Genomic DNA, 57,671 nt, shown 5'->3' on the forward strand with positions numbered 1-57,671 from the left:
ATTTCAATGGTGGCGTACTGAAGATGATCCTGAATGACAATGGTTCCGAGGAAGAAATGGCGTTAAGAGCAGAGCTTGGTGTACAAGATCCCGAGCTGTTCCAGCAGAGGATAGATGAGCTCATTCCATCATTTCAGCTGGAACATGATGAACAGATCGAGAAGCTGCTGGAAACTTTTCAACATGCCATGAGCGAATAAGAGGGATAACATGAAAAACACAATGTTAAATTTCATAGCTAGTATTATTATTTCTCTCATTGTATTTTTTGTCGTTTTGTTTTTGGTCGCAGTTCCAGATACAAATCGTGTCATTTTATCAATAGCGATTACGATATCACTTCAATTATCTTTACTCACTGCCATATTGCTCTCAAAACAAAAATAATAAAAAACAGTCTGGAACCACACATTTTTGTGTTATCCGGACTGTTTTTTTTGTTAACGTCTTATGTTTACTTTGTGTTCAGTACAAATTTCTCGATAACCTCTTTTACGCCGTCTTCGTTGTTGCTCGCTGTAATATAGTCCGCTAATTCTTTCAGCGCAGGGATGGCATTGCCCATGGCTACACCCAGACCAGCGACTTCCAGCATCTCGTGATCGTTCCAGGAGTCGCCAATGGCGATACACTCGCTGAGTTGGTGACCAAAGTGGTCAGCCAGGAACGTCAGAGCATGACCTTTCGTACCTTCTTTATGCATGATTTCGAGGAAATAAGGCTTGGATTTGGTAATATGCACTTCAGGTCCGAGCAACTCACGCAGCTCTACAGCTACTTGATCCAGATAGTCAGGCTCGTCGATGATGAGCAGTTTTGGCGTTGGTTGTTCAATGACTTTGATGAAGTCAGACTCGATGTAATATTGTGTGCCGTTTAACTTGGCATAATCGAGCAGTTTCTGGTTTTCCTCACGAGCGTACAGCTTGTCGTCAATGTATGTTTGCAGGTGCAGATTTTTCTCCAGACAGTAGTCAAATAGTTTGCGGGAAGCTTCTTGCGGTACATAGCGCTCATAGAGCACCTTTTCATCCAGCAAGTTCTTTACCAATGCACCTTGATATGTGATGATCGGCACGTTCAGCTTGGTTTGGCGAGCAAGTGCCTGTGCGGAAGCGTAAGCACGTCCTGTAGCGAGGGTTACAACTACGCCGTGTGCTACCGCTTGTTCCAAAGCCGTTTGCGTAGCGGGTGTAACTTCCTTGTTGTCGTTAATCAGGGTGTCATCGATGTCGATGGCAATCAGTTTGTAAGTCATGCGATGTTTCTCTCCTTTTTTATCTGCTTCTATGTTCATTGAACGAAACAGTCTCACGCAAAAACTACGATGACAGAATAACCTTTCAATCACTGTTATCCCCAGATTTTTTTGATCTTTATATTTCATAAAGAGAAAATCCGGTGATAAGCATATGCTTCCGATGTAGCTTTCTTGCAGAAAGCTTTTAGGTGAACGCTTCGCTTTTCCAGGTTTTTTCTGTCCTCTCCGTTGCTGTGATTCTATTTCGTTCAAACAATCTATACCCATCTAAATGTCGTATTTGCTTTATTACTCTTCCAGGAAAACAAGACCGATAAAGTCTTCCAGCTCCAGGTTGCCGAAGTAATGCTTCACATCCAGACCTTCCAGTGCGGAGCGAACCTCAGTCTCGTCATAACGCTTGCCGCGCAACATGTTCTCGATATCCGCTACATCGCCAACACCGAAGAAATCGCCGAAGATTTTGATATCTTCGATGCGTCCATCCTTGATGTTCATGCGCAGATCGATGATGCCTACCGGGAATTTGCGGGTATGCTTTACATTGCTTTCCGGTGACAAGCCGTAGTTCCAGTCCCAGTTGTTATAACGCTCGGCCGAGATTTCCTTGATTTTGTCCCAGTCCTTCTCAGTCAGCTTGTACTGAGGAACGTCCTGCGGCTCCATGCGGAAAATGTGACGAAGCAACTCATCACGGAACTCTTCAATCGTCAGGTTGGTGTCAATCAGATCACGAATGTTGGCAACGCGGCTGCGTACCGACTTGGTGCTCTTGGATTTGAATTTCTCGGGATTGACGTTCAGAGAAGCCTGAACATGCTCCAGATTCAGATCAAACATCAAGGTACCGTGGCTGAACATGCGTCCGCGGGTGGCGAATTGTGCGTTGCCCGAAATTTTCTTTTCACCGACTTGCAGATCATTGCGCCCGGTCAATTCGGCATTAACGCCAAGTTCTTGTAACGCTTCAACCACAGGCTGGGTGAATTTGCGGAAGTTGTGGAAGGATTGACCGTCATCCGCCGTAATGAAACTGAAGTTCAGGTTGCCCAGATCATGATACACTGCTCCCCCTCCGGAAAGACGACGCACCACCTGCACACCGTTATCCTGAACGTATTCGATATTAATCTCTTCAATCGTATTTTGGTGTTTGCCAATGATGATCGACGGACGGTTGATGTAAAACAGCAGGTAGCTGTCATCCTCCATCGGCAAATGTTTCAAAATGTACTCCTCAATCGCGAGGTTTACAGAAGGATCTGTAATGCCCTGGTTATCTACAAACAGCATGGTCATTCCTCCATTAATGTATGTGAGAGGCGCTTAGCCCCTTATGTAGTGATACTCGTGCAAAAGAATCAGAAAACCGAAGTCCTGAAATTCCTCTTCTATTGTAAACGAATTGTCGTTGGGACACAAAGAAAACAAGTAGACACGATGGAATTGGACTGACTTATGATAAACAGATGAATGGAGAAGGAATGCAGGATTGACCCATCCCTCCTATGCCATCCATAATAAAAAGAACATACAGAGAGGATGACGGAAGAATGACCGGTTATATCGAAGTGTTCGGACATGGTGGAGATGTGGAGACCGCAGCTTCGAGGTTTGGTGGGAGGGCAGCGGATTTTCTGGATTTTAGCGCTAATATCAACCCATTAGGTCCTCCCAAAGAGGTTTTGGAAGCATTACAGCAAGGTCTGCATTCGGTGCTTCGTTACCCTGACCCGGGCCATCGGGGATTCAAAGCACTCCTGAGCGAACGCTTGGGAGTAAAACAAGAGCAGATTTCCGTAGGGAATGGTGCGGCTGAAAGTATGGCATTGATTCTGCTGGCACTTGCTCCGCGCAAGGTTGGCACGGTGGAACCGGGTTTCTCGGAATATCGCGCTTTGGCACGGCAATTTGGTGCGGAGGTTCTGCATACGGAAGGCCTTGAAGAACTGAATTGGCAAGCGGCGCCTGAACGTATCGAACAGTTGATGGAAAAGGTAGACCTGCTTTTTCTTGGACAGCCAAACAACCCGAACGGTGTGCAATATCCAGTGGAGGTGCTTCACAGGCTCGCCCGCAAAGCCGAAGAGACGGATACAGTGCTCGTTATTGACGAGGCTTTTATCGACTTTATTTCACCGTCCCTGCGACAGACACTTGCTCCAGATCTGAACAAATATTCGCATGTGATCATCATCCGTTCGATGACGAAGTTTTATGCGATTCCGGGTTTGAGACTCGGGTACGCCATAGGCAGCGCAAGATACATACAGGCGATGACGGAGAAACAGGTCACCTGGAGCGTCAACGGACTGGCTCTTATTGCAGGAGAAGCCTGTCTGCGCAGCCGGGAACATTTCGAGCAGGACACGATATCGCAAATTACACATGAACGGACACGTTTAATCCAAGCACTGGAGTCGTGTGGGTGCAGTGTAACGCCGGGTGAAGCCAATTTTATTCTGGCGCGTGTGCCGGAACCTTGGACAGCGGCTTCCGTGCAGGAAGCTTTGGGGCGGCGGGGCATTCTGATTCGCAGCTGTGCCATGTATCCGGGGCTTGAGGCAGGACATGTACGCTTTGCGGTCAAAGGTGCTGAAGCCAACGACAGGTTGCTTGACGGACTCAGAAGTGTGCTTGAACGAAGCGGGGATCTGGACGTGAATCCGCCATCTGCCGATCAGGGGAGTCAGCAGGATCATACGCAACATTTTGAAAAAACAAAGGGAGGGAAGCGGTTGTGACACTCCCGTTTTATGACTATTTTACAGATGGAAAAAGAGACGAGAATATCTATGTATCCTCTTCCTGGCCGGGTCTGCACATCTCTGCTCATGAACGGCATGTTAAAGCACAGAGCCCACAACCTGCTCTCGCACTTTCCAGCGCAGTATACGGCGGTGGTATGCTCGAATTAAATCGTGTATTTAACATCTATGTGGACAAACACTACCGATGTGATGATCCACCCCGTGATATCGCAGAGGCGCTGTATGAATGGCAAGAGCAAGCCGATCAGTGTGCAGGGTTGTTAACTGCGGTCAGAATGGAGCATACCTCTATTCAGGAGTATACGAGTTCAGCATTCGGTCTGTTGTGCTGTACGACTGCAGGCGTATCCAATGCAGCACGGGCAAGTTCGGAGAGAACTGTTTTTGATGTGCATGGGGAAAAACAAAACAGAATTTCATATATCCCCGGTACGATTAATATCATGCTGTGGTTCAACGGACAGATGACCCCAGGGGCGATGGTTAATGCGGTTCAGACGGCAGTGGAGGCCAAGGCTGCTGCTCTTGCCGATGCAGGTATTGCCGATATGGAGAACGGACTTCCTGCCACAGGTACAACAACCGATGCCATTGTACTTGCTGTACGTCAGGACGAGCATGAAACAAAGCCGATTCACGCATATGCGGGTACGGCTACTGCTTTGGGCGCGGTTATCGGCAGACTGGTATATGACACGGTGACAGAAAGCCTTCAGGCCGGATTGCGATGGAAAGAAAGGAACGGGCACAGTAATGACATTTGAATTGGAGCATCTATGGACATCATCGTTCTGGATTGGCATGTCTGGAGCTTGGATCATCATTCTTGCATACATATTAGACCGATGCATCGGAGACCCGCGCTGGATTCCGCATCCCGTTATCGGCATGGGGAAAGGCATCTCGGCACTGGAGCGTGTTATTCGTGCACGTGTACATACAGATATGGGACTGAAAAAAGCGGGGATCTGGTTCCCGATCTTGATTGCAGGGGGGGCTTTTGCTGTCACATGGGGTCTGCTCCTTCTGCTGGATCTGATTCATCCGATCTTGGCGGCTGCAGCCGAAATTATCCTGATCGCAACAACGATTGCTTCCAAAGGTTTGCGTGATGCAGGCATGGAAGTGTACCGCCACCTGAAACAGCAGGATTGGCCTGGAGCCAGGCGTTCACTCGGCATGATTGTTGGACGTGATACGGCGCATCTGGACGAGCCGGAGGTTGTTCGGGGAACGGTGGAGACCGTTGCGGAAAACATTGTGGATGCCATTGTGTCGCCGCTATTCTATGCGCTCATTGGTGGTGCTCCGCTGGCTATGGCCTACCGTGCCGTCAATACGCTGGATTCCATGGTTGGATATAAAAATGATAAATATCTGCATCTCGGCTGGGCCTCCGCCCGGCTTGATGATTGGGCTAACTGGATTCCCGCGCGCGTGACCGCTCTGCTGTTAATTGTAGGCGCATGGGTGCTAAAACTGGATGCCAAAGGCGCAGCGCGTATGGTTTCTCGGGACGCGAGGCTGCATCCCAGCCCGAATAGCGGTTTTCCCGAGTCGGCAGTGGCTGGAGCGCTAGGCATTCGGCTGGGCGGGCATAACGTGTATCACGGCGTTGCTTCATTTCGAGCTTATATGGGCGAAGCTGCGCGGCCGATGGAGTCGGAAGATATCGTGCGAACGACACGACTGATGTTTTGGTCAGCGGGAGCTTTTGTGAGCCTTTGTTTCTTGGCAACCTGGGGTGTGTGGTTAGCAGGAGGTGCGTTGTTGTGGTAATTAAAGAATTAGAACAGCTTGGATCAAAACAGTTTTCGTCGAAGCGGAGCATCGTACTGATCCGTCATGGAACAACCCAGTGGAATGTGGAAAAAAAATATTTGGGCCATACCGACATTGGCCTGTTGCCTGACGCGCAAGAAGAGCTGGCTCTGCTGAGCGAGCAGTGCCGCAATCTCACATGGGATGCGGTGTATTGCAGTGATCTGCTTCGTTGCCGTCAGACGCTGGCACACATTGCACCGCAGATGATTGAGCAAGCGACGTTTGATTCGCGCCTGCGCGAGAATCATTTTGGACAATGGGAAGGCCTGAATTATGAGCAATTGAAGGATAATCTCTTGTACCGGAGCTGGATTGATGATCCCCGCAAGGTATTCCCCCCTGAAGGAGAAGCGTGGCGGACTTTCGCGGAACGAGTGGATTCTTTTCTGCACGAACATATCTGGTCGGAGCATTCACATAAACATTCACACAAGACACTTATTGTGACACATGGCGGTGTGATCCGTTATATGATGTCCCGGCTCATCAACGGCGTGGGGTTTTGGGATACACATGTCATCCCTGGACAGGCTATTCAGGTTGATCTTGAAAAGCAAGGGGATCACTGGCTTGGCAGACGAGTGAATTTTCCGTACATCGGGTTGTAAGGTGGTGCAATATACCCTATAATCACAACAGAAGTGTGACTCGGACGGACATATTTAGTGTGATGTGCTGAGAGGCCTGAACTGACGTGATTCGTGCGAAGAGCACTGCGAAAATGTTTGATCTGAATTAACCATCTTTAACGACCAAGGGTCCCTCGTGCAAAGCCAATGTTCAAGGTGAACAAGGACAAGTTATGGTGCGCACAAGGGTAAAATGGGGAAGCTGGTGCAAATCCGGCACGGTCCCGCCACTGTGAAACAGGAGCCATCCTGTAAGTCAGATTACCAGCCCTGGACGTACAAGCCGGTGTTCCTTCGAGGAAAGGACAACGTTTCGGGCCATTCTGTGCGCATGGACAGTTATCTGCTGAACATGTATCCGGAGTGCCGTATGCGAGACGTCATCCCTCATCCTTGTTTAAGGATCAGGGATTTTTTTGTTGTACACGATGTGGTGGAGTCATTTTATACACGTATAACGGAGAGTGCAGAACCAATTCGGAGAAACGAAGTGCTCGCCTGAAAGCTTTCTACAAGAAAGCTACATCGAAAGCATACGCTTATCACCGAATTTTTCCTTTTGAATAAGGGAATTAAAAAAAATCTGGGGGTAACAGCGATCGGAAAATGGTACTGCAATCGGAGTGGCATCGTGTATATAACAAAAGCAACAACAATAGTACAGATAGAGAAGGGGAGTTTAAATCAATGATTAAGAACTGGAAAGCACTCACATCCCTGTTGAGCGCAGCAATGTTGGCACTGGCGCTGGCTGGATGCGGTAATACCGCAACAAAAGAAGGAGCGGGCAGCTCACAGCAACCTGCACAGGAGCAGTCTCAAGAGCAAACACAAAAGGATCTTAAAACCCAATATCCACTGACCGTTACGGATGCAACGGGTGAGTCTTTCACTTTTGAAAAAGCACCAACCAAAATCGTATCCGTATCTCCGGCTGAAACAGAGTCTCTGTTTGCCCTTGGGTTGGACAATGAAATTATTGGTGTTTCCGATTATGATGATTATCCGGAAGCGGCAAAAACAAAAGCAAAAATGGGCGGTATTAACAAGCCGAATGAAGAATCCGTTATTGCAGCAGATGCGGATATCGTATTCGGAGGCATTTCATTGAGTGAGGATGCAGTGAAAAAGCTGCGTGATCTGGGCATCACCATTTTCAAAACCGATCCTAAATCCATTGACGATGTGATAAACAATATCGAAACATTCGGTAAAATTACCGATCATCAAGAGCAGGCACAGAAGCTGATTACACAGATGAAGCAGGATGTAACAGATGTAACCGAAGCGGTCAAAGCCGTAAAACCAGAAGATAAGAAAAAAGTATACATCGAGTTCTCCCCAGGCTGGACGGTTGGTAAAGGTGAGTTCATGGATGAACTGATCACCGTAGCTGGAGGAATGAATATTGCTGCTGATAAAGAAGGTTGGTATGAGATTAACGAGGAAAATGTGATTGCCTCCAACCCGGACGTTATTCTGTATACAAATGATGTTGTTGACGAAAATTCCAAAACGCTGGATCAGATTATCAAAGCACGTAGCGGCTGGGATCAAATTACGGCGATGAAAAACAATGCTGTGATTGGACTGGATGCCAACTTGCTCAGCCGTCCGGGCCCACGTATAACTCAAGGGTTGAAAGATGTTGCCAAAGCGATCTATCCTGACCTGTTCAAATGAGCAGAAAGCTGATCCTGTTCGGAACGATGGGTGTGGTGCTGCTGGTGCTTACCGTGCTCATCTGTACGGGCATTGGTTCAGTGGCGCTGCCCATCCGGGACATCGCTGGTATTCTCGTTCACAACATGCCATGGGTGGGTGACTGGATTACACCCGATTGGAGCAAGGCTGCCGAACAGATTATCTGGAAAGTGCGCTTCCCGCGTGTCTTACTTGCGATGCTCGTAGGTGCTTCACTAGCAATTGCAGGGGCGGGCTTTCAAGGTGTGCTACGCAATCCTCTGGCTGATCCATTCACACTGGGGGTTTCCTCTGGTGCTTCGGTGGGGGCGGCATTCCTGATATTCTTTGGTTTACAGTACGCTATAATTGGTATTTGGACACTGCCGCTGGTTGCTTTTTTGACCGGTGTAGTCACGTTATGGTTTGTGTTGTCGCTGGCTCGTGAAGGGCGGAAAATACCAACACACAGCCTGATTCTGGCAGGTGTGGTCATGCAAAGTTTCTTGGGGGCGGTCGTTTCCTTCCTATCGACCATGTCGAAGCAGACAATCAATGAAATTATATACTGGACGATGGGAAGTCTGGCACTGCGCGGGTGGTCGTATACGACCATCCTTTTCCCGTATTTTCTGCTTGGATTAATTTTTCTATGGAGCCGGGCACGTTCGCTGAATGTCTTGGCACTGGGTGAACGTCAGGCAGCGCATATTGGTGTTGGTGTGGACAGGCTCAAGTTATCTGTGCTCGCTGTAGGTACATTGCTAACGGCAGGAGCTGTTTCTGTTTCAGGAGTCATCGGTTTTGTGGGCTTGGTTATTCCGCATATTTTGCGATTGCTGGTGGGGCCGGATTATCGATTGCTGGTACCTTTGTCTGCGATTGGTGGTGCGATTTTTATGGTATGGGCAGACACCATAGCTCGCTCCTTGCTGGCACCGACTGAAATACCGCTAGGCGTTGTGACCGCTTTTGTCGGTGCGCCATTCTTCGCTTACCTGTTGCATCGGAATAAAAAGCTGAGGAAAGGGATGATGCCGTGACTGCCGAAAAAGATGATGCTGCCGCTGCTATGTTGGTAACTGTTGCACGGGCGGGCAAAACCTATGGTGATTATCATGCCCTGCATCCTACCGATTGGCGAATTAAAGAAGGAGATTGGTGGGGTGTCGTTGGCCCAAATGGAAGCGGAAAATCAACACTACTCCAGCTTATTGCAGGAACGGAACCGTTAAGCGAAGGCCAGATCAGCATTGATGGTCGAGATATCGGATCATATAGTCGTAAGGAACTGTCACGCATGATTGCAGTTCTACAACAGGATGGCTTACCCGCAATTTCCTATCCGGTTCGAGATGTTGTTGAGATGGGACGTTATCCTTACCAAAACTGGCTAGGCCGTGAATCGGCAGAGGGAGCCCGTGTGGTGGACAGAGTGCTTGAAGAACTGGGACTCACGGAACTGGCAGATCGACCGCTGGATTCCCTTAGTGGCGGACAACGGCAGCGAGTAGCCTTGGCCAAGGTCATGGCACAGGAGCCGCGATTACTATTGCTTGACGAACCAACGACGTTTCTCGATATCAAATATCAATTGCAGTTTATGGAGTTGTTAGCAGCATGGCAGAAGAAGAGCAACATTACGATTGTAGCGGTATTGCATGATCTCAATCTGGCTGCTTTGTTCTGCGATCATATCTTGGCTTTGCGTGAAGGCAAGGTAGTCGGAGAGGGGACACCTTATAGCTTGATGACGGGAGAGCAGATTCAAGAGATTTTTCGTGTTAAACCTGCGATGGTGTCCCATCCGGATCATTCGGTTCCTCAACTGTTGTTGCGGCGGGACATGGATTAAACGAGGCGGGATAGCCTCTATTTTGATGAAGGAAGTGCTGGTTGAATGAAGAAGGAAGAACAGGTATTGGAGCAAGTGTTAAATAAGATTGCGGCTCCTGATTCAAAAATTGCTGCGGAAACGTCTGCTCATGTGGATATACTGACGAAACCGCCGGGTAGTCTCGGGAAATTGGAAGAACTTGTGATTCGACTTGCAGGGATGACAGGCCAAACTCGTCCATGTTTTGATCGCAGGGCTGTGGTCGTCATGGCTGCGGATCACGGGGTCGTAGCTGAAGGAATCAGTGCTTTTCCAGCCGAAGTTACACCGCAGATGGTCATGAATTTTCTGGCTGGAGGCGCTGCAGTCAATGTCCTTGCTCGTCATGCCAGAGCCGAAGTGATTTGTGTCGATATCGGTGTAAATGCTGACCTTGAGCACGCCAACCTGCTCTCCCGCAACATTCGTAAAGGTACGGCCAACATGGCTCAAGGAGCCGCGATGACTCGGGATGAGGCCATTCGGGCTATTTTAGTAGGTGTGGATGTCGTTGCCGCAGAAGTGGCAAAAGGGACAGGGCTGTTTGTCACTGGAGAAATGGGGATTGGCAACACGACGGCAAGCGCTGCAGTGATGAGTGCCCTGACCGGCGTTGCACCAGTAGCTGCTGTTGGGAGAGGAACTGGCCTGGATGATGAAGGTGTGCTGCGCAAGGCTGCTGTCATAAGTCAGGCTTTGAGCGTTAACACACCTGACCCTGAAGATGCGATAGATGTCCTGTGCAAGGTAGGCGGATTGGAGATTGCCGGGCTCACCGGCGTTATCCTCGCGGCTGCGGCCCATCGCTGTCCAGTTGTTGTAGATGGTTTCATCTCTACGGCTGCGGCGCTGATCGCAAGAAAGCTGGCTCCCCTGAGTACAGCTTATATGATCGCTTCCCATACTTCACATGAGAATGGGCATGCGGCTCTGCTGCGAGAACTTGACTTGAAGCCGATGCTGGATCTCGATATGCGTCTTGGTGAGGGAACGGGTGGAGTACTCAGTCTGCATCTCATTGATGCAGCGTGTCTTATTTTGAATGAGATGGGGACCTTTGCAAGTGCGGGTGTTTCAGACGGAACGAATCAGCCTTCCGACTCTGATTCCAAGGTATTACCTGTTCAGGGAGATGGCTCCCGATGAGTGTGTTGGTTACTGGGGGTGCTCGCAGTGGTAAAAGTTCGTTTGCCGAACGTCTGTGCATGCAGCGTTCTTCCGAAGCCTGGTATGTAGCCACTGCTCAGGCGTATGATGACGAGATGCGTGAACGCATAACAATGCACCGGCAGCAGCGTGAAAGTTCCGGTTACCTCTGGCGTACGATGGAGGAACCCTTGGCTTTGCCTGCTCTAATTCAGCAGATGGGTGAAGGGCATACGGGCACGTCCGCACCAACGATTCTGGTGGATTGCTTGACTCTCTGGCTGACGAATGTGTTATTGGCCCATGAACATGATGAAGATCACGTGTTACAAGGTCATCTGGATGCACTGGTAGAAGCGGTCCAAACCTATCCTGGCTTGCTTGTGCTGGTTACCAATGAAGTAGGGGATGGAATTGTACCGGAATATAAGCTTGGTCGTGTGTATCGTGATCTGGCAGGTGTACTTAATCAGCGCATCGCAGCAATCTGTCGTGAAGTGTTTCTTGTCACGGTAGGCATTCCGATCGAATTGAAAAGTAAGGAGTATCGCTTATGAAGCACCACTCAGCGGGCTCGCCCGTTCCGCAGCGGAAACATGCGGCTGCAGCAGCCTTTCAATTCCTGTCTCGTTTTCCTGTGAAAATGCAGCTCGATTTTGTGCCGCCATTGCTACGCGAAAGTGTGGTGTATTATCCACTGGTCGGCGCTGCAATCGGTCTATGTGTCTGGTTGGTCGCCGCTCTGAGTGGTGCGTTGCTTCCCGCATTTCCGGCGGCAGTTTTGACGTTGACCGTATGGGTCTGGCTTACCGGCGGGTTGCATCTCGACGGATGGATGGATACGGCAGATGGACTGCTCAGTTACCGCAGCCGCGAGCGAATGCTGGAGATTATGAAAGACAGCCGAGTGGGAGCGATGGGGGTTATCGCTTGTGTGCTGCTGCTTATGATGAAGGCGGCACTGATTGCTGACATGATTGCCCGCGGCAATTGGGGGTACGGTGTGTTACTGATTTTGCCCATGATCTGGAGCCGATGGTTTATGGTTTATGCCATGTCAGCCTGGCCTAATGCACGGGGGGATGATGGACTTGCCGTTTTATTCAAAGGGCTTGGAGAGCGGAATGAAGTCCAGCGGGCACGCAGCGCTGCGATTGGACTTACGATGGTCTCAGGCGTCATTACAATGGCTGTCGTGTGGCTGTTTAAACCGGATATAGCCATTGCAGATGCCATGGTTAGCGGGTTTGGGTCGCTCCCTTGGTGGCTGTATCCTGTAACGTCAGTCATCGTACTGCCTGTGGCGTGTTATTATATAGGGCGATTTGTTGCTTCCCGGATCAGTGCCCGGCTCGGAGGGCTTACCGGAGATACGTATGGTGCCATGAATGAATTGTTGGAAGCGGCTTTATTGACGGGGTTAAGCGTGCTTCAAGGACTGTTTTGGCTGTAGAGGTTGAGCTGCCCAGAATTTTACTGGAGAATTTTCGTTTGGTTTGAGCATGATCGTTGTACAGCAAGTTAATCGCGCAAAAGACAGGAGTGAGGAACCGTGGAAGATCAGGTAAAACAACCAGCGGCTGTACTCATGCTGCAAGGCACGGCTTCTGATGTAGGTAAAAGTGTCATTACAACGGCACTGTGCCGGATTTTCAAGCAAGATGGTTTCAGACCCGCACCGTTTAAGTCACAGAATATGGCGCTGAACTCCTATGTTACGGAAGACGGCAAGGAGATTGGCCGGGCGCAGGGGGCACAGGCTGAAGCGTGTGGCATTGAAGCAACCACGGATATGAATCCGATTCTAATCAAACCTGTGCGGGATATGCATTCACAGATCGTGGTGCATGGCGTTCCTTTTGCGCAGATGAGCGCGTCGGATTATCGTCAGCATTTCTTACCCGAAGCGAAGCAGACTGTTATGGATGCATTAAATCGGTTGCGCGATACATATGACATCGTATTAATGGAGGGAGCAGGCAGTCCGGCAGAGATTAACCTGAAAGATCGGGATATTGTTAACATGAATCTGGCGGGATGGGCCGATGCGCCGGTTATTCTGATTTCTGACATTGATCGTGGTGGTGTGTTTGCTTCGATCGTGGGTACGCTCGAACTGCTGGAGTCACATGAGAAATCTCGTGTAAAAGGATTTATCATCAATAAGTTCAGAGGGGATCTCTCTCTGCTGCAGCCAGGGTTAGACTGGCTTGAAGAACGGACTGGAATACCTGTCCTGGGTGTATTGCCATACATAAGAGATATTCAGATCGAGGCAGAAGATTCGGTGGTGCTGGATTCCCTGCGGCATGGCAAAAAGGAACATATGGAACTTGACATTGCCGTAATCCGTTATCCACGTATCTCCAACTTTACGGACTTCGATGCATTATCCCGTGAACCGGACGTGAATGTACGATATGTGACTTCACCGGAGGAATTGGGTAGCCCGGATGCCATTATTTTGCCGGGCACAAAAGATACGATCGGAGACCTGATTTATGTTCGGGAATCGGGACTGGAACAGGCGATCCATTCTCACTCAGAGCTTGAACATGTTCAACTTGTAGGTATATGCGGCGGGTATCAAATGCTGGGGCAACACTTGTTTGATCCGTATGCGGTTGAGGCAAACCAAGCCCAGGAAGCGGTGGGACTTGGCAGACTGCCGTTATCAACAACCTTCCTTCGGCACAAACAGACGGTCAGAGTTATAGGCAACGTACAGCCTGAACATCCCATTCGGCTACATGGCGGAAAACAAGTTGAGCCTTCGGCCATACCTATTAAGGGATATGAAATCCATATGGGTGTAACGGAATGTCGCGAACCTGAACAGGTAACCGCTTTGTTTGAAATCGCTCATGCTGGCGGACAAGCCTTCTTGGAAGGATGGGGCACATCAGATGGGAAAGTGTGGGGAACGTACCTGCACGGTCTGTTTGAAAGTGATCAATTCCGGCGTTCCTGGTTGAACGGACTGCGTACAGCAAAAGGACTTGCTCCACTGGAGGAAACATACAGTGCTCAGGAGCGTAAAGAAATGGAGTTTGATCGAGTAGCTGCCTCTTTGCGCTCATCCCTGGATATGAAGCAAGTGTATGAGATTATGGGTGTGACACAGCCATTAGAAGTGCCTTATACCATTAATAATAATTTGTTTAAATAGAACGCAATGAGGAATCTAACAATGTCTCTCACAATGCATATTGGGTAATATAATCAGTGGGCACGTAATAGTGAAACAGGATGTAGGTCAGAAAGCTTTCTTGAAATATCCAAAAAGAAACTCCGAAAAATGTGGAGTTTCTTTTTGTCCTATATCAATTTAATGATTTTTATAAGTAATACAGAGGGAGTAGAGAGTTCGTAATACTTTCGCCATGTTTATTAGAGATTGAACTTGATATGCTAAATGCAAGTAAAAGCTAGAAGTACTAATTGGAGGAACTAAAATGAATCCAGATATTGAAATAGTCAATTGGCTTAATAAACAGTTTGATGAAGATGGAGATCTTAAAAGTATTACGTTTGAGATGTGTAACTATATTGATGAAGAAATTGGGGACGGAGTCAAATCTGAAAAGTCACATAATTTGCTTAAAGCTGTTAGACAAGACCTACAAAAAATTCATTTGATAGTTGATAAAATGAATTTCTTTCATAAGCAGAGCCTGAGTAATTCCCAAGATGAATTTTTTAGAGATTCCATAGGATTCAGTACAATTCCTACTTATCTCGGGATGGATATAGAGTACTTTTTTGTGAAGTACAGATCAATTATTGATTATTCAATAGATTTATTAGTTGAGTTTTATCCTGAATTAAAGAAAAAACGTTATAAATTAGAGGATAAAATGAACTACCTACATGATGTTTTTAAAGAGAATGAATTCATAACAAAAATGATATTATCGACTAAATGGTTTTATCAGTTTAAGGAGATAAGGAATAGCATTGTTCATAACGGTGCAAGTTGCCTTATTTTCAATGAGAGTGGAAATAGGGAGATCTTATTTCAAATTTACAATACTGAATTAACAGAGTTGTTAGTCGACAATGATTACTACAAGTACAATCAAAATGTATATTTCTTCAGACGAATATATGTTGTATATATGGCTTACTTATTGTTTTATCTTGAAACACTATTTAGATCCATAATAGCAAAGAAGAAGGGTATTCAATTCTCAAAAGTTGAAGAGAAATATTCGACTAACTTACCAGAGATTCCGATTCCGGGTTTTAAAATAACTCACATACCTAACCAAAGTGCAAAGGTTTTATTAGATTGGACGTTAGACTATTTGAATAACTTAGATTTCAAAGATAAGAGCTTTTTATCTGACAATAACTAACATCTGATTGGCTATCATATGCAGTTTTATAACAAAAAAAGGCACCCCCATGACAAGCATACGTTCAGTTCGAACGAAAATTACTGTCATGGGGGTGTTTATTTTATCATTCATTTTTGTTTAAATCAGTTGATGCAGGGTAAAAAATATTTGTTCGTTATGGACGTTTAATCATTAGTCGATTTTAAACTTCTTCATTGCTGTTTGCAGCTCGACAGCTTGTTCATGCAGATGGCGCACCGTGTTGGAATGAGAGTCCATCTCACTGAGTTGCATTTCTGCGGTAGTTGCAATCTGTTCCATGCTCTCACGGGCCTTGGATGTAATCTGTGCCGTTTCTTCCACCGAGGCGCTAACTTCTTCTGCACCTGCAGAAACCTGTTGGGTGGAGGAGGAAACGGTTTGAATGGTCAGATTGACATTTTGAATCAATTCATTGAGCTGCTGGAAGGCTGAACCTGCCTGTTGTACGACAGCAGTTCCAGAACCAATTTCTTGCGTTACCCGGTTCATCGCACTTACGGAACGTTCGGCATCTTCACGAATCGTACCGAGATAATCGGCAATTTCTTCGGTCGCTGTCTTGGATTGTTCCGCCAGCTTGCGGACTTCTCCAGCCACTACGGCGAATCCGCGTCCGTGTTCGCCGGCACGGGCCGCTTCAATGGAAGCGTTAAGAGACAGCATGTTAATCTGTTTCGTAATTTCAAAAATAGAATTGACAATGGTACCGATGGCAACAGAACGCTCATTCATCGTTTCGATATAACGCAGCGATTCACTAGCGGTCTGTCCGACAAGTTCCATCTGATTCACTGCATTTTGTGCCAGTTGATTGCCGTTAAGCGCCTCTGTTGCAGCTTCATTGATTTGTTCGGATACTTCGGCTGCAGAAGTCGCGATATGCATAATACCTTGGGTGATCTCTTCCATCGCTCTTGCGTTCTCGGATGCACTGGAAGCGATACTGACGCTGCCTTTTCCAGCTTCTTCGGCAGCATGGCTGGAGTTCTGTACCATACCAGACATGGACTCTACACGCTCAAGCAAGTCATTGGAACCCACAACGACCTCATTGGAGGTTGTCAGGGCACGGCTAATCATATCTTTGAGATTATGTGTCATCGTCTGGAAGCTGAAGGCCAGTTGGGCGATCTCATCTTTGCCTTTAATTTGCAACTCAGCGGTAAGATCACCTTGAGAGATTCGTTTACTATGTTCTACAAGTTTAATGATTGGTTTAGTGACTCTTTTGATCATACTAGTAGAAATGAGCCAGCCAAGGACAAATACTAACGCTGTAATACCGAGGCACAGCCAGAAAATTTGAGCAATTTTATCTTGAACAAACTTGGCATCCATGCTAACAGCCATGAGCATATTGCTTCCGGCAATCGGCATAAATGCTGCTTTATGTACACCATAAGAATCAGAGAACACCGGGCTAATGACCGCTTGTTTCTTCTCGCTTGCTTGGGTCATGGAAGGTTCTACATCAATTGAGTCCCCGGGTTTAAATTTGGAGTTAATGCTAGCGACAACAACGGTGGCTTTACCATCTTGCACAGCAATAACGTAAGCAGCATCAAGGCTATGTTCTTTGGATTGATCAGCCAGATAGGAACCTACCGTCATGGCAGCACCTTCAGCACCTGCACCGCCACTTTGGATCTGCAAAAGTTTGGATGAGGATGTATTTTTGTAAATATCCTGAATGGACGTATTCAGAACTTTGTCGAACTGAGGCAGTACGTAACTTTGAATAATATTCATCGATACGGCATAAAAACTGATACTAAACAACAGGGAGGCAACAAGTAATACTAGGAATAACGTGCCCCTGATCTTGCCAGCAACGGTGCGTTTGCGAAACATAGAATCACCCTTTCACGTCATCTTCAATAACATTGTCCCTTATTCAGTTCTCTATGGCCTTTTTACTAACGAAGAAAGACCTATTTTTTGTGTTTGTGAAACTCTCGAATAAGCGGATATACCCATTTTACAAAATTAACCGCGGGTTGAATAGAAGAATTTTCATAAAACTGCATAATTATTTTCATCAATCCAGAATGAATAACATGAATATTACATAATATCAATTAATACCTACCAGAATAGTTTGATATATGTTATATTGTTCATTGTCACATTTGGAGGCCAAATATAAATTAGAGAATCGGTTCAAAACCGATCATACATGTCTGAGGAGGAACAAAGGTAATGAATACATTTCTATTAATTGTGAATGTAGTGGTCATGCTGGCGCTGCTGGGTGTTCTCTACTGGATGCAAAAGAAACACATCTCGTTCACGAAACGTGTATTTGCGGGTCTAGGTATGGGTGTTGTGTATGGTGTTATTCTGCAATTGATCTACACATCGGGTTCGGATGTGATTACGAAGTCAGTCGATTGGTTTAACCTGGTCGGTTCAGGATATGTTCGTTTGCTGCAAATGGTAGTTATTCCACTCATCATGGTGTCGATTATCTCGGCGATCATGAATCTGAAGGGCAAGCAAAACCTGGGTAAGATGAGTTTCTCCATCATCGCTATTTTGCTAATTACAACAGCGATTGCTGCAGGAGTCAGCATTGCAACAAGTTTAGGCTTCAACCTGACTTCCATTGAGATTCAAGGCGGAGACCGGGAAACGGCTCAAATCCAGAAGGTGGAGGAACGTTTGGCTGATGTGAAGGATCAGACGATTCCACAGCAGGTGCTGGAGTTCATTCCTTCCAATCCATTTGCGGATATGACGGGTGAACGACGTACGTCTACACTGGCTGTCGTTATTTTCTCAGCCTTTATCGGCGTAGCTGTATTAGGATTGGATCGCAAAAAACCGCAGCAGGCGGAAACGTTCCGTGGTATGGTGAATGCCGTCTACGCAGTTGTGATGCGGATTGTCACGCTGGTACTGAGGCTTACGCCTTACGGTATTTTGGCGCTCATTACGAAAGTAACGGCGACCACAAATGCAGAGGAAATTTTGAAGCTTATCAAATTTGTCATTGCGTCTTACGTGGCGCTGGCGATTATGTTTGTCATCCATCTGATCATCATCTCCCTGTCCGGATTTAACCCGGTTACGTATGTGAAAAAAGTACTGCCAACGCTGGTATTTGCTTTCACTTCTCGTTCAAGTGCGGCAGCGATTCCGCTGAACGTGGAGACACAGACGAAGAAACTCGGCGTATCCGACGGGATTGCCAACCTGTCTGCAAGCTTTGGGGCTACGATTGGGCAAAACGGCTGCGCCGGTGTATATCCGGCCATGCTGGCGGTTATGATTGCTCCGACGGTCGGAATCGACCCGCTGAGCTGGGACTTCATCGTGACGTTGATCCTCGTAGTTATGATCAGTTCGTTTGGTGTGGCTGGCGTTGGCGGCGGGGCAACCTTCGCTTCCCTGATCGTATTGTCCACATTGAATTTGCCTGTGGCTCTGGTTGGACTGTTGATTTCCGTTGAGCCGTTGATTGACATGGGTCGTACTGCGCTAAACGTGAATGGGTCCATGACATCCGGACTGCTGACAAGTAAAATTTTGAAAGAAAACGATCGGGACACGTTTAACGATCAAAGCCGTGAGCTGGATTCTGCTGCTCACGCGTAAACCGGGCGAAGCTTATGCCGCACAGCTTGTGCACTTGGTGATGCAGCGTGCGCAGAGCGAGCTGCAAAAGAGTGGATGCAAGGCCGTCCTTCGGAGAACTTCCGGAGGGCGGCTTTTGCGTGTAGATTACACTTGAACGTGCAGATGGGGCACGAGTGGTGGGAGTCTTTTTTTCAATAGAGAAGGAGCTAGAGTCACGGTGGGGTATAGAGCGGGTGAGGATACTTGTATGTTGGGTTAACGTTGTTATGCAACGCTGGAGGGATTTAGTGCTGTTCAATGTTGCGGAAATGTGATAGAGTTATTCATGTTTTGGCGCTGGGCCAAACCGCGGTTCGTAACCATCCCGCGTAATCAAAACTAGGAAGGCAGTGTATGTATTCATGTTTAATTTGGTTTGGGGAGCGGTATTCGTTCTCGTAACGTACGGATTTTTTCTTCTATGTTATCGTCTGTTTGGCAAAAAAGGTCTGTATGCCTGGATCGGGGTAGCAACGGTCATTGCCAACATTCAGGTGACTAAGACGATAGACATTATGGGGATCGTCTTGACGCTGGGTAACACGATGTATGTCAGCATGTATCTGACCAGTGACCTTCTCAATGAGAAGTACGGGGCGGGTGAGGCACGGAAGGCGGTATGGTTTGGGTTTTTCACATTGATCATGACGACCGTTCTGATGCAGATGGTGTTGTTCTTTAATCCGGCACCGACTGATTTTGCGCAGGAATCCATGGAAAAATTATTTGGACTGTTGCCACGTCTGGCGCTTGGTAGTCTGTCTGCGTATTTTATCAGTCAGTTTCTGGATGTGCGTTTGTTCAGTTGGCTGCGTAAACTCGCACCAGGACGGAATCAGCTCTGGATTCGAACCAACGGCAGCTCGATTATCAGTTCCTTTGTGGATACGCTCGTATTCTGCACGGTTGCCTTTGTGTTTATCTATCCATGGGATGTGTGGCTGGAAATTTTCCTGACGACCTACCTGATCAAGTTTGTGCTGACTGCGGTCGGAACGCCGTTTTTGTATGCCGCGCGTAACTTTAAATTTGAAGATGAGGCGGATGAATCAAACAAGGCGTCGATATGAGTCGTGTATTGAACCAACAGTGAGCATAGATGAACACATAAATGAACGCATCAATGAACAAACAGTCTGAATAAGAAAATGATCGCTGACATTCGATGGTTTGAAATAGGATCGCCACTTAAAATCCCTCTGCGGAGCCAGTTGCAATATGGACTCTGCTGGGGGATAATTTATAGAGAATGTGTTTCCCGGTATTATACGTCTACGATTACATAAGATAAGGGGGATTGAGCATGTATTCCACACTGCGCTACAAACTGGAGAGCAACGGCACAACCTACGAGAATGAGAGTCTTAATGCCTCGGTATTTGTGGATTTGATTTCGGATCTGGAATTGCACGATTTTGTAGTTCTGCAACCGTCAGAACTGGTAGAAGGAAGTATGTATTTGCAGGCTGCTTCGCTTGAGGAACCAGGGAAAATGGTGGTAGAGACCCGTTTGCAGGAAGGTGAGAGCGGATTTAAGCATTACAGTTATACCACGGCAGATACAACGAAGGTGATTCAGTGGTTTTTGGATTACTGGGGGAAACAGGAACTTCCAAAGCTGGAGGACTGGCAGGATATAACCCATGAAATGGGCTAACGAAGATGGATTGAGCAGGTACTACAAAATGTAAGCCTTTTGTAGTAGCCCTCTAGTCGATACGAATCAGATCGCGATGCATGTGCGCTTAAATGGACGCTTGACGCATCGCAAGAATCAAAATCCCGCAAGCCATGTTGTCATGGGTTGCGGGATTTTTTGTATTAATCACGGTGTATTTATCGTGTTCTGCGGCTGCTTACTTGCTTACTTGCGGATTTAGTCCGTCAGGATTTGCAGTTCTTTGGGATACGTCGTGAGTACCTCTACACCTGTCTCGGTTACCAGTACATCGTCCTCAATACGCACGCCGCCTGCTGCGGTGTAAATACCTGGTTCAATGGTAAACACGGTTCCTGCGCGAAGCAGATCCATGTTCTCTCCATGTAGGGAAGGATACTCATGCACATCAATGCCGAGTCCATGCCCGACACGGTGCATAAAACGCTCGCCGTATCCTGCATCAATCGTCACTTGACGAGCAGCGCGGTCAACAGATGCACAGGTAATTCCCGGTTTAACTACCTGTATCGCGGCTTCGTTGGCGGCGAGTACGGTATTATAGATGGTTCGCAGTTCCGGTGAAATGTCTCCAAAAGCAAAAGTACGCGTAATGTCTGACGCATATCCTCCGGCGTACACACCCATATCAAACATAAGCAAATCCCCGTGCTGCAGTTTACGATCACCAGGCGTACCATGCGGCAGGCCTGTTTTGGGTCCGGTCAGCACCATTGTATCAAAGGAGGGACCGTCGGCTCCGAGTTTTTTCATCTGATATTCCATCTCAGCGACCAGCTCGATCTCCGTAACGCCTGCACGTACATGGGTGAGACCTTGGCGCAGTGTCTCTTCAATTAAATAGATGGCATGGCGAATACGAGCGACTTCATCTGGTGTTTTGTTCACGCGCAGTGCGCGCAGCAACGAACCGACATCTTCAAAGCTTGCACCGCCGAGAGCGGAGTTCAATTGCTCATAACGAGAGACGGTAACGTATTCTTTTTCCAAACCTACCCGGCCCAGTCGTCCTTGATATCGGTCAAACAGCGCGTAGGGATTATCCGTATCCGAATGTGTAGCAATGTTGGACACAGAAGAAGCTGCCGCTGCAGCATCCGCGTCCAGTGCAGGCACAATCAGCAACGGATCTTCACCGCGTGCCAGCATGAGGCCCATAAAACGTTCATGCGGATTGCTCGCATATCCCGTCAGATAATAAATATGTTTTGGATCTGTGATGAGCATGGCGTCGAGCCCTTGCTTGGACAGATCGGCTTCCAGTCTGGATAAAGGAGTTTGGTTCATATTAGATATATCCACCTTTCATATGTACGCTCTTTTTAATACACCGTGTTTGCTTAACACTATAGCGTCTGTTTCTTCTATTATAGAAGATGTTGAAAAAATTCTAAACTGGCGGCGAATTTTGAGCCAAGGAATTCCTGTTTTTACCGTTTAGACGAAGAGTGGCAAGGGTAATACAGGGCGAAACCGCTTTACATGTGGGACGTTGGCTGAAGGAATAGACGCATATATACTAGACATATAGAGACTTGCAACACAGATAAACGATACAGGAACACAACATGAGAGACAACACAGACACACGATACAGGCATACAACACGAGACGCAGCACAGACACACAACATAAACTTGCTTTACAGTCATATGACACAGAGACACAGACAAATCGGCAGGCAGACACATGAATCAAAGACTCACACATATGACGCGTCACGACTTCAGGCAACATACGAAAATGAGGGAGAGAAGCTGATCCACGTTTTATACTCAATTCAATGAAGCTGAAAGGGGAGTTTGATTCGTCATGAACAATCGATTAACTGTGCCGCTGTATGCCTCATTGCTTAGCATGGCTTTGTTAACCGCATCCTGTGCTCCCGGCACACCGACGTCAGATTCGCAACCATTGTCTCAAGGAGAGGGAGCTGGTCAAGGACAGACGGCAACAGAAGGCAATACTGAAACAGGCACCGGAGAGCGGGATGAGCAAGGGAGTGCGGTCGTTCCCTATCAAGCTTCTGTTCTGGTCGAGGGATTGAATGCACCTTGGGAGATGGTGAAGGTTGCCGATGGGCGGATGTTTGTGACTGAGCGCCCGGGCACGATTCGAGTCATTACGAATGGAAAACTGGAGTCTGAGCCGCTAATTGAATTCGAGGCACCTTTTAACGAAGAGGGCGAAGGCGGACTGCTCGGACTGGAGGCTGATCCTGACTTTGAGAGCAACGGTTATCTGTATGCCTACCACTCGTATCTGGACGGGAAAGATATTGCCAATCGCGTGCTGCGCCTGAAGGTGACGGATGGAAAAGCGGTAATCGACAAAGAATTGCTGACGGGCATTCCAGGCGGGGTGAATCACAACGGCGGAAGAATCAAGATCGGACCGGATCAGCTGCTGTATATCACCACAGGTGAGCGTTATGAACCGGAATTGGCACAGAACCGGGATAGCCTTGGTGGAAAAATATTGCGCATTGGTCTCGATGGGTCGATCCCTTCAGATAACCCTTGGCCGAATTCCCCCGTATACAGTATGGGACATCGTAACGCTCAAGGGCTGGCATGGAATCCGGATAACGGTTATCTCTATGCGACCGAACACGGTCAGCGCAATCATGACGAAATTAACCGGATTGTTGCCGGGGAGAATTATGGCTGGCCCGAAGTAGAGGGCGACGACGATGATAACGGAACCTATCAGGCTCCGCTGGCACATAGCGGGAATGATACTTGGGCGCCTTCGGGTGTAGCTTTCATTACGGAAGGCCCGTGGGCGGGTTCATTGGTGGCTGCGAATCTGAGAGGGGAGCAGCTCCTGCGGGTTATATTGTCCGAAGACGGTACGAAGGTCGAGCAGGTGGTCCCTTTTTTCGAAGATGAATGGGGTCGTATACGTAATGTCAGCGCCGGTGAAGACGGTAAACTGTATGTGCTAACGAACAATCGCGATGGCCGGGGCTCACCGCGTGACGGGGATGATAAGTTGATCGTGCTTACTCCGGAAGGATAGCGTTTATTTAGCTGGATTGGTTGGAAGATCGTTAGATCGGGGAAGTGAGAGTGCAGGTAGAGGGGGATTACAGAGTAAATGAGGAAACGTGCCTAATTAGGAGTTAAGGAGTTAAGGAGTAAAAGAGTAAAGGGGTTAGGCGTCCCAGGGGGGGACAGGAAAGGGTAGGGTAGGGTTTTGCAGACTACTAAACGCCGGGTGTAAGGGGAATGGCTCGGACTTAATTCTAACGATCACAGGCGAGCTTATTTTGCAGTTTTTGAGGGTTTGTGAATTTTAACGATCACCACAGACGTTATTTCGCTGAAAATGCGCATAATGGGGTGAAATCATCACGAATTGGAGTAAATAAGCTCTCTGGTGATCGTTAGAAAGTAAAACGTGGCGAATCGGGCCAAATAAGGCTTCTGGTGATCGTTAGAATTTTTGGCGGACTACGGCGTATTGAATAGGCAGAAGGTAAGTACTCAACCTCTGGGAGGTGGAGGGCTCCGCTCACTCGATATAGCTCTGCTCTGTTAATTGCAGCTGCATCCATCGATAAAATTCAAAAAAAGCTGTCCCCGCCAGTATACAGACGAAGGACAGCTTTTGAATTACAGGCAATATAGTTATGGAATTTACTTAGAGTTATTAGGGAAAGCACAAGCTAACTTAGAAAGCCTGTGTACCAATGTACACTGTGAGAAGGTTTTATGTGACTCAAATGCTACACATCGTGTCCTCCCAAATGATTATAAAGCTCTAGCCTCCACTGTGTCTCATGCACAAACTGTAATCTTACACCTAAGCTTCCGAATTCTCGGCAAGTTGCGCAATGCGCTTTGCAGGCTCTTTTGTATATTCTCCCCCATGGTAGCAGAGAACTTTATCTACGTTGAGGCCCGTCAATTTCTTCAGACTGCGCAGTGCTTCGGGCATGTCCGGCGTTGCTGGTGGAGCTGGGCCGACCAGTTCATCTTCGACGACTCGCAGTTCATCGGCAGCAAGCAGGAACTGTTGCTCGCTAAAATAAAAACACAGGTGGCCTGGCGTATGTCCTGGTGTATGAATCACCTGTGTTCCGCCTTGGAGCGGAAGGATGTCGCCGTCCGCAAGTGTTCTGCTGATGTTGATCTCAGGCAGCTGCATCAGCAATTGATCTGCTAGAGCAAGTACAGGAGCGGTCAGCATGGCACGGCGTTCCGGCGTGAATTTGATCAGAGGTTTTGCACCTGTCAAATAAGGAATTTCATCCGTATGAGCCCAGACTTCCAGGCCTGGAATAGCATCCAGCAGAGCACCCAGATTACCAATATGATCGATATCCTGATGCGTCACAATCACACGTTTAATGTCGGAGAGAGAGACGTCCAACTCTTCGAGTGTAGATTGTAATTCGTCAAATTGGCCAATCATGCCCGTATCTACTAATGTGTGTCCGTCCTCGTCACGAAGAAGCACAGGATGAATAGGGCTGTTGCCCGAAGGTGTTGGAATGTTGAGTGTTAGAACTGTGATGGATGGTATAGGTTGGCTCATAAAATATCCGGATATGTGTCCGGAGCACCTCCTTATAAGGTTGTGTTTTTAATAAGGGACAGTAAACTCAGCTTGTACCTTGTACCTTGTACCTTGTACCTTGTACCTTGTACCTTGTACCTTGTACCTTGTACCTTGTTCATTTTCCCATTATGCATTAAGCAACGTACAAGTAATCACTTACTTACTCCTTATTCTGAACGTTCAGTTCATAGCTCAGATGTTTTCTATATTTTTTCACCGCATGTAAAATCGTTTCGAACGTTTCTTCCTCGTTGCTGCCGTCTTTCACGATCGCTGCGAACGAGAAGTTCTCGTGAATCAGTCTGTTCCTTGTCTGGAACGCCTGATGGAGCGCTGCGCTGCATGGCTCTTTGCCGGATTTCAAAGCAATATGCTGCTTGCCCAGTTCGGCCTCCAGCATCTCCATGTTAGAGCGTGCCCGGTAAGCAGGAGTTTTCATGAGCTGGGTCGAATTAAACTTTTTCTGATACGTACGTTTGTAAAGCTGTAATAACATCTGTTCCATAATAGAGCATAACTCCATCGTTAGCGAAGCGTATCTCCGGTTTTTGCGTTTGCGGGTAAGCTCGCTTGACTGTTCTTCGTTCAGCCATTCGTATTCTTCATATATTGAGGAATCGTCATGGTTCAGAATATCGCGATATTCCTGTTCCAGCAGTTTGATCTCAAGCTTGGCGAGTTTCTTGACGTGTTTGAAATCCTCTTGGGTTAGCATACGACTTGTCCTCCCATGGGTACCGAGATGTGAATGGAGCACGATCTAATCATGAATGATGCTGATCAGGTGATCACTGTATTATCTCATATTCTGGATCATAATGCCTTAGCGTTAAAATAATTCACGGAACCTCCGGTTCAGAAGGGAAGGGCACCTCATGTCCATTCAGACAGCCATCGTTACAGGAGCCAACTCAGGGATGGGACTGGCCACTACCATTGAACTTGCCGAGCAAGGGTATCACGTCATTATGGCATGCCGCAGCGAAAAGAGAGGACAAGAGGCGCTTCAGCAAGCTTTACGCGAATCCGGCTCTACCAGTATCGAGCTGATGCTGTGTGATCTCGGTTCGCTGGACAGCATCCGCCAGTTTGCACAAAAGTACCGCGAGCGCTATGATCACCTGGACGTACTAGTGAATAATGCAGGCGTGGTGATGGTGAAGCGCAAAGAAACGTCGGATGGCTTCGAGCAAAGCATTGGCATTAATCACCTGGGTCACTTCCTGCTCACGTTGCTCCTCATTGAACCACTCAAATCTGCTAAACAGGGCCGAATTGTAAATGTGTCTTCTGGGGCGTACAAAGCCGGGAAAATTCATTTTGATGGTCCGCATTTGCGAAAAGGCTATAATCCGATCAAAAGTTACGCCCAATCCAAGCTGGCTAACGTATTTTTTACCCGGGCGCTTGCTCGTAAGCTCGCGGGAACTTCCGTTACGGCGAACTGTTTACATCCAGGTGCAGTAGGCACCAGCATCGGAGTGGATCGCAACACCGGATTTGGCACCCGCATCATGGCACTTGCAGCCAAGCTGCCGTTTTTCCTGACACCAGAGGAAGGGGCCCGGACAGCGATTTACTTGGCAACAAGTCCAGAAGTCACCGGGGTGACTGGGCGGTACTTCTATCAGCAGAAGGAGCAGCGTTTGAAAGACCATGCTTTGGATGATGCGGCCGCCCAGCAGTTATGGACGTGGAGCGAAGAACAGGTTGGTTTGCAGCCTGACGAAAGGTTATAACCCCTTATAACTGTCTGAGCAGCGTGAGCAGTCCTGAGTGCGCTTCGTGAAAAGGGAGGAAATCTTTACCATGCATCGCCTCCCTAAAAAGAATTGTATTACTCCATTCATTTTTCAGGATTAAATCTTATTCATCACCGCGTGCTGAAGCATCTGGACAAAAGCATCGATGTGCTGCATGCCTTGATCTCCCTGACCGTATGCACGGACAGAGGCGGATGAGGCATTTTTCTCTTGTTCGCCAAGTACAAGCGAATAAGGGACTTTTTCCATCTGTGCTTCACGAATCTTGTAACCAAGCTTCTCATTACGTAAATCGGTTTCTACACGGATACCTGCTGCCCGTAGTTTACTTTGCACTTCAAGTGCATAGTCGGCATAATGATCCGATACGGGAATCAGCTTGACCTGTACAGGAGCCAGCCAGAGTGGAAACGCACCTGCATAGTGCTCAGTCAAAATGCCGATGAAACGGTCAATCGAGCCATAAATAGCTCTATGAATGACGACTGGACGGTGTCTCAGACCGCCTTCACCGATATAAGTAAGATCGAATTTCTCCGGCATCTGAAAATCAAGCTGGATCGTTCCGCACTGCCAGCTTCGCTTCAGCGCATCAAGAATGTGAAAGTCAATCTTCGGCCCGTAAAAGGCGCCGTCGCCTTCGTTAATTCGATACTCGACACCGCGTGCATCTAACACATTGCGTAACGCCTGTTCCGCCTGATCCCATAATTCTTCTGAGCCCATGGAATCCTCGGGGCGTGTGGAGAGCTCGATTTTATAATCGAATCCAAAAATGTCGTACATCCGCCCAATCAGGGAGATCGCCCGATTGATCTCGTCTTCGATCTGTTCAGGCATCACATAGAGATGGGCATCGTCCTGACAGAACGTCCGCACCCGCATCATGCCATTTAGGGCTCCTGAGAATTCATGACGGTGAACCTGACCAAATTCCATCATGCGAATCGGCAATTCGCGATAGGAATGCAGTGTGTTTTTGAAAATTAGCATATGTCCGGGGCAGTTCATCGGCTTTAAGGCAAATGTAGCGTCATCCACATCCGCAAAGTACATGTTGTCCTTGTAGTGCTCCCAGTGACCCGACTGTTCCCACAGGCGGTTGTTCATCATCAGCGGAGTTCGAACCTCCTGATATCCTTCCTGAAGCTGCAACTCCCGTGAAAATTGCTCCAACGCTGTACGAACAGTCATACCTTTGGGCAGATAGAAGGGCATGCCGGGGGCTTCCTCAGAGAACATAAACAGCTCCAGCTCTTTGCCGAGCTTGCGGTGATCCCGCTTTTTCGCCTCTTCCAGCATGTGAAGGTGTTCTTGCAACTGGGCTTTGTTCGGAAAAGCAGTGCCATAGATGCGCTGCATCATTTTGTTGTCGGAATTTCCGCGCCAGTAGGCACCAGCGACATTCAGCAGTTTAAATGCTTTGATCCGGCCAGTGGATGGGAGATGAGGCCCGCGGCACAAGTCGAAAAACTCACCCTGCTCATAGATTGAAAGTTCAGCGTCTTCTGGCAAATCACGAATAAGTTCCAGCTTGTAAGGGTCATGGATGGCTTCGAATCGCTCCAAGGCTTGCATCCGACTAACCACCTTGCGGCGGATGGGCCAATTTTCTTGAATAATCTTGTTCATTTCCCGCTCGATAGCTTCTAGATCACTGATGGAGAGGGGCTGCTCCAGATCAACATCATAGTAAAATCCATCTTCAATGACCGGGCCGATGCCCAGCTTCACGTGGTCTGCGCCATACAAACGTTTCAGTGCCTGCGCGAGCACATGTGCTGTGCTGTGACGATATCGGTGCAGACCTTCCTCGCTATCCTGTGAGACAATGATGAGTTCGCAGTTCTGCTCAAGCTTTTCGCTCAGATCGACATTCTGGCCATTCACGATCCCGCCGATCGCCTGTTTGCCAAGACTTGTGCTGATCGAAGAGGCAACTTCGCCGACAGTGATGCCTGCTTTGTAACTACGTACAGCACCGCCTTGCAACTGGACTTCAATCTTTTCAATCGACGATTCCGCTGCTGCTGCGTGCTGATCACCCAAGGATAAATGCTCGCTTGCATACTCCCGTTTTTCTTGACTCATGTGAACCACTCTCCCATATTTTTGTGTTGGAAGCGCAAAAAACACCCGTCCCGGAGAAGGGACGAGTGCGCTTGGCTCGTGGTTCCACCCTAATTTGGTTATGCTGCATTCTGCTCTCGGCCAGCCGCCGCAAACAGAACCCAACATAACCCTCATTGGAATCCGTTAACGGGGATCAGGCGGTGAACTCTACTGACCGTATATGTAACCATCTTGCGAGATCATCGATTGAAATAAACTATTGAGATGATCTGCGCGTTATCTGTACATCTTCGGAGGTTCGAGACCACGGCTACAGAGGGGTAACTTGGATTCGTTCGCTGAAGAAGGTTTCACCAATCCCTTCTCTCTCTGGGCAGCACGCAATCCAAATCATGTCTCTGGTCATCGCTAAATATGAAGGATGCAACGAACTGAATTACACAGGGATACTTCAGATCGGTTAATCCTGTAGTGTGCAAAATTTAATGCAACAATTGGAACAGGTGTTACTTGAGAGTCGATTATATAGACTGAAAATGGAAAGGTCAAGTGGAATGTTCGAATGCGGGCTAGCCCATTTCTTTTGTATTTTGCATCCAGATCAATCGAATCGTCGTTCCTTCGCCAGGTGTAGATGACACTTCAATTCGGCCTTTCATTGCCTCGATTAAACCTCTCGTAACCGCCATGCCAAGTCCTGATCCCACATCACTCGTTCCCGTATCTGTACCTCGGTAATAGCGTTCAAATAGCTTCCACACGGTCTCGGGACTCATGCCTCGTCCATTATCGGCAAACTCGATTGTAAATTCACCGTCACGTTCACCAACAGTCACACGAACAACCAGACCAGAGTCGGGCGGATTGTGCAGCAGAGCATTAGCAGTGAGATTATCTACAATCCGTTCAAAAGAAGGAACGTGTACTAGCCCATAGATAGGTGCGTCTGCAGATTGGAAAACAATACGTCCTTCACCGTACGCAGGGTTGCACTCGGCTCGCTGCACGAGATCACGAAGTAGCGTATTTACGTCAGTTCGTTCAACCTCAGGTTGATATCCTCCACTCCGCAGCCGATAGGTCATCGCAAGATCATTCACAAGTCTGTCCATATACATGGATTTGTCTATTATGATGCCTGCGAATTCTCGAACTTCTTCAGCCGTCCAGGTGTATTTGTCCGTTTCCAGCATATGCGCGTATCCCTGAATGGAGGAAAGAGGTGTCTTGAGGTCATGCGTGATGCCAGCAATCCATTCCTCTCGAAGGGAATCCGTTTGTTTCCGTAGTTCCTCATCCTGCTTGAGTGTATGGGACAACGCTTGCATGGAGTGAAGCACGTCACCATACACTTGGTATTTGCGTTTCCATTTTCCATTGCGACGTTGGCTCCGCGGAATACCTGATGCCCCTGCCGGTTCCTCATACTTCCCTTGTTCCAGACGTTGCAACCACTGAAGCATGTGCAGCATCGGAGCGCCGAATCGATTAGCGTACCATAAAGCGAGTAAAATCAGTAGCGCAACGATGGATAAGATCAAGACGATGAGCGCCGGTTCAAGAATAAAAGCGTATGGATTCTGTTTCTCAACGACAGTTGAGTCAATCCGTACACTTACCATCCAGGTCGTTTCGTTTTGGTTATCGTACCATGTGGCGACCGATATACCTGAACGATTCGGGTAACGAACCTGGAGAACGAGATCCTGAATACTGTACTGGCTGGGCACGCCTACGACCGGTTTGTTATAAGAGTCGATTTCCTTTCCATAGGGATTAAGTATCTGAATGTAGCCATCTGCTTTGCGAATCGTTTCTTGCTCCGCGGGTTTCACAATCAGTTTGCCGCCCTCATACGACAGCTTTGGACGGATTTCATCAAGTAAGGATTTGGCCGCATTTCGCTCTCCGTATAATAACGTGAAATTTTTCCCGTCCTTTTCCCGGATCAGCATGGATAGCTGGTAGGGGAACGGTTTATTAGCTTCCCAGTAGGCGATCAATTCTCCTGGTTTGTAGTGGTCTGGTACATCGGAAGGGACATGATAATCGTCGATGACATAGCCCTTTTCATCCAGAACCTGAAGCCAGCCATGATTTTTATCCACCTGCTTGAGCAGATCGGGATCGTATCGTATGGTGTTGTCCGGCATGATCTCCGCTGAATTAATGAGCTGATCCAATCCGTTAATTGCAAAGTCATCTACAATATTCACTTCATTCACTTTTTGCAAAACCCAGATGGTAGCAAGTGATCCTAACAAAATAATCAGAATGACCGTGCCAGTGAGCATACCGATGAAGCGAGTCAATAACTTGCGGCGAATACTCATGTCCGTGACAGGTTACTAGGCAGGATCAGTTTGTACCCCAAACCGCGCACGTTAACAAGAAAAGCCGGATTGGAAGGGTCTTCTTCAATGCGTTCCCGAATGCGATGGATGTGCACCATAACCGTGTTGTCGTCGCTGATGGCTTCTGAGCCCCACACCCGTTCATACAGTTCAGATTTGGTGAAGATTCGGTTTGGATGTTTGCAGAAGAATAGAAGCAGCTGGAACACCAGTGCCGGACAGGTTACAGCCTGTCCTTGAACACGCAGCTCCCCAGCCAGTTCAAACACTTGAAATCGTCCAAAATCATAAATGCCTTGCGATAGGTCGGCAGATGACGTATTTGCGTGTAATGAAATGCTTTGTTGTTGCTGCCAAACCGCTGTCGCTTTGGAAGGTAAATAGCGATTCAGAAGTGATTTGATTCTTGCAACAACTTCCAGCGGGTTGAACGGTTTAACGACATAATCATCGCCGCCAACGGCAAATCCGGTCAGTTTGTCATAGTCCGTTGTTTTGGCGGTTAGGAACAGAATAGGGGCATCTGTGACCTGGCGTAGAAAGGGACAGATTTCCAAGCCGCTTTTCCCTGGAAGCATAATATCAAGCACGATACAATGATACGTTTTGTTGCTGCATGCTTCGAGCGCTGCTTCACCTGTAGTGACCGTATCAATGTCGAGAAATTGTTCTTTGAGCAGTACGGTTTTGAGCATATGTAAAATCGCTTGTTCATCATCAACAAGCAGTATTGAGACATGATCCATATGTAATGCTAACCTCCTCTTTACTCTCTTTCTTGGTATATTGCCCATCATAACATTCTTGAGACCGATTGGAAGATAGGTTGCCTTAACAGAAGCTTAATTATAAAGCTTGGGTAGGGCCATAAGTTTAACTAGATGTAAGTGAAGGTTAGACAAACCATAAGACTCATGATGTACATTTGAGGTAAGCAAGAAAAGATAAACAGAAAGGGTGTTGAATGATGAATAGGAAATGGAAACTACTGCTTCTAACCGTGACAGCATTTGCCGTACTCTCTGCTTGTACAAGCAACAAAATTACCTCCGACGAAGCAAAGCAGGCTGAGAAGCAAGCTACAGAACAGGTGAAGGATCAAAAGGATAACGGTGACACTTCAAGCAAAGAACAAAATGATGGTTCGACAGATCAACAGGTAACACCGGATAATCTCTTGGATACATTGACGAATGGTTCCAAAGAAGCGATTTATAATCAGTTTACTCCTGACATGAAGCAAGTTGTTTCCTTGGAAGATTTCAAGGCGTCTGCTGACAGCTTTTTGATAGGAGTGAAGTCGTGGAAGCAGGTGGTGGATGCTGAGATCAATGGTTTGACTGAACATGCGTGGACAGACGATACAGGAACCAAAGGGATCGTCGCCAATTTTACAGAAGATCATCAGATTGCCGGATTAAGGATTACTCCACTGGAACCACATCCCGATACAGATAACAAGCTGACCAAGACCGAATTTCAGTTCCCGATGAAAGGAGAGATGTATGTCTTCTGGGGAGGTCATAGTGTTCTGGAAAATTATCATTACGAGCATGAAACACAGCGCTATGCACTCGATATTGTTCAGACGAAAGACGGGGCGAGTTATCAGGGAGATGCCAAGGATAATGCCAACTATTATGCGTTTGGTCAGCCGCTCTATGCTGCCGCGGATGGTACGGTAGTGGAGATCAAAAACGATATTGAGGATAATGTGCCTGGCGTGATGAATCCGGAAAAGCCAGCAGGTAATTATGTGGTTATCGATCATGGCAATAAAGAATACAGTATTACGGGGCACATCAAAAAAGGCAGTGTAGCGGTGAAAAAAGGAGATAAAGTCAAGCAGGGGGATCGCATCGGTGATCTGGGTAATTCGGGCAACTCCAGTGAAGCTCACTTGCACTTCCAGGTATCCGATGGTCCAGACCTGTTCACGTCACGTTCACTCAATATTCGCTGGGCCGATCAGAGCCAGGAGTTGACACGGGGCAATACCGTTCAGGGACTGCCAGAGTAAGCAGGTCAGGCGAAAAACATTTTATTGATAATACTTGTTGTCGCGGTATGGGTATAACATGCTGTACGCCAGCTTCCATTTTCCATTATAATAGCCTCTATAATTAATTATAGCCTTGAACTTGGTTGTGAATGAGATTAGAGCTGGATAAGGTGAAAATTTTATTTACACTTTAACGGAGAGGACAGAAAAAACCTGAAAAAGCGAAGCTAAAAGCTTTCTGCAAGAAAGCTACATCGGAAGCATAAGCTTAGCGCCTTTATCACCGGATTTTTCCCTTTGGAAAAGGAGATCAAAAAAATCTGGGGATAACAGCGATTGAAAGGTTATTCTGTCATCGGAGTGGACTGTGTAAATTCTTAGTTCAACTTATAGAGGTCAATGGAGGAATAGGGAATGACGCTGGAAAAGGTACAGATCGAATATGCATGTCTCGAAGACTTGCCGAGAATTGTGGAGATCTATAATTCAACCATCGAGAGCCGCATGGTCACGGCGGATTTGGAACCGGTGACGGTAGAGCAACGCTTGCCATGGTTCAACGAGCATACACCGGATCGTCGTCCGCTGTGGGTAATGAAACGGGATGGACAGGTTGTCGCATGGGCTAGTCTGAGTTCGTTTTATGGGCGCCCGGCATACAATGGGACGGTAGAAGTCAGCGTATACGTCGATCAGCAGTGCCGTGGAATTGGGGCCGGTGGGTTGATGCTGAATACAGTATTCGAGGCTTGTCCTGAGCTGGGAATCACGACGATTCTAGGATTTGTATTCGGGCATAACGAGCCGAGCCTGGGGTTATTGCGCAAGCATGGCTTCGAACAGTGGGGATTTTATCCTGAAGTGGCGGTGCTGGATGGCGTGGATCGGGATCTTGTGATTCTGGGGAAAAAGTTGGAGCAGTCACCGCCTGAAAGAGGCGCAGATTTAAATAAAGAAAAACCTCCTTATCCACTATAAGTGGATAAGGAGGTTTTTTGCTTATTTTACAAACCAGGAGAACCCATTTACAGTCCCAGTAGCTGTTTGATCTCTCGAATCTGTCCCAGATGACGTTCCTCGTGGTAGCTTGTAAAATCGATCCATTGTGCCAGATCCAATTCACCGAATGCCGGGTGAGGGAACGACTTACTACGTAACAGGGCAACATCATGCTCGCGTGCAAACTGTTCCAGTGCTTGATGGGACTCAGCCAGATCCCTACGAATATCCGCAAGTCTCTCAGGCTCAGTTGGTGGTTGCACATGAGGAGGGGCTTCGACAGATCTGCTGCGGTCCAGAGACATTTCATAAGGCTTTTTCTCAATGGACACATTCTGTTCTTTTTCCACTGCAAGACGAGCTTGCTTGGTGATTACATTTTCCATCAGATTCAAGTGCCGTAACACTTGCATAATGCTCCACTGTTCCGGGGAAGGTTTCCGGTTCAATTGATCTTCATCTAACCCAGAGATAGCCTCCCAGATTTGGTTACGTATTTCGTCATTACGTTCAAACATCATAAACATCCTCTCTTTAGGTTTATTACAATAACATTACTATTTCTATATGTCCAACCGAACATATAAAACCCTGTATAACCAGCATAAAACACAAAATGAGCAAATGCGAACTTCACATACATTATCCCTTGTTAGGTGAATTTGTGGAGAAAATAAAAAAACATACCCTTAAATTGGGTATGCTGAATTGTATACAACGGCTTCCATAAAACGAAAAAAAGATTGACGGGCACACCCCGGCAAACTATAATCGGTAACAAGTAACTTGATATGTAAGGAGTCCTGACATGATATGTTAGTAATCGACGAGGTGTATCACCATACAGCATTGCAAATATCATCGTCCGATCTATTGTACCTTATCGAACGGTTGAAGGTCAAAAAAGAAAATGAGATCGAAACGCTCAAGCAGAAGATTGAACAGTTTGAACAAAAACGACGAGCTGAGGAAGTGGCTTATCAGTCGCTGTCTCCTGTTCGCAAATGGTTTGCGGGACGTCCAGCTTCTCATCACCAAGCGGTGGAATATATGGTTCAGGTGAAGGAACGATTCCGCAAAATGGAGCAGATTCGCAGGCGTATCCGTGACCTTGATCTGATCATGGAACGTATTCAGCTCGCTAGTCATAACCGGCAGGAAGAGATTGAGCTCTCGCCTGAAACGATCCGCGAGATCAGACAGCTTAGTGAAACGGAGGATGTACAGGCATGACTTTGGAAACGTTAAGCTCCGGAATCGACACGGTCTGGGTTGTTCTCAGCGCAGCGATGATTTTGTTGATGGAGGGCGGATTCGCCTTGCTGGAGGCTGGTTTTGTACGTTATAAAAATAGTGTGAATATCATCATGAAAGTATTTGCGGATATTACGATTGGTACGTTATTGTTTTATGCGATTGGTTTTGGCTTGATGTATGGTTCGGATGCAGGAGGGTTTATAGGAGTGACAGGTTTTTTCCTGAACGGTGATCTCTCTCATCTGAACGTGCCGGTATCCCTGGAGACGTTTTGGCTATTCCAAGCCGCGTTCACGATTGCCGTCATTTCAATCGTATCCGGTGCGGTAGCCGAACGGATCAATTTCCGTGCATACCTGCTGTATATCATCCTGATGACGGCGATTATATACCCGATTGGCGGACACTGGGCTTGGGGTGGCGGCTGGCTCAGTCAGCTGGGCATGCAGGATTTTGCAGGTTCAGCTGTGATTCACGCACTGGGTGGTTTCTCTGCACTGGCGGCGGCTATTATCATCGGGCCACGTAAAGGGAAATACACACCGCTTGGTGTAAGTGCAATTGCACTGCCAAGCAATCTGCCGCTGGCATCGGTAGGTGCCTTCCTGTTATGGTTCGGTTGGTTTGGATTTAATGCAGGAAGTACATTGAGTGCAACTGATGTCAGAATCGGTCACATCGCCATCGTTACGATGCTGTCCGCGGCTGCGGGTGGTGCGGCTACGTTGCTCTATACCTTGTTCCGCTTTAATCGTTCCGATGCACCGTCTGTCATTAATGGTTCACTAGCTGGACTGGTAGGCATCACAGCAGGCTGTGCATTTGTAGGTGATCTGGCAGCGATATTCATCGGCGCTGTCTCCGGTCTGTTGATGATGGCTGCTACGAACTGGCTGGATCGCATGCGCATTGATGATCCGGTAGGTGCATTTCCGGTTCATGCCGTTTCGGGAATGTGGGGGACTGTTGCTGTAGGTCTGTTTGCTACGGACGGAGGATTGTTCATGGGCGGCGGCTGGAAGCTGCTTGGCGTTCAGGTGCTGGGTCTGACTGCGTTGGTCGCCTGGGGATTCGCCATGACCTGGTTCGGACTGAAGCTCATTGGCAAAGTGGTTCCTGTCCGTTCAACCGAGGAAGAGGAAGACCTTGGTCTGGACATCAGTTATCATGGGGTGATGGCTGCGCACCAGTCGCATGAATTTCTGGATGGTGAGGAGCATATGATTGCTTATCAACAGAAGTCTTCTGATTCAAATCGATAACAAAAGTATATGAAAAGATAGGGGCTGACGAAGGTCAGCCTCTTTTTTACACAGAAAGCAGGGAAAAAAGACAAGGCGGAAGAATATACAGGTGTGAACGTGAATAAGTCTCAGCATAGGTGTAACGTCAAAAAGGGAGGATCTATATGATTAAGCCGGAACAATGTGAACGTCTGACTAGAAAAGCACGCAAAACCCTCGAAGAAGAATACGGTCTCGGTGCTGTTGCCGATCTGGTGCTGGATGCTGGGCGCTGGGGTATTCGCCTGGATGTGTCCACAACGGATGAATATCGCAGAACAGGAAATTCGCGTGTTGGCGGACATCCTGATCTGCCAGAAGATCTGGACTGGCCGCTTACGGAGGACGGGGTGCCAATGACTTTTCTGGCCCAGCTGAATATGGTGGATTTGTCTCCGTATACACCGAATGACGGGCGCGGAACGTTGCCGGAGCGGGGCATGTTGTACTTTTTTATTGGCAGTGTGGATGCAGCTTATCCGATTGAACATCGAGTGATCTACGAACCGTCTACATATAATCTTGTAAAACGCGAACCTGACGGGGCTACCGCTCTGGGGGGAGAGCCTACGATAGCGCATTCGGTTACCGTCTTGCCTAACCTTGAGCTTCCTACCTATGCTTACATAGATGCTGCGGCGTTGGCTGAACAGGGGAATACTTCAGAGGCAGTTCGCGATGAAGAGGGAGCTCTGGAAGGCCGCTGGCTTGACCGTTATCTGGAATTCGAATCCGACTGGAATCACCCAAGCCCGCTGAATTGGGGCGGCATGTTTGGTTACCCCGATGGGCAGCATCCTGATGCAGAACATCAGGCTTTGAGTTATATTGAGCTGGGTGAGGCATACGGCGGCAGTGAGCAGGAATGTGTGAAGAAGCTGACGGCGCATTACGATGGGGATGAAGAGCGTGCGTGGGAAGAATTATCCGACACACTGCTGCTCTTGAAAATAGATACGCATGATGCAATCGGTTTTCAGTGGCTGGATTGCGGTGAATTACAGTTTTTCATTCGAGGGGCTGACCTGGAGGCCGAGCAATTTGATCGTACATGTTGTTCTATTTACTCCAGTTAAGTTATAGTTCATTTTTATACACAGTCGAGTGTCATCCCATAAATTAGGAGAATAATTATTCAATAGTTGTAACAAAATGTCCTGAATCCTCGTTTATAAGAGGAGGAGGGACTTTTTTTGAGCGCATATGTTAATCAGAGGCGCCAGCGTGTTTAAATAGTTAAAGGAAGTACATAGGTTGAAATGAGATCATACGTTCTGTATAATGGGATGAAAAGGAAGTGATAGTGTTGATTGAGTCTGCATTCAAACATATTGATACGGCGGTTTCGTCATTAGTTGATATTTGCGATCAATTAAGTGAAGAAGATTTGGACCTGACTCCGATTGAGGGCAAGCGTTCTATAAGGGAGTTACTCTCGCATCTAGCGTTAGTCTGTCGCGCAGATCTGTACATATCCGAAGGGTCATCGGAAGAGGAAATGACTCAATTTTACCAAGAGAACTGCGTTTGTTCGGTGAACCAGATCAAGGATTCATTCATAGAGAACCGGAACTTTCTCTACCAGCGGTACATGCAGTTTACGACGGAAGAATTGCTTCATGTCACAACATCATATTGGGGTGCTTCCTACAGCCGTTTGGAATGGTTACTTGAAATGATGGGTCATATGTACCATCATAGAGGACAACTCTATACGATGTTAACCTTGACGGGAAGAGAACCCAAGACGGCAATGTTTGTCTAAACGAATACATATCATCAATACATATATTAGGTGGCACATACCTACAATGGAGGGATACAGTTGGTAGAATTCATGCATAATGGGAATCTATCTTCAACTGAGCGTGGAGTACTCGAGCTTGTGAAAGTGATTCCTCAACTTCGAGAGGCGAAGCAGATTGAAAGAATATCCAAAGGATATTCCCTGGATCACAAGTTCAAAATTGCTGTTTCAGGCCAAGGAAATGTATTGCTGCGAATCTTTCCATACCGGGATATAGATAGTAAACAAAAAGAGGTTCATGTTTTAGAAGCATTGAAGCAAATGGGGGTTCTTTGCTCGACACCGCTTGGCATTGGCAGGCTGGATGAAAACAATGGATATATGATCTTGAATTATCTTGAGGGAGAAGACGCTTCCGAGGTATTACCTTCAATGAGTGAGCAACAGCAACATTCCATCGGCTTGCAAGCGGGTGCCGAGTTGAAGCGTATCCATCGGCTGCCTGTAGAGAAACAGGGCGAGTCATGGTACGTACGAAAGAGTAAGAAGCATCGACGCTACGTGGATCAATACAAGGCGTGTCCTGTGGTAATGGAGAGAGATCAACCTATTTTGAATTTTATTGAGGATCATCTGGAGTGGATGAAAGAACGTCCCGATGGTTTTCAGCATGATGACTTTCATCCCGCTAATCTGGTGGTGAACAATGGTGAACTGGCTGGAGTAATTGATTTTAACCGAGCAGACCAAGGAGATCCTGTGCATGAATTTTTGAAACTGGGTTTGTTCGCTGCGAAGGTCAGTACTCCTTATTCCATTGGACAGATACAGGGATACTTTGACGGACGTGAGCCGGATGAGGGTTTCTGGAACATGTATTCACTGTATATGGCCATGGCATTGGTATCTTCAGTGGTGTGGATTCAGAACGTGAAGCCGGAAGAAACAGATCAGATGATGATGAAGATTGAACAGGTGCGCGAAGATCACGATGATTTCCGTAGGTTGATTCCAAAGTGGTATACTGTGTACAGATAGATTGCTTAGATATTCGGTTTAAACCGATGTAGCACTTGTGAAGCAGAAAGGAAATATGCCGTGGCACAACCAGCATCACTACTGCTTGTCGATGATGAGCAGGATATTATTAAATTGATGGAAATTTATTTTGGCAATGAAGGGTACCGGATTTTTACTGCGAATGACGGAATACAGGCTCTAGAGGTGCTTAAGACGGAAGACATTGATCTCATTATTCTGGACGTCATGATGCCCAATATGGACGGAATTGAAGCGTGTATGAAAATTCGCGAAGAGCAGAAAATGCCAATAATAATGCTGTCTGCAAAAAGTACGGATATCGATAAAATAACGGGTCTGAGCATCGGCGCTGATGATTATTTAACCAAGCCGTTCAATCCGCTTGAGCTTGTGGCGAGAGCCAAGTCCCAGCTTCGCAGGTATCATACGTTTAATGAGGGCAGAGAAAGCAAGGAGCATGAATGGATCATTGATGATCTGATTATTAATACAGACACACATGAGGTGTGGGTGGATGACAGGCCTGTGCATCTTACCCCCCGGGAATTTGCAGTGCTTGAACTGCTCGCTAGGCATCAAGGATCGGTACTTAGTATGGAACAGATCTACCGTCAAGTCTGGAAAGAAGAATTCATGGAGTCTAACAACACGGTCATGGTGCATATTCGTAAACTGCGTGAGAAGATTGAGCACGACAGTAAACACCCGAAGTTCATTCAGACCGTATGGGGTGTCGGATACAAGATGATTAAACCGATTTAGGTTATATGTCACGAGCAGGTTAAATGCTGCTAGAAGGCTGGATGTTACGCGTAGGTTGAATGATACAAACAGGGAGTTTCTACCATGAATTCGAAATGGATTAATACGGTACGCTGGAAGTTTATTTACGCATTTATGTTAAGTGGCATTTTGACTGCGGTGATATTGTATGGAGCAGGTAAAGTGGGCGAGACGATTCTGGAAAATCAGCAATATCCGAATTACACGATTCCGGGGCAAGTGGTTCGCTGGCTAGTGAATCATATTGGCTCTGTTCCGCTGATGATTGCTGTAGGAATCATCAGTTTTGTGCTGTTTTTCTTTCTGTTCACTCGCAAAGTGATGGTTGTCCTGGATGAGATCACGGCGGGTATTCAGGAAGTTGCCAAAGGGGAATTGTCACATCGGATTGAGGTGAAGACTTCCGATGAATTTGGTGTGGTTGCGGCGAGCATCAACCAGATGGCTGAACAACTCCAGCGATCTCTTCAGGAAGAACGGAGTGCAGTTGCAGCCAAAAATGATCTGATTACAGGCATCTCGCATGATTTGAGGACACCCTTAACCTCGATTCTTGGATTTTTGGAGTATATCGAGAAGGATCGGTATCAGGATGAATTAGAAATGCGTTATTACGTCAGTATCGCTTATGAGAAATCTTTGACGTTGCGCAAACTCATTGATGATTTATTTGAATATACTCGAGTCAGCGGCGGAAGTCTGCCGTTGTCTTTAAGACCACTGAATCTGACTCCATTCCTCATGCAACTCGCCGAAGAATTCGCTCCAATGCTTGAAGAAGCAGGAATGACCTATACGATCGTTGGAGGCCAAGAGCCTTTATGGATCCAGGCTGCTCCGGGAGAACTCGTTAGAGCCTATGAAAACTTGTTCAGCAATGCGATTCGATATGGTGCAAAGGGCAAAGTAATGGAAATTGGCCTTGCTCTTGAAGAGGGAGAAGCTGTGGTACGTATCAGCAATTACGGGGAACCGATCCCGGCTCAGGACTTACCACATCTGTTTGAACGCTTCTACCGAGTAGATAAATCACGTTCTCGTGATACAGGAGGCACAGGACTGGGACTTGCCATTGCCAAATCCATGATAGAACTGCATCAGGGGCAGATTGCGGCCTATAGTGATCAGGGCCGGACGGATTTTGTTACCCGTTTTCCAGCCATAAAACCACCCGTCCATACTCCATTGGAAGAGTAGAATGTTACATATCATACCTCTCATATTAAGCTTTAGATATGTAAATTAAGAATTTGATAAGAAGTTAACAACGCTTCTTTAAGAACTATTCGGTATGCTACCTCTATCAATCTGTTTGAAGTATGAGGAGGATACCGAAGATGAGTTCGAGATTTAACACCGTTCGAATGAAATACATCTATATTTGCGGAGCAAGCGCGGTTCTCAGCATCGTGCTTCTTTTTGTTATGTACCAGATCATGAGATTAGCTTATCGTTTGATGTTCCATGAGGCTGCCTGGTTTACTCATCTCGTACATTGGTGCATTAATCATATAGGGAAGAAACCGATCGGTTTGCTTATAGGTGCAGGTTTGTTTCTTTTGTTTTTCTGGATTCGTTCTCAGAAAATAAGCGAAGACATGCAAGCCCTTGTGCGGGGAACCCATGAACTTGCTAATGGCCGGAATCCTGCACCAATTCAGGTGTTAAGTGGTGGTGAATTGCGGCAATTGAGTGATCAGATCAATGCGATTGCGGCGCTCACAGCGAATAAAGATTGCTCTGGAATGAAGGTTAAGTCCGGGGAACCATCATGTTAAATATGAAGATAAAACGTTCGATCTATCGATTGTATGATGTTGCTGTTATTGTAGCGGTTCTACTGGTGCTGCTGTACATCTATTTGTTTTCGTATGGAAAAATGATTATTCGCCATCAACCGGAAGTTATGAATCAAGTTTCATCAACCGTCATTCTGGATGAGGCTGGACAAGAGATCATCAAGTTGGCGACACCAAACGGAGGATATATGGTGCATGCCGATCTGCAAGAAATGCCGGATATGTTAAAACAGGCCTTTTTAGTGACCGAGGATCGACGTTTCTACCGACATGCGGGTCTAGACGTCATTGGTGTTGGCAGGGCAATGGTAGAAAATATATTACATATGAATTGGAGCCAGGGTGGGAGCTCGATCACACAGCAACTGGCTAGAAATCTGTACCTGAACAGAAATAAGAACTTCATCCGTAAAATAAACGAGTTATCTATTGCGATCGAGATGGAAACGAAGTATTCGAAGGATGAAATTCTGGAAATGTATCTGAATCAGATTTACATGGGACGGCAGCAGTATGGGGTCAAGGCAGCGGCCTGGCGTTATTTCGGTGTGGAAGATTTAAAACAATTAAAACTCTGGCAAATCGCGACGCTTGCGGGTATTCCAAAAGGGCCGTCTATATACAATCCGGTGGATAACGAGATTCTTTCCCAAGAGAGGCGTAAGGTCGTTCTTTCCATGATGCATGAACAGGGAATCATTACGAGCAAGCAAATGCAGGAGGCCGCAGCTGTTAATTACCAAGCACTTCCTCCAAATATGAGGAGCCTGTCAACGGCACATACATCGGCAATGGAGCAGCCTTCCTATACATCTGCATTGGATGCAGTCATGCAAGAGGCTTCACTTCTAACCGGCAAGGGTGAAGCCGAGATTCGTTCCGCGGGATGGACGATTCGAACAGGCTTGAACGCAACAGCGCAGCGGGCAATGGAGAAGACATTTGAGGAAGATGTCTGGTTTCCGGATGACCGAGAAAATCAACAGGTACAGGCCAGCATGGTTATCCTTGATCAACATAACGGCGAAGTGAAGGGCATGATGGGCGGACGAAATCCTGTGAAGGGAGATATGAATCGTGCTCTGAAGAATGCAAGGCAGCCTGGATCCGTATTTAAACCCGTCATTGTCTATGGCCCTGCATTGGAGTCTGGACGATTCGGGGCAGCAAGTATGCTGCCTGACCAGCCTACGCGTTACGGGAATTACCAGCCGGGCAATGTGGGAGGAAGGTATAGAGGTACGGTATCGTTGTCGGAGGCTCTGCAAAAATCAATCAATGCGCCTGCGGTTTGGCTGCTGCACGAAATCGGGTTGAACCAGGCCAAAGGGTTCGCTCAGCGAATGGGAATTCAATTACAGGATGAAGATATGAATCTGTCCGTTGCCCTTGGGGGGCTGCATCAAGGTGTCTCGCCGCTTAAGCTCGCGCAAACATATGCTGTATTTGCCAACGAAGGGAGATTCAATCGTGCGCACCTTATACGTGAAATAACGGATGCCCGTGGGCAAGTTATCTATAGCCATCGCTCAGAAAATAAACAAGTCATCACGAGGCGAACGGCTCAAGAAATAACGAACATGCTGCAGCTTGTCGTAAGCCAAGGAACAGGAAAGCGTGCCCAGTTGCCTGATGATCATGTCGCTGGCAAAACGGGGACGACACAGGCCGCATTGCCGAATGTGCCCAAGCAAGCAAATCGGGATATCTGGTTTGCCGGATATACAAGGAAATGGACGGGTGTCGTGTGGATGGGATTTGATTATACGGATGCGAAACATTACTTAAAGTCCGGAAGCGGAACTGCAGCGGAGTTGTTCGGAACGGTGATGAAACGTAGCAAGGAATAAAGGAAAGGGAATAAGGGAGCGGAAAGTTCAATTGATACTCGTGCTCGATCTGTAAGAGAATATTCTCCTTTTTATAACACAACATACAGATATTAAGTTATAATAGATGCTCTTATGTTGTTATAAGGAGGGTATCATGAATAGTTCATATGGTAAGCAAGATGAGGATCTAGATATGTATTCGTCCAAAAGTGGCACCAGGCCTGAACTTCCAGGCATTTCGGGTTTGGGCGGCTGGTTGATTTTAATTCAGATTAGTCTTTGGGCTTCACTAGTATTTTTACTCTCGGATATTTCACAGGTTGCGGTGATCATGGATCCAGCACGATGGGAAGGAAGTCGGGGCATCGACCCGCAGCTGTATACGGAAGTCATAAAGCCGCTGCTGTGGTTTGGATTCATTAGCAGCGTTATTCTGTTTGTCATCGTTGTTGTGAATCTTGTTCTTTTATACCGAAGAAAGCGGCTTTTCCCACGTTTGATGATTATACAGTACATTGTCAATCTGATGATCGGTATCGCTACCTGGATTCTTATTGCCCAGAACGAGGTGGGAAGGGAAGAACATGTGCTGGATGCGACCCCTGCTTTTAACCTGATCATTCGCTCACTGTTGACGTGCTGTATTTTTATTCCGTATTTTCTGAAATCGGTGCGTGTAAAAAATACGTTTATCAAGTAAACGAGAAGGAGATCGTTTTAATTTTCATTTGATCTCAAAAACGAAAAAGCCCATAGCCTACAAGAACGGAGCTAAGTCAAAACTCCAGCTTGCAGACGATGGGCTTTTTTTGCGAGATGATCAACCTGCCATTGAGGATTTCATTTGGAGGTGGACTTAATGCGGGTTGAACGGGAAAGGCTCTGAATCATCTGGTTTAATACCTCTGATAGTACAAGTCCTACGGCGATAGCACCCGATAACATCAGTGCTTTGGCTGCCATCTCCATGGCAGCACTGTAATCATTTTGCACAAAACTACGCATCGCATTATACGCCAGTCCACCCGGCACGAGAGGAATGATACCTGCCACGCTAAAAATAATGACAGGTGCCCGGAACATGCGGGAGAATAGCTGACTGATGACCCCAACAGCAATCGTTGCGGCCAGTGTGGCCGGAACAGCATCTGCCGCGTACTCCAGCACAATATAGATAATCCAGCCAATCATACCGACAAATCCACCGTGAAGCAGCATCCGTCTTGGCGCATTGAAAATAATGCCAAACGCAGCTGAAGCAATGAAGCTGGTTAAAGCTTGTCCTACAAAATGGAGCATTTCCTGCAACCCTCCGTCTTACATCAAAAGTGAAAATACAACAGCAATGCCTGTGCCGATGGCAAAAGCAGTCAGAAAAGCCTCGGCGCCCTTAGATAAGCCGGATACGAGATGCCCAGCCATCAGGTCGCGCACTGCATTGGTAATGAGCAGTCCTGGCACGAGCGGCATGACAGAACCGATAATGATTTTGTCCCGCTCAAAGCCTGCACCCGCATACACCAGGAAAAAGGCGAGCATGCCGATGACAAAGGAAGCTGTGAGCTCAGCAAAGAATTTGACGCGCACCCAGCGGTGAAAAAGAATGACCGCCGCGTAACCGATTCCGCCGCAGAGTAGTGCCGGAAGAAAATCTCCCCAGCCTCCGCCGAACATGATCGTGAAGCAAGCACTGGATAATGCAGCGGCCCCTAGCTGCACAGCATACGAATAACCAGAAGGTTTTCGTTCGATCTCCAGCAACAGGTCATGGGCTTCCTGAACGGTTAGTTGCCCTTGTCCGATGCGGCGCGAGACCGCGTTGACTTCAGATACTTTATCGAGATCTGTTGTGCGCTCCGAGATGCGAATCAGCTTCGCAGGTTCCGTGGCATCCACGGAGAAAAAGATGCCGGTGGGCACCACATAACTATGTGAATGTGGCAGCCCCAATGCAGCGGCCATCCGCTTCATCGTATCTTCAACGCGGTACGTTTCACCGCCGCTTTGCAGCATGATTTTCCCAGCAAGCAGACAGATGGCGATGACTTGGGATTGCTCAGACGGTTCAGTAACAGGATGTTGACTTTTGTTACGCATCTCCGGTTCGGATTCAACAGGAGAAGAGGGGTTATGACGTATGTATTCCAACCGGATCAAACTCCGTTTCATATGTAATAAGGCGAGGTACCGACACCATTGTATCATATTTCACAGGCTCATAAGCAATCCCGGGACAGGTAAGCCAAAAAGCTTCGCCCGATCCCCGAGAGGAAAGAGACGAAGCCTTTTGGCTTACATTAACAAGGTGATGACGAGCAATTCATACAGCACCAGCGGTAAAATTGTGGGGCCAAACAAAGCGCGTGGTTCAGGATAACCATGCATTGGCGTCACTTGAAGGTACAGAATTCCGCGGTCTGCACTAATAATGACTCCTTCCCAGACCTGACCATCGATGTTCTGAACGTGCACTTTCTTGCCGATATGCTGACGAGCCGTATGATGCAGCATGTTCCGCACACTTTGCACGGATTGCAGCATCGGTTGATTGGCCTGATATACAACACGAGTGGTTGGTGTGGATGATGATTCAGACATGATGCACAACCCTTCCTCGAAATAAAATGCTTCTTACTTCAAGGTATGCATCTGCCTACAAAAGGTGATTACACATATATCATATGCAGTGCTCCGCGGCCATCTTCGTAACTTACCTGACCTAATGCGCCATTTACGAAAGTCATCTGAGGTGGAATGTGACCCAGGTCTACATCATAGAGGACAGGCACGTTCAGATCGCCAAGAGCGGAAGACAAAGCATCGGTAAACGTAAAATCGGCTGTATCCGAATAACCGGCAGGTCGTCCAAACAGAAAACCGTTGGCCCCGACAAACCAGCCCGCTTGTCTCATCTGCCACAAACGACGATAAATATCACTTGCATTCATCTCACAGCTTTCCAGATACCAGATCGTTCCTTCGTCAGCGCAGTACTGATGCAAATAGTCTTTTACCGGTGCATAAGGAGTACCGATCAGGCACGTAATCGTGTCCATGCAACCTCCGATTAACCGTCCTGAGAAGCGAACAGGGGCATGTTTACCTTCAGTTGCTCCAAGCTGCTTCCAGGAAGAAGGCGTATCCAGATTAAAGCCGGGCAGTGCCATATTCCATTTGGATTGATAATGGGTAGAAGATACTTGTGTGATCTCTTCGTCAGCCTTCGTCTGCAGCACATCAAGCCAGCGAGCCGTAACCGGATCTAATTCATTTGACCGTAGATCAACATAATTCGTACCATGAGCTGAGGCTGATCCGGTTAACAACGTGTAGGCAAACAAGAATGTACTGAGATCGGAGTAGCCGAGCACCCATTTAGGTGGTGACTTCTTCAACGCTTCCCAGTCTAACAGCGGCAGAATATCCATCAGAAACTCTCCGCCCCATGGAGGAATGACGGCCTGTATCCCGGGATCAAGCATAAATGCGTTCAGCTCTGCCGCGCGAGTTTCTTTGGGAGCACTCACACATTTGGAATTGTTACGCAGGGAAGTACTTTCCTTAATGTTGAAGCCGAGACGCTCCATATGGTGTTTGCTGTCTTCCAAATGACGATGCATAGACTCGCCTACACCACTGGATGGTGCAGCTACACCAATCGTATCGCCCTTCACGAGTGGCTGCGGATAACGGATAGAATGCAGGTTCATCTTATAACACACCTTTCCCACTTGAGCTGACGTTGCTCATGAAGTGACTTCATAATATTTCCATCATTATATAGGAAAGTTTGGCGAAAGACAGCCTTTTGTTGATTATGCATCAAGGGTTTACAGAGATTTCGAGTGAGAAAGGTGACTTTATTTTTGACGGATAGGTAGCAATTTTCATCTGAAGTTCACCCTGTAACTTTGCACCATTTTCGATGGTGATGGATACCGTGGTGTGATCCTGATCTCTTCCATATCCCGGACTCCAGCTTGAACCAGGGGTTTGATAGGTTTTACCTGAACGGTCTTTCACTTTGCTGAAACCAAGCATGAAACTATCTTCCATGTTGTCAGGAACAGAGAAATCAACAATGAGATCTTTGCCTTCCACTTTGCTGTCAAGCATTTGGAGCCCGGAAGGGCCGCCCGTGATCTCACGTGTTTTCAGGTCGAGGCTGAAATCAAGCTCCTTTTTATCCAGACCTGAGAATCCGGAGCCTTGTAAGGTCAGCTTTTCAGGTTTGGAGAAATACATGCTTTCAAAATAGATGGAACGTGTATCTTCCCCGATGGAGGTATCGGTTCTCCAGGCGCGTCCTTGTTCATCCACGAGTTGCAGATCGCTGAGACCAAAGATCTTTTTGGTGTTGTTTGGGTCCATCTGCACGTCAAGTACCAACCGGGTTGGATACATGATCGCCTGTTTTACCTGGATACGTTGTCCATCGACGACCAAGGTTTCGTTTACAGGGATGACCTTTTTCATGCCCTTGGTTAGATTTTTATCGACTGGCATCGTTACTTTCCATACCCCTGGATTGGCTTTATCTCTCGATTTGAACACCACCGTTAATACATCCGGAGGGGTGGCTTCATCGGTAAAGATGACGTCAATAAAGTTTTCATATACTTGAGCATCTGAATCAGAGTGGGTTGTAGAATAACCAAAACCAACAGGAAGATCTTTACCGTCTCCATCAAGTAAATCGATGTCATAGTCGAATTTCTCTGTATTTTTCATGCCTTTCATCTTATAAAAAATAACCATGCGTGAGTCGTCTGTAATAATGCCTTCCACGGTTACGGAACCCCCGTCATGCTCGTCGGTGATCCCGACTTTCTGCAACAGGGACTGATCAATCGCCATCACCAATCCTTTGTCTTGCCGGATCAGACTAACGACGCCTTCCATTCCAGGCAGTTGCTCGACAAAGGACGCAAAGGCAGGGGATACCCGAATACAGCCAGTGAACAATAAAATCAGGGCAGCTGCGGAGATCGAGCTGGTCAGCCAGCGTAATCTTGTTTTTCGTTTGCGGGAAGCTTGACGAATTCCAGCTTGAATGGCCTGTGAAGTTGCTGTATCCGGTACGGGCATGGTATCGTATTCGGCCTTGCGTGCTTGAAGACGGGTCTCCATAGCTTCGAATGAATTATGTTCGTCGTTCATGATAAGATCTCTCCTTTCGGTTCAAGTTGATCCCGGAGCTTTCCAAGCGCGCGGTGCAGTCGTGATTTGACCGTGCCTGCCGGAATTTCGAGAATGTCAGCGACTTCAGTTAACGAGAAACCTTCGAAATAACTTAGAATAATAATTTGTTTGTATTCCGGTTCAAGTACAGCTACCGCAACGGCAAGATCTGGATCTTCGGGACGATCCCAGCGGCCGGATTCACGGATCTCGGTCACGGGACTGAACCGGATTTTGCGTTTGCGTTCATCTGCACAGTAGTTCAGAAGGATGCGGATTAGCCATGTACTGAAGTAGGTAGGTTCTTTCAGTTTTTTGAGTTTGCGGTATGCGCGGTAGGTTGCTTCCTGTATCGCTTCCAGTGCATCGCCCTCATTATGCAGATACGCATAGGCGATCCGGTACAGGCGGCTCTGATGCGTCTCCATTAAGGCTGCAAACGCTGCAGCATCCCCCTTTTGTGCAGCTCGCGTAAGTTCGGTAGGGGTCACAAGGCTCCTCCTTTGCTGATGTTGTTTCGTATTAGACAGAGAAAGTTGCCAAACGGTTCTTGTTTTTTGAAAAAATTTTGTGCATGTTCCTCTTCAGAAAGTTTCATTGCATTATACAGCAAAAACCGTCAGCCCTCCCACGAGCATTGCGCTCCAGGAAGATTCTGACGGTTACAAGGATGACCTCGTATAGCCTTATAGGTACAATACCAATTCTCAAGTGTAGCATGAGTCCAAAGTATAGTGCTGATTCACATCGCTATAGCAGCTTATATCTATCCCTCTTAGGATAGCATTGCCATCGCTTGCTCCAGACGAGCAGCGACAGAGTTATGACCACGTAGCTTCGCAATATCTAGTGCGATTTCGCCGGATGTGTTAGGTGCTTTGACATCGGCTCCATATTCAAGCAGCAAGTCTATAATGGCTGTCTGATCGGTATGAAAGGCAGCTGTGTGAAGGGCTTGCTGTCCGTCACTGTCAATGATGCTCGTGGATGCGCCATGTTCCAGCAATAGCTTGATCACTTCCATTGAACGCTCTCCAGCGAGTGCGGCGTGTAGGGCTGTGTTGCAGGGAATGAAGGAGATAAGGGAATGAGAGATCGCATTCACATCCGCACCGTGTTCAATCAGGGTATGTACACTCTCCGTGTGTCCAAAATGTGAGGCATATCCCAGCGGTGTCAATCCATCCTTGTTTTCCGTGTTGGCCAGTTCTGGTTGTACGGCAAGAAGGGACTTTACTTTTTCCACATCATTCTGCTGTGCAGCTTCAAATAGCTGTTCCAATGGTTCTAGCTGATTTGTATTCTGATCTGTGTCTTTCATCTGTGAAAACCTCTCTTTCGTATCTATACACACGGGGAATGTGGCGTAAGCTTGTTCGGAGCTAACCTCATGATAGATGGTTCACACGGACAGGGCTTCTCGAAAATCACCTTTTTATCCGATGCTGTGCAGGGGAGTGTTTAAATCGCCTGGAGAAAAGGGAGCTGAATGAGCCAAGGCTCTCAAAACCGACGTTGTAACAGATTTCTGTAACAGGGAGATCCGTATTGGATAACAACTGACAGGCGGCCTGAAGCCTGCGTTCCGTCAAAAATTGATGTGGCGAAATGCCAAACACCTTTTTATAACTGCGGAGAAAATGATTCACGGACAGATGCGCGGCTGAGGCGGTCTCTGCAAGCGTGATAGGTTTATTATAGTAGGCTGTCATGTACTCATGTGCGATATAGATTCTTCGATATATCTCGTTTCGAGTTGAAGATTTCACCATATCTAGGCTATCGATTTCCGAACGAATATCACGGTGCAAAACAAGCATATGCACGCCCAGTTGATAGAGTTGTTCCTCTAGTCCCCATACATCTACGGCGTGAGAGGCATAGGAGAAGCGCAGTCGCTCAAGGGCAACTCCTAGTTGATCGGTCATGGGATACGTTCGTTCCATCCAGTCCAGTGTACCAGAGAAGGATGTGGCAAAAGGCTCATCCAACAGATAACGGTTACTTCCTGAAATATTCCGACCGATCTCTTCCACCAGACCCGAAGGGAAGAATATGCAAAAAGATTCGACAGGAACCGGTGAATCAATATGTAGCTGATATTCCTGTCCTTCGTTCAAGAGCAGATATCTGTCCTGATCGACTGCAAAATGTCCATGACCCGCTTCATATAATGATGTTCCGTAACGGAACGTTTTCAGAGAAAGGGCACCTTGACCTTTCCAGTTAAACTGGGATCTGGACTCATGCAGTATGAAAGGGACGGTACGTTGCGCTAATGTATTTCCCGTAAAGGTATTCATTGTGAGCTGTCGGTGTCATGTTTCTCTGTATATTGCTGCTTCGCTGCTTCCAATGCCGGGATGGCAAAGCTGGCGAGTGGGGAAGGCAGCGCATGGAGCGGGAACCAGCCAATCTCTCCAATGGCTCCACCTTCTTCCAGGTTGCGTGCTACTCCGCTAACTACCTTGGTGGAGTATAGCACGGAAATCCAATGCTCCTGCGATTCAGGACGAATCGTTTCTGCGGTACAGAGAAGACCGTCGATCACAATACCCAGATTGACTTCTTCTTTAACCTCCCGAATAACAGCCGTTTCCAGTGTTTCATACACATCGACTTTCCCACCGGGGATACTCCAGGTATGCTGTTCGGGTGCACGATTACGCCAAACAAGAAGCACTTCATTTCGTTCATTAAGAATCACTGCACCTACGCCGATTCGGGGAGTGACCTCGACCGCCATGCGACCAACAGTAGTAGAGCCTGTCGAAGGGAAAACACTTTCACTACCCGAACTAGCCCCTGGCTGAAACGAAACGGGATATCCTGTCTGGGCGGACCAATCCGCTGCAAGAATGCTCATCGAGATCAGATCGTATTGTGTACCGTCTCGCAGCACTGCAGCACGATGCCTGCCTTCCTCGCGGAATCCGGCCTTCAAATATGCCCGTCTCGCGGCTTCGTTGTATTCAATCACGTCAAGAGCAATCCGATTCAGGTTTAACTCATGGAATGCATATCGCAAAATCAACGCAAGAGCGTCACTGCCGTAACCTTTGCCACGATCTCGTTCTTCACCAATGCCGATAGCCAGTTGTGCAGAGCGGTTATTCCATTCCAATCGATAGATGGCAACAAATCCGAGAAAGCGATTGTCTTCCAACGTGCGCAGGGCAAATTCAAAATCTTGACCGTTCCGAACGGAAGAAGAACCGGTTTCATCGGATGTTTGTGGCGTCACAATATCCGTATCCATGTTACGCATATATTCGTAGTTTTGTGTAAAATGTGCAATTTGCACGCGGTCTTCAGGACACGGTGCCGTGAGTCTGACCTTGGAGCCTTGAAACGCATTGTATTGATGAGTCATGTTGCACCTCTTTTTATATAATCTAACTTTCTTCGCTTAACCCATTATACTACAGCCCTAATAAATACCGAACTTCCAGTGTGGATTAAAGAGACATTCAAGCCAACTACCTATCATTCTGGCTTTCATCATCGGTGTTTCTACACAAAAAAGCAGCCACAAGGGCTGCTGGTATAGCTTTTTATTTTAAATCATTCAATAAATTTTTCATTTTTTTGTAATGTCCGCTAACTCGATCAGCCATGTAGTTATACAAGAGTTGATTCTCGGAAAGCAGAGCCATCTCCCGGTCGATATCTACATTGTTGTTGTTATTGTTCATGGCTGTTTCATTGTTCTGCATCACTCGGTACTGTACGATGGAGGCATTCGGATTGCTGACGGGAAAATGTTTCTCATGTGTCCGCTGCATCCGGAGTTGTCCGGTTTTACCGTTCTCGATGATACGTCTAAGCTCGTCTTGAAACTCAACGGTTGTCTTTTTGAAGTTGGGCGTATCGGCGTTAGCAATGTTGTTCGTGATGGCTGCATGTCGTGCGTTTAAGGCTTGCAAAAGGGATTCATTACGCTTGGTCGTATTCGTTTCAATCATACCCTAGTCCTCCTTCACCGCATCCGAGTGCAGTTCTCTCTATTTTAAGAAATTCGCCCACACACTGTCAAGCGGATCAAACGAACAACAAGCTGTAGGCAAGTGATGATCGTTACGATAAACAACAAAAAAGACAAGTGTATGACCAGCAACATCTGCTTTCGTAAAGGAAGTCAGGAGCAGGGTCAGAATCACTTGTCTTTTTTGATTATCACATCATTTCAGATTGCTCTGTCCAATTAGGAAGAACGGTCTATATTTTTGCCATAATAAATCTCGTCCATCTCCAGCTTCAGCCACTCGGTAATCTCCTGTTGCTCGGCTTTGCTCAGCTTGTCCTTGGTGTACCCGAACAGATAATTATCCAGATCGAATTCTTTCAGCTTACATTTGGTGTGGAAAATGTTTTCCTGATAGACGTTCACGTCAATCATATCAAAGCCGCTTTTGATCTCGTCCGGAATATAGTTCTGGATCGAACTGATCTCATGGTCGATAAACAGCTTGCGTCCACTCGTATCCCTCGTAAAACCGCGCACGCGATAATCCATAATCATAATGTCCGTATCAAAAGAATGAATCAGGTAATTCAACGCCTTCAGCGGTGAAATCTCACCACAGGTCGACACATCGATATCGGCACGGAAGGTGCTGATGCCTTCGCTGGGGTGGAATTCGGGATAAGTATGCACGGTAATGTGGCTTTTGTCCAGCTGCATGACTACATTATCGGGCAGGGGACCGGGCGATTCATCGAAGGATTCCTCGGGAATCTCAACGATCGGGCCTTCCGATACCAGCATGGTCACACTCGCGCCTTGCGGCACATAATCCTGCTGTGCGACATTCAGGACGTGCGCGCCGATGATGTCCGATACATTTTTCAAAATATGTGTCAGTCGGTCTGCGTTATATTGTTCATCGATATATTCAATGTAAGCTTCACGTTCTTCTTTGGTCTTGGTGTAACAGATATCGTACATATTGAAACTGAGTGACTTGGTCAGGTTATTGAACCCGTGCAGCTGGATGCGCTGCTCTGGCGTTAAAGTCATGGTTGCAGTTCCCCTTTGTCCCATACGACATAAAAATCGCAGTTTTAATACTACTTATACCCAACCTTGCCCGAAAAAAAACATGAGATTCCCATTTGTGGCGAGAGGGCAATTTCCTATAGTTCACCGATGAACTCCATTTAAGAGTGATTTATAACATCTCACCGATCCCGGAATGCAGTCCGATAATAGGGCCAGTCCGGGCCCAGTCCAATAGAACGGAGTCCAGTCAGATAAAAAAATACTGTACAGCAATTTGCTGTACAGTATCTGTAGTTAGAAGGGGATGTACCCATCATAAGCAAAATCATTCATGCGTTCTTCCTCCGCGACAGATTGAATATCCTCGGAAGTTACCGTAATGATGGGATAATGCTCGTTTTGTTGTTTCTTCATTGCCTTTTCCTTTACAAAACGTGGGCTGCCTTCGCCTGCATCTTCGTCATACACGAGCAGGAGGCCGTCGCTTTTGCGCAGCAGCAGATCGTCCCGTGCAGTGAACTGCCACGGCCCGATGTATGGCTGTTTGCTAATTGCACCATAATAGTCTACCCCAGCCAGAATGGAGCGGTAATACTCCTGCTTGTCTTCTTTCCATTGTTCCTCCGGGTTCTGAAAAGCAGTAATGATCGACAGCTTCAGATGCGGATATAACTGTTTTAATTCAAGAACAACCTCGCAGGCCCAAAGATCGACACCGTATTGACCTGGAGTAAGCACCCATTCCAACCCATCTTCCACAAGAGGTGTAAGGCGGGAGGAGATTGCTTTTTTAATGTAAGGGATGCCCTCATGCTTTTGACCAAAAATCTGCAGTTCATGTGCGCGGTAACCGGTAATGAATAGGTTTTGCAAACGTGATAACCTCCTTTCAGACGGTCAATGTACCCGCGAGGTACAGCAATCCCAGTCGGTTGTCCGTCTTCGTATGAGCACGTTATTGTGCAGGTGTAGCTTCTCCGCGGAACGGGTACAGGAATGGCTTCGGAATATCTGTTTCAAATGTCATCAGTTTGCCTGTCGTTGGATGAATAAATGACAACACTCGTGCATGGAGTCCCAGACGTCCGAGATCTCTTGTGCGTGCGCCGTATTTACGATCCCCGGCAATTGGATGTCCCAGGTCTTCCATATGCACACGAATCTGATTTTTGCGACCTGTTTCCAGACGTACTTCCAGCAGTGAGAACTCACGGTTCGACTTCAGCCGTTTATAATGGGTAACCGCATGTTGCCCGTCGTTTGGACGCGAGCTGGAGTACATCTTGAGTGTTTTGGTTTCCTTGAGCCAAGAGGAGATCGTACCTTCTTCTTGAGCTACCGCGCCTTCAACCAGTGCGACATAAACACGGTCTTGTACGTTTTCTTTCCAGTTATTTTGCAGTTGCTGCTGAACCTCTTCACTTTTGGCAAACATCATCACACCCGAGGTGTCCCGATCCAGACGATGCACGATGAAAATCCGGTTCAGTTCGTTGGTACGACGCACATGTGACATCAGCTGGCGATAAGCGGTCAGATCGTCACTTTTGTCAGCCGCGATGGATAGGAGTCCGGCTTCCTTCCGAATGACAATGATGTCGTCGTCTTCATGCAAAATGTTAATCCCCGTCAGAGAAGGAGCGGCTACAGCGCCTTCTTTGCTGATCGATACGATCTGTCCGGGCAGCAGAGGTTCGTTAAACTTCGTCACAACTTTCTCATCTATCGATACTTGTCCACGTCCCAAAATAGACTTCACCGCATTGCGTCCTGACTTCACGTGTTTCAACAGGAAATGAAGCAGTTCATCGGGTTCGGTTACCTTGTACTGGCGTGGCGGTTCGGACTTGCGATAGTATGCATTTCCTGGACGCTTGGATGCGGCAGCCGATTTGGCCGGCTTGCTTCCTTTGTCACCGCTTTTTGCAGGGGCCACGGATGAATGGGAGGCTGAAACCTTCTTCGTATCCTCTCCCGAGCGAGGGGAATTCGGTTTGGATGATGAAGTGTTGGAGCGGCCGGAACGCGGCTTGGAAGAGCCTCCGTATGATTTTCCTTTGGCAGATGTACCGCCGCTTGCGCGTTTTCGTTTATTCATGAATGACAATCTCCTTCTGAACAGCTTGTACCCTTTGTGTGCATACGATCCGTTCATTTCGTTATGCTGTTCAATATACCATTAACCGCGCGGAATTAAAAATAGGTTCATCGAATCTGCAAACCATCCAATCCGAAGAGTTGTCAGTTTCATAGAATATGTTATCCCATAGCATTGGAGGTGTTACTTCATGGGCGTGTTTCTTGATATGAGAACCTCGGAGAACTCGGGATCTGTTGGAGCACCAGGATTGCCTTTGTCCGAATCCCCTGAAGCCTTCGGCGTAATCGGTCTTCAAACCCAGGGGGTCATTAATCCGATCATTACCTTCAACGGCACGGTGGGTGTTACGGGAGAACTGGGCGATACATTTGTTGTAGAGATTGTGCGCGGTTTTGTATACGATCCGTTCTTCATCATCTATCGAGCAGAAGGAACAGTCGGGCAAAATGGCGGAGCCGAGTTCCATTCGTTTACAGCTCAGGATTTGGCTGCACCACCAGCGCTGGAAAGTGTATATACGTCGTTCATCTCAGGTGTGTCCACAGCTGTGCGAACCGGACCGGAGATGTTCTACGGCATTGCTGCGACCAACTAAAAGAAGACGGGATAGACTTTAGAGAGATGTTAGAGAGATTTTAGAAGAAGAATATAGAAAGTTTAGTCGCTTGCGGTCCATGTGATGTCATGTCATTCACACTTATAGTAACGTTTGTATACCTGTTTCAGCTACATGGCAATCAAGATAATTCCCATCAAGATATAACTCAAAATCCCCGCCTCGGTATGCGGGGATTTTGAGTTTGAGATGAAGCAGGATTGTAAGAGCATTGATTTATAAAAAAGAGGGTTGAAGGACGTTGATTTAAAAGGAAAGGGAGAAGTAGAGATACAAGCAGAGCTGGCGATTGCGGGTATGAAGAAAAACTGAAAACAGTAGATGAAGCTTAGTTGGCACGCCCTTTTAAAATCATGTTGTTGGCTTTGCCAAAGTCGATGGCGACTTTACCTGCCAGTGCTGCT

Annotated in this window: 56 protein-coding genes, 1 pseudogene and 1 riboswitch (2 of these 58 cut by a window edge); of the genes and pseudogenes, 32 read left to right on the forward strand and 25 right to left on the reverse strand. The window is 47.3% G+C overall.

The features are described from left to right. Nucleotides 1-200, forward strand: the final stretch of a protein-coding gene (locus ABIE27_RS22300) for an NAD(P)/FAD-dependent oxidoreductase (RefSeq protein ID WP_429351489.1). It extends 1,321 nt beyond the left edge of the window; 200 of the gene's 1,521 nt are visible here — the last part of the coding sequence; its start codon lies beyond the left edge, outside the window; it ends in the stop codon at nt 198-200. A 254-nt stretch (nt 201-454) separates the two neighbouring features. Here ABIE27_RS22300 and ABIE27_RS22305 read toward each other — a convergent pair whose 3' ends face one another. Beyond that, nucleotides 455-1,258: a Cof-type HAD-IIB family hydrolase gene (locus ABIE27_RS22305; RefSeq protein ID WP_123063334.1), complete on the reverse strand. Its 804-nt coding sequence runs from the start codon at nt 1,256-1,258 to the stop codon at nt 455-457. Between the two features lie 291 nt (nt 1,259-1,549). Beyond that, nucleotides 1,550-2,554 carry a lipoate--protein ligase gene (locus tag ABIE27_RS22310; RefSeq protein WP_123063335.1) on the reverse strand — a complete coding sequence of 335 codons (1,005 nt, stop codon included), beginning with the start codon at nt 2,552-2,554 and terminating at the stop codon, nt 1,550-1,552. A gap of 260 nt (nt 2,555-2,814) precedes the next feature. On the opposite strand from ABIE27_RS22310, the gene cobD reads away from it, so the two are divergent. From cobD to ABIE27_RS22370, 12 genes are all read left to right on the forward strand, one after another. Beyond that, complete coding sequence (gene cobD / locus ABIE27_RS22315; RefSeq protein WP_429351490.1) at nt 2,815-4,005, forward strand: threonine-phosphate decarboxylase CobD; 1,191 nt, start codon at nt 2,815-2,817, stop codon at nt 4,003-4,005. Next, nucleotides 4,002-4,796 carry an adenosylcobinamide amidohydrolase gene (locus tag ABIE27_RS22320; RefSeq protein ID WP_123063337.1) on the forward strand — a complete coding sequence of 265 codons (795 nt, stop codon included), beginning with the start codon at nt 4,002-4,004 and terminating at the stop codon, nt 4,794-4,796. The genes cobD and ABIE27_RS22320 overlap by 4 nt, the downstream gene beginning before the upstream one ends. A 37-nt stretch (nt 4,797-4,833) precedes the next feature. Beyond that, nucleotides 4,834-5,811 carry an adenosylcobinamide-phosphate synthase CbiB gene (cbiB, locus tag ABIE27_RS22325; RefSeq protein WP_429351528.1) on the forward strand — a complete coding sequence of 326 codons (978 nt, stop codon included), beginning with the start codon at nt 4,834-4,836 and terminating at the stop codon, nt 5,809-5,811. Then, nucleotides 5,805-6,464 (forward strand): histidine phosphatase family protein, encoded by a 660-nt coding sequence (locus ABIE27_RS22330; protein ID WP_429351491.1) that lies wholly within the window; start codon nt 5,805-5,807, stop codon nt 6,462-6,464. The genes cbiB and ABIE27_RS22330 overlap by 7 nt, the downstream gene beginning before the upstream one ends. 178 nt (nt 6,465-6,642) lie before the next feature. After that, nucleotides 6,643-6,772, forward strand: a riboswitch (cobalamin riboswitch). 400 nt (nt 6,773-7,172) lie between these two features. After that, nucleotides 7,173-8,168, forward strand: a complete 996-nt coding sequence (locus ABIE27_RS22335; RefSeq protein ID WP_123063339.1) for an ABC transporter substrate-binding protein — start codon at nt 7,173-7,175, stop codon at nt 8,166-8,168. Continuing rightward, complete coding sequence (locus ABIE27_RS22340; protein WP_123063340.1) at nt 8,165-9,211, forward strand: FecCD family ABC transporter permease; 1,047 nt, start codon at nt 8,165-8,167, stop codon at nt 9,209-9,211. The genes ABIE27_RS22335 and ABIE27_RS22340 overlap by 4 nt, the downstream gene beginning before the upstream one ends. 29 nt (nt 9,212-9,240) lie before the next feature. Beyond that, the gene (locus ABIE27_RS22345) at nt 9,241-10,023 is read left to right on the forward strand and encodes an ABC transporter ATP-binding protein (protein ID WP_123063440.1); all 783 of its coding nucleotides are present in this window, start codon (nt 9,241-9,243) and stop codon (nt 10,021-10,023) included. A 45-nt stretch (nt 10,024-10,068) separates the two neighbouring features. Continuing rightward, entirely contained in the window at nt 10,069-11,190 is a 1,122-nt protein-coding gene (cobT, locus tag ABIE27_RS22350) for a nicotinate-nucleotide--dimethylbenzimidazole phosphoribosyltransferase (protein ID WP_429351492.1), read from the forward strand. Further along, a complete protein-coding gene (gene cobU, locus ABIE27_RS22355) occupies nt 11,187-11,747 on the forward strand; it encodes a bifunctional adenosylcobinamide kinase/adenosylcobinamide-phosphate guanylyltransferase (RefSeq protein WP_429351493.1) in 561 nt (186 codons plus the stop codon). Before cobT ends, cobU begins: the two co-directional genes overlap by 4 nt. Further along, nucleotides 11,744-12,643 carry an adenosylcobinamide-GDP ribazoletransferase gene (gene cobS, locus ABIE27_RS22360; protein ID WP_429351494.1) on the forward strand — a complete coding sequence of 300 codons (900 nt, stop codon included), beginning with the start codon at nt 11,744-11,746 and terminating at the stop codon, nt 12,641-12,643. Before cobU ends, cobS begins: the two co-directional genes overlap by 4 nt. Before the next feature lie 135 nt (nt 12,644-12,778). Further along, nucleotides 12,779-14,359, forward strand: a complete 1,581-nt coding sequence (locus tag ABIE27_RS22365; protein WP_429351529.1) for a cobyric acid synthase — start codon at nt 12,779-12,781, stop codon at nt 14,357-14,359. 286 nt (nt 14,360-14,645) lie between these two features. Continuing rightward, entirely contained in the window at nt 14,646-15,548 is a 903-nt protein-coding gene (locus ABIE27_RS22370; RefSeq protein ID WP_429351495.1) for a hypothetical protein, read from the forward strand. A gap of 174 nt (nt 15,549-15,722) precedes the next feature. On the opposite strand, the gene ABIE27_RS22375 is transcribed toward ABIE27_RS22370, so the two are convergent. After that, nucleotides 15,723-17,423: a methyl-accepting chemotaxis protein gene (locus ABIE27_RS22375; protein ID WP_123063345.1), complete on the reverse strand. Its 1,701-nt coding sequence runs from the start codon at nt 17,421-17,423 to the stop codon at nt 15,723-15,725. A 348-nt stretch (nt 17,424-17,771) separates the two neighbouring features. On the opposite strand from ABIE27_RS22375, the gene ABIE27_RS22380 reads away from it, so the two are divergent. The 4 genes from ABIE27_RS22380 to ABIE27_RS22395 all read left to right on the forward strand — a co-directional run bounded on the left by ABIE27_RS22380 (nt 17,772) and on the right by ABIE27_RS22395 (nt 20,847). Beyond that, complete coding sequence (locus ABIE27_RS22380) at nt 17,772-19,169, forward strand: L-cystine transporter (protein WP_090918005.1); 1,398 nt, start codon at nt 17,772-17,774, stop codon at nt 19,167-19,169. Beyond that, a complete protein-coding gene (locus tag ABIE27_RS22385) occupies nt 19,141-19,305 on the forward strand; it encodes a hypothetical protein (protein WP_429351496.1) in 165 nt (54 codons plus the stop codon). The genes ABIE27_RS22380 and ABIE27_RS22385 overlap by 29 nt, the downstream gene beginning before the upstream one ends. Before the next feature lie 247 nt (nt 19,306-19,552). Then, nucleotides 19,553-20,260: a queuosine precursor transporter gene (locus ABIE27_RS22390; protein ID WP_123063346.1), complete on the forward strand. Its 708-nt coding sequence runs from the start codon at nt 19,553-19,555 to the stop codon at nt 20,258-20,260. Between the two features lie 233 nt (nt 20,261-20,493). Further along, the gene (locus tag ABIE27_RS22395) at nt 20,494-20,847 is read left to right on the forward strand and encodes a hypothetical protein (RefSeq protein WP_429351497.1); all 354 of its coding nucleotides are present in this window, start codon (nt 20,494-20,496) and stop codon (nt 20,845-20,847) included. A gap of 219 nt (nt 20,848-21,066) precedes the next feature. Here ABIE27_RS22395 and ABIE27_RS22400 read toward each other — a convergent pair whose 3' ends face one another. After that, nucleotides 21,067-22,155 carry a M24 family metallopeptidase gene (locus ABIE27_RS22400; protein ID WP_123063348.1) on the reverse strand — a complete coding sequence of 363 codons (1,089 nt, stop codon included), beginning with the start codon at nt 22,153-22,155 and terminating at the stop codon, nt 21,067-21,069. A gap of 525 nt (nt 22,156-22,680) precedes the next feature. Here ABIE27_RS22400 and ABIE27_RS22405 point away from each other — a divergent pair. Continuing rightward, the gene (locus tag ABIE27_RS22405) at nt 22,681-23,889 is read left to right on the forward strand and encodes a PQQ-dependent sugar dehydrogenase (RefSeq protein ID WP_429351498.1); all 1,209 of its coding nucleotides are present in this window, start codon (nt 22,681-22,683) and stop codon (nt 23,887-23,889) included. A gap of 786 nt (nt 23,890-24,675) precedes the next feature. On the opposite strand, the gene ABIE27_RS22410 is transcribed toward ABIE27_RS22405, so the two are convergent. Together ABIE27_RS22410 and ABIE27_RS22415 are read right to left on the reverse strand one after the other, a co-directional pair. Continuing rightward, entirely contained in the window at nt 24,676-25,410 is a 735-nt protein-coding gene (locus ABIE27_RS22410) for an MBL fold metallo-hydrolase (protein ID WP_123063350.1), read from the reverse strand. Nucleotides 25,411-25,594: 184 nt separating this feature from the next. Beyond that, nucleotides 25,595-26,149 carry a hypothetical protein gene (locus ABIE27_RS22415; protein WP_123063351.1) on the reverse strand — a complete coding sequence of 185 codons (555 nt, stop codon included), beginning with the start codon at nt 26,147-26,149 and terminating at the stop codon, nt 25,595-25,597. Nucleotides 26,150-26,309: 160 nt separating this feature from the next. On the opposite strand from ABIE27_RS22415, the gene ABIE27_RS22420 reads away from it, so the two are divergent. After that, a complete protein-coding gene (locus tag ABIE27_RS22420) occupies nt 26,310-27,173 on the forward strand; it encodes an SDR family oxidoreductase (RefSeq protein ID WP_429351499.1) in 864 nt (287 codons plus the stop codon). A 120-nt stretch (nt 27,174-27,293) separates the two neighbouring features. Here ABIE27_RS22420 and thrS read toward each other — a convergent pair whose 3' ends face one another. The 3 genes from thrS to ABIE27_RS22435 all read right to left on the reverse strand — a co-directional run bounded on the left by thrS (nt 27,294) and on the right by ABIE27_RS22435 (nt 32,370). After that, entirely contained in the window at nt 27,294-29,288 is a 1,995-nt protein-coding gene (thrS, locus tag ABIE27_RS22425; RefSeq protein ID WP_429351500.1) for a threonine--tRNA ligase, read from the reverse strand. A 551-nt stretch (nt 29,289-29,839) separates the two neighbouring features. Next, a complete protein-coding gene (locus tag ABIE27_RS22430) occupies nt 29,840-31,603 on the reverse strand; it encodes a sensor histidine kinase (RefSeq protein ID WP_429351501.1) in 1,764 nt (587 codons plus the stop codon). Continuing rightward, nucleotides 31,600-32,370, reverse strand: a complete 771-nt coding sequence (locus ABIE27_RS22435; RefSeq protein ID WP_429351502.1) for a response regulator transcription factor — start codon at nt 32,368-32,370, stop codon at nt 31,600-31,602. The genes ABIE27_RS22430 and ABIE27_RS22435 overlap by 4 nt, the downstream gene beginning before the upstream one ends. Nucleotides 32,371-32,591: 221 nt before the next feature. Between ABIE27_RS22435 and ABIE27_RS22440 the strand changes: the two genes are divergently transcribed. Continuing rightward, nucleotides 32,592-33,644 carry a M23 family metallopeptidase gene (locus ABIE27_RS22440; protein ID WP_429351503.1) on the forward strand — a complete coding sequence of 351 codons (1,053 nt, stop codon included), beginning with the start codon at nt 32,592-32,594 and terminating at the stop codon, nt 33,642-33,644. Nucleotides 33,645-34,040: 396 nt separating this feature from the next. Then, on the forward strand, nt 34,041-34,604 hold the full coding sequence (locus tag ABIE27_RS22445) for an N-acetyltransferase family protein (protein ID WP_429351504.1): 564 nt from the start codon (nt 34,041-34,043) through the stop codon (nt 34,602-34,604). A gap of 47 nt (nt 34,605-34,651) precedes the next feature. Here ABIE27_RS22445 and ABIE27_RS22450 read toward each other — a convergent pair whose 3' ends face one another. Continuing rightward, nucleotides 34,652-35,143 carry a DinB family protein gene (locus tag ABIE27_RS22450; protein WP_429351505.1) on the reverse strand — a complete coding sequence of 164 codons (492 nt, stop codon included), beginning with the start codon at nt 35,141-35,143 and terminating at the stop codon, nt 34,652-34,654. Between the two features lie 295 nt (nt 35,144-35,438). On the opposite strand from ABIE27_RS22450, the gene ABIE27_RS22455 reads away from it, so the two are divergent. The 10 genes from ABIE27_RS22455 to ABIE27_RS22500 all read left to right on the forward strand — a co-directional run bounded on the left by ABIE27_RS22455 (nt 35,439) and on the right by ABIE27_RS22500 (nt 45,067). Further along, nucleotides 35,439-35,858 carry a hypothetical protein gene (locus tag ABIE27_RS22455; RefSeq protein ID WP_429351506.1) on the forward strand — a complete coding sequence of 140 codons (420 nt, stop codon included), beginning with the start codon at nt 35,439-35,441 and terminating at the stop codon, nt 35,856-35,858. Further along, nucleotides 35,855-37,144, forward strand: a complete 1,290-nt coding sequence (locus ABIE27_RS22460) for an ammonium transporter (RefSeq protein WP_123063360.1) — start codon at nt 35,855-35,857, stop codon at nt 37,142-37,144. The genes ABIE27_RS22455 and ABIE27_RS22460 overlap by 4 nt, the downstream gene beginning before the upstream one ends. 146 nt (nt 37,145-37,290) lie before the next feature. After that, complete coding sequence (locus tag ABIE27_RS22465; protein WP_123063361.1) at nt 37,291-38,241, forward strand: DUF1963 domain-containing protein; 951 nt, start codon at nt 37,291-37,293, stop codon at nt 38,239-38,241. Nucleotides 38,242-38,462: 221 nt separating this feature from the next. Beyond that, nucleotides 38,463-38,930 carry a DinB family protein gene (locus ABIE27_RS22470; protein WP_240036683.1) on the forward strand — a complete coding sequence of 156 codons (468 nt, stop codon included), beginning with the start codon at nt 38,463-38,465 and terminating at the stop codon, nt 38,928-38,930. 60 nt (nt 38,931-38,990) lie between these two features. Then, on the forward strand, nt 38,991-39,950 hold the full coding sequence (locus tag ABIE27_RS22475; protein ID WP_240036684.1) for a phosphotransferase family protein: 960 nt from the start codon (nt 38,991-38,993) through the stop codon (nt 39,948-39,950). 60 nt (nt 39,951-40,010) lie between these two features. Next, nucleotides 40,011-40,715: a response regulator transcription factor gene (locus ABIE27_RS22480; protein WP_123063363.1), complete on the forward strand. Its 705-nt coding sequence runs from the start codon at nt 40,011-40,013 to the stop codon at nt 40,713-40,715. Nucleotides 40,716-40,799: 84 nt separating this feature from the next. Next, the gene (locus ABIE27_RS22485) at nt 40,800-41,933 is read left to right on the forward strand and encodes a sensor histidine kinase (RefSeq protein ID WP_123063364.1); all 1,134 of its coding nucleotides are present in this window, start codon (nt 40,800-40,802) and stop codon (nt 41,931-41,933) included. A 140-nt stretch (nt 41,934-42,073) separates the two neighbouring features. Continuing rightward, nucleotides 42,074-42,514: a hypothetical protein gene (locus ABIE27_RS22490; protein WP_123063365.1), complete on the forward strand. Its 441-nt coding sequence runs from the start codon at nt 42,074-42,076 to the stop codon at nt 42,512-42,514. A gap of 2 nt (nt 42,515-42,516) precedes the next feature. Beyond that, nucleotides 42,517-44,385 (forward strand): transglycosylase domain-containing protein, encoded by a 1,869-nt coding sequence (locus ABIE27_RS22495; RefSeq protein ID WP_429351507.1) that lies wholly within the window; start codon nt 42,517-42,519, stop codon nt 44,383-44,385. 136 nt (nt 44,386-44,521) lie between these two features. Then, on the forward strand, nt 44,522-45,067 hold the full coding sequence (locus ABIE27_RS22500; protein ID WP_161556875.1) for a DUF2569 family protein: 546 nt from the start codon (nt 44,522-44,524) through the stop codon (nt 45,065-45,067). Nucleotides 45,068-45,207: 140 nt separating this feature from the next. Here ABIE27_RS22500 and ABIE27_RS22505 read toward each other — a convergent pair whose 3' ends face one another. From ABIE27_RS22505 to ABIE27_RS22570, 14 genes and pseudogenes are all read right to left on the reverse strand, one after another. Continuing rightward, nucleotides 45,208-45,666 (reverse strand): threonine/serine exporter family protein, encoded by a 459-nt coding sequence (locus tag ABIE27_RS22505; RefSeq protein WP_123063368.1) that lies wholly within the window; start codon nt 45,664-45,666, stop codon nt 45,208-45,210. 18 nt (nt 45,667-45,684) lie between these two features. Next, nucleotides 45,685-46,464, reverse strand: coding sequence for a threonine/serine exporter family protein (locus tag ABIE27_RS22510; RefSeq protein ID WP_123063443.1), 780 nt, complete (start codon nt 46,462-46,464; stop codon nt 45,685-45,687). Between the two features lie 195 nt (nt 46,465-46,659). Further along, nucleotides 46,660-46,965 (reverse strand): hypothetical protein, encoded by a 306-nt coding sequence (locus ABIE27_RS22515; RefSeq protein WP_123063369.1) that lies wholly within the window; start codon nt 46,963-46,965, stop codon nt 46,660-46,662. 68 nt (nt 46,966-47,033) lie between these two features. Beyond that, a complete protein-coding gene (locus tag ABIE27_RS22520) occupies nt 47,034-48,077 on the reverse strand; it encodes a S66 family peptidase (protein ID WP_429351508.1) in 1,044 nt (347 codons plus the stop codon). Nucleotides 48,078-48,189: 112 nt separating this feature from the next. Then, nucleotides 48,190-49,527, reverse strand: a complete 1,338-nt coding sequence (locus ABIE27_RS22525; protein ID WP_429351509.1) for a DUF4179 domain-containing protein — start codon at nt 49,525-49,527, stop codon at nt 48,190-48,192. Then, nucleotides 49,524-50,039, reverse strand: a complete 516-nt coding sequence (locus ABIE27_RS22530) for a sigma-70 family RNA polymerase sigma factor (RefSeq protein ID WP_429351510.1) — start codon at nt 50,037-50,039, stop codon at nt 49,524-49,526. The genes ABIE27_RS22525 and ABIE27_RS22530 overlap by 4 nt, the downstream gene beginning before the upstream one ends. A gap of 284 nt (nt 50,040-50,323) precedes the next feature. Continuing rightward, nucleotides 50,324-50,869 carry an ankyrin repeat domain-containing protein gene (locus ABIE27_RS22535; RefSeq protein ID WP_429351511.1) on the reverse strand — a complete coding sequence of 182 codons (546 nt, stop codon included), beginning with the start codon at nt 50,867-50,869 and terminating at the stop codon, nt 50,324-50,326. Between the two features lie 106 nt (nt 50,870-50,975). Continuing rightward, entirely contained in the window at nt 50,976-51,851 is an 876-nt protein-coding gene (locus tag ABIE27_RS22540) for a helix-turn-helix transcriptional regulator (RefSeq protein WP_429351512.1), read from the reverse strand. Further along, nucleotides 51,848-52,294: an NUDIX domain-containing protein gene (locus tag ABIE27_RS22545; RefSeq protein WP_429351530.1), complete on the reverse strand. Its 447-nt coding sequence runs from the start codon at nt 52,292-52,294 to the stop codon at nt 51,848-51,850. Before ABIE27_RS22545 ends, ABIE27_RS22540 begins: the two co-directional genes overlap by 4 nt. Nucleotides 52,295-52,435: 141 nt before the next feature. Further along, nucleotides 52,436-52,921: pseudogene (locus ABIE27_RS22550) on the reverse strand (GNAT family N-acetyltransferase); the annotation flags it as partial. A gap of 181 nt (nt 52,922-53,102) precedes the next feature. Further along, nucleotides 53,103-53,513 (reverse strand): flagellar basal body rod protein FlgB, encoded by a 411-nt coding sequence (flgB, locus tag ABIE27_RS22555; RefSeq protein WP_123063372.1) that lies wholly within the window; start codon nt 53,511-53,513, stop codon nt 53,103-53,105. A gap of 239 nt (nt 53,514-53,752) precedes the next feature. Beyond that, a complete protein-coding gene (gene speD, locus ABIE27_RS22560; protein ID WP_090917942.1) occupies nt 53,753-54,568 on the reverse strand; it encodes an adenosylmethionine decarboxylase in 816 nt (271 codons plus the stop codon). Between the two features lie 276 nt (nt 54,569-54,844). Next, a complete protein-coding gene (locus ABIE27_RS22565; RefSeq protein WP_429351513.1) occupies nt 54,845-55,423 on the reverse strand; it encodes a DUF1273 domain-containing protein in 579 nt (192 codons plus the stop codon). 82 nt (nt 55,424-55,505) lie between these two features. Continuing rightward, on the reverse strand, nt 55,506-56,648 hold the full coding sequence (locus ABIE27_RS22570) for an RluA family pseudouridine synthase (protein ID WP_429351514.1): 1,143 nt from the start codon (nt 56,646-56,648) through the stop codon (nt 55,506-55,508). 190 nt (nt 56,649-56,838) lie between these two features. Here ABIE27_RS22570 and ABIE27_RS22575 point away from each other — a divergent pair, with 190 nt between their 5' ends. Continuing rightward, nucleotides 56,839-57,246 (forward strand): hypothetical protein, encoded by a 408-nt coding sequence (locus ABIE27_RS22575; protein ID WP_429351515.1) that lies wholly within the window; start codon nt 56,839-56,841, stop codon nt 57,244-57,246. Nucleotides 57,247-57,595: 349 nt separating this feature from the next. Here the strand turns inward: ABIE27_RS22575 and ABIE27_RS22580 are convergent, their stop codons facing one another. Continuing rightward, a protein-coding gene (locus ABIE27_RS22580; RefSeq protein ID WP_429351516.1) for a GT-D fold domain-containing glycosyltransferase crosses the window boundary here: on the reverse strand, nt 57,596-57,671 show its 3' end. The gene runs 635 nt beyond the window's last position; the window shows 76 of its 711 coding nt (coding positions 636-711); its start codon lies off the right edge, out of view; its stop codon occupies nt 57,596-57,598.

Origin of the sequence: Paenibacillus sp. 4624 (genome assembly GCF_050435065.1) — a bacterium.
Lineage (GTDB): Bacteria > Bacillota > Bacilli > Paenibacillales > Paenibacillaceae > Paenibacillus > Paenibacillus amylolyticus_D.

Coding starts and splice junctions, on each gene's coding strand:
- ABIE27_RS22305 (WP_123063334.1), bottom strand. CDS start 1,258: ATGACTTACAAACTGATTGCCATCGACATCGATGACACCCTGATTAAC.
- ABIE27_RS22310 (WP_123063335.1), bottom strand. CDS start 2,554: ATGCTGTTTGTAGATAACCAGGGCATTACAGATCCTTCTGTAAACCTC.
- cobD (WP_429351490.1), top strand. CDS start 2,815: ATGACCGGTTATATCGAAGTGTTCGGACATGGTGGAGATGTGGAGACC.
- cbiB (WP_429351528.1), top strand. CDS start 4,834: ATGTCTGGAGCTTGGATCATCATTCTTGCATACATATTAGACCGATGC.
- ABIE27_RS22335 (WP_123063339.1), top strand. CDS start 7,173: ATGATTAAGAACTGGAAAGCACTCACATCCCTGTTGAGCGCAGCAATG.
- ABIE27_RS22340 (WP_123063340.1), top strand. CDS start 8,165: ATGAGCAGAAAGCTGATCCTGTTCGGAACGATGGGTGTGGTGCTGCTG.
- ABIE27_RS22345 (WP_123063440.1), top strand. CDS start 9,241: ATGTTGGTAACTGTTGCACGGGCGGGCAAAACCTATGGTGATTATCAT.
- cobT (WP_429351492.1), top strand. CDS start 10,069: ATGAAGAAGGAAGAACAGGTATTGGAGCAAGTGTTAAATAAGATTGCG.
- cobU (WP_429351493.1), top strand. CDS start 11,187: ATGAGTGTGTTGGTTACTGGGGGTGCTCGCAGTGGTAAAAGTTCGTTT.
- cobS (WP_429351494.1), top strand. CDS start 11,744: ATGAAGCACCACTCAGCGGGCTCGCCCGTTCCGCAGCGGAAACATGCG.
- ABIE27_RS22365 (WP_429351529.1), top strand. CDS start 12,779: ATGCTGCAAGGCACGGCTTCTGATGTAGGTAAAAGTGTCATTACAACG.
- ABIE27_RS22370 (WP_429351495.1), top strand. CDS start 14,646: ATGAATCCAGATATTGAAATAGTCAATTGGCTTAATAAACAGTTTGAT.
- ABIE27_RS22375 (WP_123063345.1), bottom strand. CDS start 17,423: ATGTTTCGCAAACGCACCGTTGCTGGCAAGATCAGGGGCACGTTATTC.
- ABIE27_RS22380 (WP_090918005.1), top strand. CDS start 17,772: ATGAATACATTTCTATTAATTGTGAATGTAGTGGTCATGCTGGCGCTG.
- ABIE27_RS22390 (WP_123063346.1), top strand. CDS start 19,553: ATGTTTAATTTGGTTTGGGGAGCGGTATTCGTTCTCGTAACGTACGGA.
- ABIE27_RS22395 (WP_429351497.1), top strand. CDS start 20,494: ATGTATTCCACACTGCGCTACAAACTGGAGAGCAACGGCACAACCTAC.
- ABIE27_RS22400 (WP_123063348.1), bottom strand. CDS start 22,155: ATGAACCAAACTCCTTTATCCAGACTGGAAGCCGATCTGTCCAAGCAA.
- ABIE27_RS22405 (WP_429351498.1), top strand. CDS start 22,681: ATGAACAATCGATTAACTGTGCCGCTGTATGCCTCATTGCTTAGCATG.
- ABIE27_RS22410 (WP_123063350.1), bottom strand. CDS start 25,410: ATGAGCCAACCTATACCATCCATCACAGTTCTAACACTCAACATTCCA.
- ABIE27_RS22415 (WP_123063351.1), bottom strand. CDS start 26,149: ATGCTAACCCAAGAGGATTTCAAACACGTCAAGAAACTCGCCAAGCTT.
- ABIE27_RS22420 (WP_429351499.1), top strand. CDS start 26,310: ATGTCCATTCAGACAGCCATCGTTACAGGAGCCAACTCAGGGATGGGA.
- thrS (WP_429351500.1), bottom strand. CDS start 29,288: ATGAGTCAAGAAAAACGGGAGTATGCAAGCGAGCATTTATCCTTGGGT.
- ABIE27_RS22430 (WP_429351501.1), bottom strand. CDS start 31,603: ATGAGTATTCGCCGCAAGTTATTGACTCGCTTCATCGGTATGCTCACT.
- ABIE27_RS22435 (WP_429351502.1), bottom strand. CDS start 32,370: ATGGATCATGTCTCAATACTGCTTGTTGATGATGAACAAGCGATTTTA.
- ABIE27_RS22440 (WP_429351503.1), top strand. CDS start 32,592: ATGAATAGGAAATGGAAACTACTGCTTCTAACCGTGACAGCATTTGCC.
- ABIE27_RS22445 (WP_429351504.1), top strand. CDS start 34,041: ATGACGCTGGAAAAGGTACAGATCGAATATGCATGTCTCGAAGACTTG.
- ABIE27_RS22450 (WP_429351505.1), bottom strand. CDS start 35,143: ATGTTTGAACGTAATGACGAAATACGTAACCAAATCTGGGAGGCTATC.
- ABIE27_RS22455 (WP_429351506.1), top strand. CDS start 35,439: ATGTTAGTAATCGACGAGGTGTATCACCATACAGCATTGCAAATATCA.
- ABIE27_RS22460 (WP_123063360.1), top strand. CDS start 35,855: ATGACTTTGGAAACGTTAAGCTCCGGAATCGACACGGTCTGGGTTGTT.
- ABIE27_RS22465 (WP_123063361.1), top strand. CDS start 37,291: ATGATTAAGCCGGAACAATGTGAACGTCTGACTAGAAAAGCACGCAAA.
- ABIE27_RS22485 (WP_123063364.1), top strand. CDS start 40,800: ATGAATTCGAAATGGATTAATACGGTACGCTGGAAGTTTATTTACGCA.
- ABIE27_RS22490 (WP_123063365.1), top strand. CDS start 42,074: ATGAGTTCGAGATTTAACACCGTTCGAATGAAATACATCTATATTTGC.
- ABIE27_RS22495 (WP_429351507.1), top strand. CDS start 42,517: ATGAAGATAAAACGTTCGATCTATCGATTGTATGATGTTGCTGTTATT.
- ABIE27_RS22500 (WP_161556875.1), top strand. CDS start 44,522: ATGAATAGTTCATATGGTAAGCAAGATGAGGATCTAGATATGTATTCG.
- ABIE27_RS22505 (WP_123063368.1), bottom strand. CDS start 45,666: ATGCTCCATTTTGTAGGACAAGCTTTAACCAGCTTCATTGCTTCAGCT.
- ABIE27_RS22510 (WP_123063443.1), bottom strand. CDS start 46,464: ATGCGTAACAAAAGTCAACATCCTGTTACTGAACCGTCTGAGCAATCC.
- ABIE27_RS22515 (WP_123063369.1), bottom strand. CDS start 46,965: ATGTCTGAATCATCATCCACACCAACCACTCGTGTTGTATATCAGGCC.
- ABIE27_RS22520 (WP_429351508.1), bottom strand. CDS start 48,077: ATGAACCTGCATTCTATCCGTTATCCGCAGCCACTCGTGAAGGGCGAT.
- ABIE27_RS22525 (WP_429351509.1), bottom strand. CDS start 49,527: ATGAACGACGAACATAATTCATTCGAAGCTATGGAGACCCGTCTTCAA.
- ABIE27_RS22535 (WP_429351511.1), bottom strand. CDS start 50,869: ATGAAAGACACAGATCAGAATACAAATCAGCTAGAACCATTGGAACAG.
- ABIE27_RS22540 (WP_429351512.1), bottom strand. CDS start 51,851: ATGAATACCTTTACGGGAAATACATTAGCGCAACGTACCGTCCCTTTC.
- ABIE27_RS22545 (WP_429351530.1), bottom strand. CDS start 52,294: ATGGCGGTCGAGGTCACTCCCCGAATCGGCGTAGGTGCAGTGATTCTT.
- flgB (WP_123063372.1), bottom strand. CDS start 53,513: ATGATTGAAACGAATACGACCAAGCGTAATGAATCCCTTTTGCAAGCC.
- speD (WP_090917942.1), bottom strand. CDS start 54,568: ATGACTTTAACGCCAGAGCAGCGCATCCAGCTGCACGGGTTCAATAAC.
- ABIE27_RS22570 (WP_429351514.1), bottom strand. CDS start 56,648: ATGAATAAACGAAAACGCGCAAGCGGCGGTACATCTGCCAAAGGAAAA.
- ABIE27_RS22575 (WP_429351515.1), top strand. CDS start 56,839: ATGGGCGTGTTTCTTGATATGAGAACCTCGGAGAACTCGGGATCTGTT.